This is a genomic window from Caballeronia hypogeia, assembly GCF_001544875.2.
Lineage (GTDB): Bacteria > Pseudomonadota > Gammaproteobacteria > Burkholderiales > Burkholderiaceae > Caballeronia > Caballeronia hypogeia.
Genome location: NZ_FCOA02000041.1, coordinates 1 through 56,355 on the forward strand (window position 1 = coordinate 1; position 56,355 = coordinate 56,355).

53 protein-coding genes and 1 riboswitch (1 of these 54 only partly in view) are annotated in these 56,355 nt (G+C 64.4%); of the genes, 35 read left to right on the forward strand and 18 right to left on the reverse strand.

What is annotated here, in order from left to right; translation table 11 throughout:
• Positions 1 to 661: 661 nt before the first annotated feature.
• The 6 genes from AWB79_RS34075 to fliF form a co-directional block, all read right to left on the reverse strand.
• Positions 662 to 2,029 (reverse strand): flagellar hook-length control protein FliK, encoded by a 1,368-nt coding sequence (locus tag AWB79_RS34075; RefSeq protein ID WP_061171865.1) that lies wholly within the window; start codon positions 2,027 to 2,029, stop codon positions 662 to 664.
• 36 nt (positions 2,030 to 2,065) lie between these two features.
• Positions 2,066 to 2,515: a flagellar export protein FliJ gene (gene fliJ, locus AWB79_RS34080; RefSeq protein ID WP_061171866.1), complete on the reverse strand. Its 450-nt coding sequence runs from the start codon at positions 2,513 to 2,515 to the stop codon at positions 2,066 to 2,068.
• A 73-nt stretch (positions 2,516 to 2,588) separates the two neighbouring features.
• Positions 2,589 to 4,115, reverse strand: coding sequence for a flagellar protein export ATPase FliI (gene fliI, locus AWB79_RS34085; RefSeq protein WP_061171867.1), 1,527 nt, complete (start codon positions 4,113 to 4,115; stop codon positions 2,589 to 2,591).
• Positions 4,109 to 4,783 carry a flagellar assembly protein FliH gene (gene fliH, locus AWB79_RS34090; RefSeq protein WP_061171868.1) on the reverse strand — a complete coding sequence of 225 codons (675 nt, stop codon included), beginning with the start codon at positions 4,781 to 4,783 and terminating at the stop codon, positions 4,109 to 4,111. Before fliH ends, fliI begins: the two co-directional genes overlap by 7 nt.
• Complete coding sequence (gene fliG, locus AWB79_RS34095) at positions 4,776 to 5,771, reverse strand: flagellar motor switch protein FliG (protein WP_061171869.1); 996 nt, start codon at positions 5,769 to 5,771, stop codon at positions 4,776 to 4,778. Before fliG ends, fliH begins: the two co-directional genes overlap by 8 nt.
• On the reverse strand, positions 5,761 to 7,548 hold the full coding sequence (fliF, locus tag AWB79_RS34100) for a flagellar basal-body MS-ring/collar protein FliF (RefSeq protein WP_061171870.1): 1,788 nt from the start codon (positions 7,546 to 7,548) through the stop codon (positions 5,761 to 5,763). The genes fliG and fliF overlap by 11 nt, the downstream gene beginning before the upstream one ends.
• Positions 7,549 to 7,821: 273 nt before the next feature.
• On the opposite strand from fliF, the gene fliE reads away from it, so the two are divergent.
• The 5 genes from fliE to AWB79_RS34125 all read left to right on the forward strand — a co-directional run bounded on the left by fliE (position 7,822) and on the right by AWB79_RS34125 (position 10,943).
• Positions 7,822 to 8,190: a flagellar hook-basal body complex protein FliE gene (fliE, locus tag AWB79_RS34105; RefSeq protein WP_061171871.1), complete on the forward strand. Its 369-nt coding sequence runs from the start codon at positions 7,822 to 7,824 to the stop codon at positions 8,188 to 8,190.
• A gap of 250 nt (positions 8,191 to 8,440) precedes the next feature.
• Complete coding sequence (fliS, locus tag AWB79_RS34110; protein WP_061171872.1) at positions 8,441 to 8,860, forward strand: flagellar export chaperone FliS; 420 nt, start codon at positions 8,441 to 8,443, stop codon at positions 8,858 to 8,860.
• Positions 8,861 to 8,889: 29 nt separating this feature from the next.
• On the forward strand, positions 8,890 to 9,219 hold the full coding sequence (locus AWB79_RS34115; RefSeq protein WP_061171914.1) for a flagellar protein FliT: 330 nt from the start codon (positions 8,890 to 8,892) through the stop codon (positions 9,217 to 9,219).
• Between the two features lie 78 nt (positions 9,220 to 9,297).
• Positions 9,298 to 10,641, forward strand: a complete 1,344-nt coding sequence (gene fliK / locus AWB79_RS34120; RefSeq protein WP_061171915.1) for a flagellar hook-length control protein FliK — start codon at positions 9,298 to 9,300, stop codon at positions 10,639 to 10,641.
• Positions 10,638 to 10,943, forward strand: a complete 306-nt coding sequence (locus tag AWB79_RS34125; protein WP_061171873.1) for an EscU/YscU/HrcU family type III secretion system export apparatus switch protein — start codon at positions 10,638 to 10,640, stop codon at positions 10,941 to 10,943. Before fliK ends, AWB79_RS34125 begins: the two co-directional genes overlap by 4 nt.
• 10 nt (positions 10,944 to 10,953) lie before the next feature.
• Here the strand turns inward: AWB79_RS34125 and AWB79_RS34130 are convergent, their stop codons facing one another.
• Positions 10,954 to 12,648, reverse strand: a complete 1,695-nt coding sequence (locus AWB79_RS34130; protein WP_061171874.1) for an isovaleryl-CoA dehydrogenase — start codon at positions 12,646 to 12,648, stop codon at positions 10,954 to 10,956.
• 313 nt (positions 12,649 to 12,961) lie between these two features.
• Here AWB79_RS34130 and AWB79_RS34135 point away from each other — a divergent pair, with 313 nt between their 5' ends.
• A complete protein-coding gene (locus AWB79_RS34135) occupies positions 12,962 to 14,671 on the forward strand; it encodes an OmpA family protein (protein ID WP_063963612.1) in 1,710 nt (569 codons plus the stop codon).
• A 74-nt stretch (positions 14,672 to 14,745) separates the two neighbouring features.
• On the opposite strand, the gene AWB79_RS34140 is transcribed toward AWB79_RS34135, so the two are convergent.
• A complete protein-coding gene (locus AWB79_RS34140) occupies positions 14,746 to 15,672 on the reverse strand; it encodes a LysR family transcriptional regulator (RefSeq protein WP_061171876.1) in 927 nt (308 codons plus the stop codon).
• Between the two features lie 131 nt (positions 15,673 to 15,803).
• Here AWB79_RS34140 and AWB79_RS34145 point away from each other — a divergent pair, with 131 nt between their 5' ends.
• From AWB79_RS34145 to AWB79_RS34230, 18 genes are all read left to right on the forward strand, one after another.
• Positions 15,804 to 16,262 carry a CidA/LrgA family protein gene (locus AWB79_RS34145; protein WP_061171877.1) on the forward strand — a complete coding sequence of 153 codons (459 nt, stop codon included), beginning with the start codon at positions 15,804 to 15,806 and terminating at the stop codon, positions 16,260 to 16,262.
• Positions 16,263 to 16,270: 8 nt separating this feature from the next.
• On the forward strand, positions 16,271 to 16,993 hold the full coding sequence (locus AWB79_RS34150) for an LrgB family protein (RefSeq protein WP_061171878.1): 723 nt from the start codon (positions 16,271 to 16,273) through the stop codon (positions 16,991 to 16,993).
• Between the two features lie 91 nt (positions 16,994 to 17,084).
• Positions 17,085 to 17,221, forward strand: a riboswitch (S-adenosyl-L-homocysteine riboswitch).
• Between the two features lie 32 nt (positions 17,222 to 17,253).
• Positions 17,254 to 18,675 carry an adenosylhomocysteinase gene (gene ahcY, locus AWB79_RS34155; protein ID WP_061171879.1) on the forward strand — a complete coding sequence of 474 codons (1,422 nt, stop codon included), beginning with the start codon at positions 17,254 to 17,256 and terminating at the stop codon, positions 18,673 to 18,675.
• Between the two features lie 78 nt (positions 18,676 to 18,753).
• Positions 18,754 to 19,107: a phage holin family protein gene (locus tag AWB79_RS34160; protein WP_061171880.1), complete on the forward strand. Its 354-nt coding sequence runs from the start codon at positions 18,754 to 18,756 to the stop codon at positions 19,105 to 19,107.
• Positions 19,108 to 19,139: 32 nt separating this feature from the next.
• Positions 19,140 to 19,979 (forward strand): methylenetetrahydrofolate reductase [NAD(P)H], encoded by an 840-nt coding sequence (gene metF, locus AWB79_RS34165; protein WP_061171916.1) that lies wholly within the window; start codon positions 19,140 to 19,142, stop codon positions 19,977 to 19,979.
• Between the two features lie 320 nt (positions 19,980 to 20,299).
• The gene (locus tag AWB79_RS34170) at positions 20,300 to 21,934 is read left to right on the forward strand and encodes an ABC transporter substrate-binding protein (protein ID WP_061171881.1); all 1,635 of its coding nucleotides are present in this window, start codon (positions 20,300 to 20,302) and stop codon (positions 21,932 to 21,934) included.
• A gap of 124 nt (positions 21,935 to 22,058) precedes the next feature.
• The gene (locus tag AWB79_RS34175; RefSeq protein WP_061171882.1) at positions 22,059 to 23,069 is read left to right on the forward strand and encodes an ABC transporter permease subunit; all 1,011 of its coding nucleotides are present in this window, start codon (positions 22,059 to 22,061) and stop codon (positions 23,067 to 23,069) included.
• 10 nt (positions 23,070 to 23,079) lie between these two features.
• Complete coding sequence (locus AWB79_RS34180; protein WP_061171883.1) at positions 23,080 to 23,997, forward strand: ABC transporter permease subunit; 918 nt, start codon at positions 23,080 to 23,082, stop codon at positions 23,995 to 23,997.
• Positions 23,998 to 24,000: 3 nt separating this feature from the next.
• The gene (locus tag AWB79_RS34185) at positions 24,001 to 24,999 is read left to right on the forward strand and encodes an ABC transporter ATP-binding protein (protein WP_061171884.1); all 999 of its coding nucleotides are present in this window, start codon (positions 24,001 to 24,003) and stop codon (positions 24,997 to 24,999) included.
• A complete protein-coding gene (locus AWB79_RS34190) occupies positions 24,996 to 26,000 on the forward strand; it encodes a peptide ABC transporter ATP-binding protein (RefSeq protein ID WP_061171885.1) in 1,005 nt (334 codons plus the stop codon). The genes AWB79_RS34185 and AWB79_RS34190 overlap by 4 nt, the downstream gene beginning before the upstream one ends.
• 53 nt (positions 26,001 to 26,053) lie before the next feature.
• The gene (locus AWB79_RS34195) at positions 26,054 to 27,181 is read left to right on the forward strand and encodes a TraB/GumN family protein (RefSeq protein ID WP_061171886.1); all 1,128 of its coding nucleotides are present in this window, start codon (positions 26,054 to 26,056) and stop codon (positions 27,179 to 27,181) included.
• Between the two features lie 390 nt (positions 27,182 to 27,571).
• On the forward strand, positions 27,572 to 28,933 hold the full coding sequence (gene wbaP, locus AWB79_RS34200; protein ID WP_061171887.1) for an undecaprenyl-phosphate galactose phosphotransferase WbaP: 1,362 nt from the start codon (positions 27,572 to 27,574) through the stop codon (positions 28,931 to 28,933).
• A 134-nt stretch (positions 28,934 to 29,067) separates the two neighbouring features.
• A complete protein-coding gene (locus tag AWB79_RS34205; protein ID WP_157695909.1) occupies positions 29,068 to 31,020 on the forward strand; it encodes an SLBB domain-containing protein in 1,953 nt (650 codons plus the stop codon).
• Positions 31,021 to 31,027: 7 nt separating this feature from the next.
• Complete coding sequence (locus AWB79_RS34210; protein ID WP_061171889.1) at positions 31,028 to 32,119, forward strand: GumC domain-containing protein; 1,092 nt, start codon at positions 31,028 to 31,030, stop codon at positions 32,117 to 32,119.
• On the forward strand, positions 32,116 to 33,117 hold the full coding sequence (locus AWB79_RS34215; protein ID WP_061171890.1) for a glycosyltransferase family 4 protein: 1,002 nt from the start codon (positions 32,116 to 32,118) through the stop codon (positions 33,115 to 33,117). Before AWB79_RS34210 ends, AWB79_RS34215 begins: the two co-directional genes overlap by 4 nt.
• A 23-nt stretch (positions 33,118 to 33,140) precedes the next feature.
• Entirely contained in the window at positions 33,141 to 33,977 is an 837-nt protein-coding gene (locus AWB79_RS34220; protein ID WP_061171891.1) for a glycosyltransferase, read from the forward strand.
• Positions 33,974 to 35,155, forward strand: a complete 1,182-nt coding sequence (locus AWB79_RS34225) for a hypothetical protein (RefSeq protein ID WP_061171892.1) — start codon at positions 33,974 to 33,976, stop codon at positions 35,153 to 35,155. Before AWB79_RS34220 ends, AWB79_RS34225 begins: the two co-directional genes overlap by 4 nt.
• Positions 35,148 to 36,146 carry a phosphatidylglycerol lysyltransferase domain-containing protein gene (locus AWB79_RS34230; protein ID WP_157695910.1) on the forward strand — a complete coding sequence of 333 codons (999 nt, stop codon included), beginning with the start codon at positions 35,148 to 35,150 and terminating at the stop codon, positions 36,144 to 36,146. Before AWB79_RS34225 ends, AWB79_RS34230 begins: the two co-directional genes overlap by 8 nt.
• 24 nt (positions 36,147 to 36,170) lie before the next feature.
• On the opposite strand, the gene AWB79_RS34235 is transcribed toward AWB79_RS34230, so the two are convergent.
• From AWB79_RS34235 to pxpB, 5 genes are all read right to left on the reverse strand, one after another.
• Complete coding sequence (locus AWB79_RS34235) at positions 36,171 to 37,127, reverse strand: DUF979 domain-containing protein (RefSeq protein WP_061171894.1); 957 nt, start codon at positions 37,125 to 37,127, stop codon at positions 36,171 to 36,173.
• Positions 37,124 to 37,843 (reverse strand): DUF969 domain-containing protein, encoded by a 720-nt coding sequence (locus AWB79_RS34240; RefSeq protein ID WP_061171895.1) that lies wholly within the window; start codon positions 37,841 to 37,843, stop codon positions 37,124 to 37,126. The genes AWB79_RS34235 and AWB79_RS34240 overlap by 4 nt, the downstream gene beginning before the upstream one ends.
• A 129-nt stretch (positions 37,844 to 37,972) precedes the next feature.
• The gene (gene pxpA / locus AWB79_RS34245; protein WP_061171896.1) at positions 37,973 to 38,722 is read right to left on the reverse strand and encodes a 5-oxoprolinase subunit PxpA; all 750 of its coding nucleotides are present in this window, start codon (positions 38,720 to 38,722) and stop codon (positions 37,973 to 37,975) included.
• 79 nt (positions 38,723 to 38,801) lie between these two features.
• Positions 38,802 to 39,842, reverse strand: a complete 1,041-nt coding sequence (locus tag AWB79_RS34250; protein ID WP_061171897.1) for a 5-oxoprolinase subunit C family protein — start codon at positions 39,840 to 39,842, stop codon at positions 38,802 to 38,804.
• Positions 39,839 to 40,492: a 5-oxoprolinase subunit PxpB gene (pxpB, locus tag AWB79_RS34255; RefSeq protein ID WP_061171898.1), complete on the reverse strand. Its 654-nt coding sequence runs from the start codon at positions 40,490 to 40,492 to the stop codon at positions 39,839 to 39,841. The genes AWB79_RS34250 and pxpB overlap by 4 nt, the downstream gene beginning before the upstream one ends.
• A 186-nt stretch (positions 40,493 to 40,678) precedes the next feature.
• Between pxpB and AWB79_RS34260 the strand changes: the two genes are divergently transcribed.
• Positions 40,679 to 41,191 carry a winged helix DNA-binding protein gene (locus tag AWB79_RS34260; RefSeq protein ID WP_061171899.1) on the forward strand — a complete coding sequence of 171 codons (513 nt, stop codon included), beginning with the start codon at positions 40,679 to 40,681 and terminating at the stop codon, positions 41,189 to 41,191.
• Here the strand turns inward: AWB79_RS34260 and AWB79_RS34265 are convergent.
• On the reverse strand, positions 41,188 to 41,829 hold the full coding sequence (locus AWB79_RS34265) for a 5-formyltetrahydrofolate cyclo-ligase (protein WP_082862554.1): 642 nt from the start codon (positions 41,827 to 41,829) through the stop codon (positions 41,188 to 41,190). The two genes, AWB79_RS34260 and AWB79_RS34265, sit on opposite strands and share 4 nt — an antisense overlap.
• Before the next feature lie 19 nt (positions 41,830 to 41,848).
• Here AWB79_RS34265 and AWB79_RS34270 point away from each other — a divergent pair, with 19 nt between their 5' ends.
• The 4 genes from AWB79_RS34270 (at position 41,849) to AWB79_RS34285 (ending at position 46,765) form a co-directional block, all read left to right on the forward strand.
• A complete protein-coding gene (locus tag AWB79_RS34270) occupies positions 41,849 to 43,816 on the forward strand; it encodes a lytic transglycosylase domain-containing protein (RefSeq protein ID WP_061171900.1) in 1,968 nt (655 codons plus the stop codon).
• A 124-nt stretch (positions 43,817 to 43,940) separates the two neighbouring features.
• On the forward strand, positions 43,941 to 44,897 hold the full coding sequence (locus AWB79_RS34275; RefSeq protein WP_061171901.1) for a complex I NDUFA9 subunit family protein: 957 nt from the start codon (positions 43,941 to 43,943) through the stop codon (positions 44,895 to 44,897).
• 18 nt (positions 44,898 to 44,915) lie between these two features.
• On the forward strand, positions 44,916 to 45,536 hold the full coding sequence (locus tag AWB79_RS34280; protein WP_061171902.1) for a glutathione S-transferase family protein: 621 nt from the start codon (positions 44,916 to 44,918) through the stop codon (positions 45,534 to 45,536).
• Entirely contained in the window at positions 45,533 to 46,765 is a 1,233-nt protein-coding gene (locus AWB79_RS34285; protein WP_061171903.1) for a multifunctional CCA addition/repair protein, read from the forward strand. Before AWB79_RS34280 ends, AWB79_RS34285 begins: the two co-directional genes overlap by 4 nt.
• Positions 46,766 to 46,781: 16 nt before the next feature.
• Here the strand turns inward: AWB79_RS34285 and AWB79_RS39870 are convergent, their stop codons facing one another.
• From AWB79_RS39870 to AWB79_RS34300, 3 genes are all read right to left on the reverse strand, one after another.
• Complete coding sequence (locus tag AWB79_RS39870) at positions 46,782 to 47,420, reverse strand: hypothetical protein (protein ID WP_157695911.1); 639 nt, start codon at positions 47,418 to 47,420, stop codon at positions 46,782 to 46,784.
• A gap of 159 nt (positions 47,421 to 47,579) precedes the next feature.
• On the reverse strand, positions 47,580 to 47,774 hold the full coding sequence (locus AWB79_RS34295) for a DUF2905 domain-containing protein (RefSeq protein ID WP_061171905.1): 195 nt from the start codon (positions 47,772 to 47,774) through the stop codon (positions 47,580 to 47,582).
• 10 nt (positions 47,775 to 47,784) lie between these two features.
• On the reverse strand, positions 47,785 to 48,990 hold the full coding sequence (locus AWB79_RS34300; protein WP_061171906.1) for a class I SAM-dependent methyltransferase: 1,206 nt from the start codon (positions 48,988 to 48,990) through the stop codon (positions 47,785 to 47,787).
• Positions 48,991 to 49,003: 13 nt separating this feature from the next.
• On the opposite strand from AWB79_RS34300, the gene AWB79_RS34305 reads away from it, so the two are divergent.
• The 5 genes from AWB79_RS34305 (at position 49,004) to glmS (ending at position 54,626) form a co-directional block, all read left to right on the forward strand.
• Entirely contained in the window at positions 49,004 to 49,858 is an 855-nt protein-coding gene (locus tag AWB79_RS34305) for an SDR family oxidoreductase (RefSeq protein ID WP_061171907.1), read from the forward strand.
• A gap of 22 nt (positions 49,859 to 49,880) precedes the next feature.
• Positions 49,881 to 50,291, forward strand: coding sequence for a dihydroneopterin aldolase (locus AWB79_RS34310; RefSeq protein ID WP_061171908.1), 411 nt, complete (start codon positions 49,881 to 49,883; stop codon positions 50,289 to 50,291).
• Positions 50,288 to 51,247, forward strand: coding sequence for a tRNA 2-thiocytidine(32) synthetase TtcA (ttcA, locus tag AWB79_RS34315; RefSeq protein ID WP_061171909.1), 960 nt, complete (start codon positions 50,288 to 50,290; stop codon positions 51,245 to 51,247). Before AWB79_RS34310 ends, ttcA begins: the two co-directional genes overlap by 4 nt.
• Before the next feature lie 98 nt (positions 51,248 to 51,345).
• Complete coding sequence (gene glmU, locus AWB79_RS34320; RefSeq protein WP_061171910.1) at positions 51,346 to 52,707, forward strand: bifunctional UDP-N-acetylglucosamine diphosphorylase/glucosamine-1-phosphate N-acetyltransferase GlmU; 1,362 nt, start codon at positions 51,346 to 51,348, stop codon at positions 52,705 to 52,707.
• A 101-nt stretch (positions 52,708 to 52,808) separates the two neighbouring features.
• Complete coding sequence (glmS, locus tag AWB79_RS34325) at positions 52,809 to 54,626, forward strand: glutamine--fructose-6-phosphate transaminase (isomerizing) (RefSeq protein ID WP_061171911.1); 1,818 nt, start codon at positions 52,809 to 52,811, stop codon at positions 54,624 to 54,626.
• Between the two features lie 127 nt (positions 54,627 to 54,753).
• Here the strand turns inward: glmS and AWB79_RS34330 are convergent, their stop codons facing one another.
• A complete protein-coding gene (locus AWB79_RS34330; RefSeq protein ID WP_061171912.1) occupies positions 54,754 to 55,518 on the reverse strand; it encodes a hypothetical protein in 765 nt (254 codons plus the stop codon).
• Positions 55,519 to 56,250: 732 nt separating this feature from the next.
• Between AWB79_RS34330 and AWB79_RS34335 the strand changes: the two genes are divergently transcribed.
• Positions 56,251 to 56,355 carry the 5' portion of a Rel homology DNA-binding domain-containing protein gene (locus AWB79_RS34335; protein ID WP_061171913.1) on the forward strand. 2,205 nt of this gene lie beyond the right edge of the window, so the window shows 105 of its 2,310 coding nt (coding positions 1-105); its start codon is at positions 56,251 to 56,253; the stop codon falls past the right edge of the window.

Consider the following 56,355-nt stretch of genomic DNA (forward strand, 5'->3'; position numbering starts at 1 on the left):
CTGTTGATACTGAGTTCTTTCGTGCATCGCAACACCTTATACGAAACAGGTGTTGCACTTCAGATTTGAGGCCGCCCACCAAAGAAAGCAGCTTTCTAGACCCGGAGTGCTCCAAACGGGCTCGTAGTCCTCGTTCTGATTGGCCCGGCCTCTCAGTGTCTCCCTCGAAGGTCTGACGCAAAGTGGATCGCGCACGGTCTGACGAGCTAGAACGTCAAAGTGGCTGGTTCAGCACGAAAGAGCACCGGCACAGCGCTACGCGCTGCCGCTGGGTCTGCAAGGGAAACCGTCGGTGAGCAAATGCCGCGCGATGGCGGCGTGAGTAAGAAGCGCGCGCGGACCCGATGGACCCGTCGGCGGCGCGAAGCGCGGTGCCGGAGCTTGCAGGCGCTGCACCAGTCAGTTAAACGGCGCGATGTGGCAGTGGGTCCGCGATCCAAGCCCGGTGGGGCCTATGAGGGCGACACTTAGGCGAGGGCCACGGGGAAAGAATAAGCGTGGCCAAATTGCGTGTGACCGCGGGCCTGAAAAGCTGCTTTCTTTGGTGACTTTCTTTGCAGCCGCAAAGAAAGTTACCCCCGCCCCGGGGAGGGGCAGTGCTAATAGACCGACACGAATTCAGGATTTCACGAAATCGAAGGCAAAAGCAAAAGCAAAACCATCAAGCAAAAGTATCGACGAGCCCCACCGTGCGCCGCACGGCCACATTCACACTGGAAGCGACGACATCGTCCCCGCCACCCGCAACTCCGGCAATCCCGCGCGACGAACCCGAACCACCCGACGAGCGACCATCCCCCTGCTGCTGCGACTGCCGCGCAAAGGCGGAGCCATCCGAAACCGAAGCGCTCCCGAGGCTAATCCCATTCGCCTCCATGGCCTCCCGCAGCTTCGGCATGGCGGCCTCGACCGCCTCGCGCACCTGCTGATGCTGCGACACGAACAGCGCATGCGCATGGCTCTCCGAAACCTGCAGCGTCACCTGCAACGGCCCCAGATCCTTCGGATTCAAAGTCAGCTCGGCGCTCTGCTGGTCTCCCTTGGAAAGGAACACTACCTTCTGGCTGAACGCGTCATCCCAGCCCGATGACCCCACATGCGGCGCGATCGCCGCGCTCGTCGCCGATGCCATCGCGCCCTGCGGACTCGACACCGCCGAATTCGCCGACGCCGCCACCGCGTGCGCGGCCGCATCGGCTGCCTGCTTGTACGCGGCGCTCGCCGCATCCGCCGGCGTCGCGGCCGCGGCCTGGGCGTTCGCGAGCGCGGACACATCGGCGGCCTTGTCATCGACCTTCGCGTTCGCCGCGAGTCCGATCAGGCCCGCGCCCTTTGAGCCCTTGGCCGACAAGTCGCCCTGATCCTCGCCTTTCGCGCCCTCACGCGCCGTCGCCACCGCGCCGTTCGCCGCCGCGTTCGCGGGCATCGCCTGGGGCTGAGCGTTGTTCATCGCCGCGAGCGCGGCCTGAAGCGCGTCCTGCGGCGATTTCGCATCGCCGCTCTTGTGCGTTTCGCCGGTCGATTTGTCCTCGTCGGTCGATGCGCTCGTCGTGATGGCCGCGGCCGCGTCGCTCAGATCGGCGAGCGTGGCGTCGGCATCGTCGGCGTCGGAAGAAGCGTTCGCCGCATCCGCGCGCGCCTTCGCCTTCGCCTGCGCCGCCGCATCCGACGACGAAGCCCCCGACGCCTGCGTCGAAGCCTTCGGCGCATCCGCCGTATCGGCCTTGCCCGCATGCTTGGAGGCCGCGTCCGTCCGATCGGACTTCGAGGCCGCCTGCGCATCCGATGCGTCGTCGCTCTTCTGTGCCGCCGCCGACGCGCTGTCGTCCGGCTTCGGCGCGTCATGCACGCTCGTCTTGTCGCCGGAACCCGCCAGTGCCTTCGCGGCCTGCGCGTCGGCGTTGGCGCGGTCGGTGATGCTCTGCAGCGTCATGCCGAACGACGCGCCCGCACTCGCCGCGCGCGATGCGGCGGACTTGCCCGAGGACGTGGCGCCGCTCAGCGCGCCGAGAAGGGAAACGGAGGACATACGCGTTCTCTGGAATGCAATAAAGGAAAAATGGACTTAAGCCCGCTCGGCGCGCATGCGCAGCACCTTCGCCGCATGCTCGTCGGCTTCGCGCTGCTCGACGCGCGCCGCCTTTTTCGCGAGCAGCGCCTCGCCGCGCGCGGCCAGCACTTCATAGCTGCCCAGCTTCTGCTTCTTCAGACGCCAGTCGGGTTTGGCCGCCTCGATGCGCTGATCGGCCATCAGGAGCGCCGTGCGCTGCTGTGAAATCGCCGTGTCGAGCGTGTCGACGAAAGCCTGGAAATTGCGCAGCGTCTGCGCCGTGGTGCCTTCCTGCGCCGACGCCGTGAACCGCGCGTGATATTCGTCGCGGTAGGTGATGAGCGAGTTCAGCTGCGTTTCGATCTCGTTGCGCTCCTGCTGGAGCTTGCCGAGGCGCTTGGTGGCGGCGTCGAGTTCCTCTTCGGCGAGTTCGATGAGCGTGTTGATCGGCAGATTCTTGGACATGGCGTGACGGTCCCGTATGGTCTTTTGGCGTTCTTCTGATGAATGCTCGAATGCTTCGGATACTAGTCGAAAACTATTCGAACAGCTGATTCAACATCGCGATGCTCGGCTCGAACGGCGCCTCTTCGCGGAATCCTTGCTGCAAAAACGACTCCATGCGCGGATACATAGCGATCGCGCGGTCGAGCAACTGGTCGCGGCCGCTCGAATACGCGCCCACGTTGATCAGGTCCTTGTTGCGCTGGTAGCGCGAGAGCATCTGCTTGAACAGGCGCACGCGCTCCAGATGCTTGTCGTCGATGATCGAGGTCATCACGCGGCTGATCGATTGTTCGATGTCGATGGCCGGATAGTGCCCCGCCTCCGCCAGCGACCGGTTCAGCACGATGTGGCCGTCGAGAATCGCGCGCGCCGAGTCGGCGATCGGGTCCTGCTGGTCGTCGCCCTCGGTCAGCACGGTGTAGAACGCGGTGATAGAACCGCCGCCTTCCGGGCCGTTGCCGGTGCGCTCGACAAGCGCCGGCAGCTTCGCGAACACCGAAGGCGGATAGCCTTTGGTCGCGGGCGGCTCGCCGATCGCCAGCGCGATCTCGCGCTGGGCCATCGCGTAACGCGTCAGCGAATCCATCAGCATCAGCACGTGCTTGCCCTGGTCGCGGAAATATTCGGCGAGCGAGGTCGTGTACGCGGCGGCCTGCATGCGCAGCACGGGCGAAACATCGGCGGGCGCGGCCACGACGACCGAACGCGCGAGACCGTCCTCGCCCAGAATCTGCTCGATGAATTCCTTCACTTCGCGGCCGCGCTCGCCGATCAGCCCGATCACGATCACTTCCGCGCTCGTGTACCGCGCCATCGTGCCCAGCAACACCGATTTACCGACGCCCGAGCCCGCGAACAGGCCCATGCGCTGGCCGCGCCCGACCGTCAGCAGCGAATTGATCGCGCGCACGCCGACGTCGAGCACCTTGTGGATCGGCTCGCGGTTCAGCGGGTTGATGACCGGCGCGGACAACGGCGCATCGACTTTCGCGCCGAGCGGCCCGAGCCCGTCGAGCGGACGGCCCGACGCATCGACCACGCGGCCGAGCATTTCCCAGCCGACCGGCAGACGTTTCGCGCCCGCCATCGGATCGTTGATCGGCGCGCTTTCGAGCGGAAAGACGCGCGCACCGGGCAGGAGACCACCCGTTTCGGTCGTCGGCATCAGGAACAGCTTGTCGCCCGAGAAGCCGACGACTTCGGCTTCGGCGGTCGGAATCGCGCTGCCCGGCGGCAGCTCGATCATGCATTCGGAGCCGACGCCCATCTTCAGGCCGACCGCTTCCAGCACCAGGCCGGCCGCGCGCGTCAGACGCCCGCACGGACGCAGCGGCTTGGCGATCGCGTTGCGCGACTTGAGCGCGTCGAGCTTGTCGCGCCACGAGTCGATATGCGGATTGCCGGCGATATCGGCCAGTCCGGCGATGGTGCGCGCGGCGAAATCATCCGCCGATGCGTCGTCGGCCGCTTCGTCCGCCGCGAGCGGTCCGAACGATGCGCGCGCGAGTTCCTGCTCCAGCGCCGAGAAGCCATCCTGCGTAATGTGCTGATTCACCACGGCTTGTTTCTCCCCATCGCGGCCACCACGCGCTCCCAGCGCGAAACATTGGTCGCGTCGATTTCGCCGGTCGCCGCGTGCGCCTTGCAGCCGCCACGCTCGACGACCGGGTCCGGGCGCACGGTCCAGCCGGCGCCTTCGAGTTCTTCCTTCAGATAGGCATCGACGATCGGCATGTCCGCCGGATTCACGATCAGCGTCGGCGCGCCGGAAAGCTCCGGTTCGGCGGCGATCACTTCACGCGCGACGGCGACGAGCGCCGTCGGATCGAGCGCGAGATGCTGACGCACGACCTGCTGCGCGATATCGACCGCCAGCTCCGCGAGCGATTCCGCGATGGCGGCATCGGCGGCGGCGAGCGCGGTCTTGAACGAATCGGCGATTTGCGCGAGCAGCGCGGCCTGCGCGAGCGCGTCCTTGCGGCCGTCCTCGAAACCCTTCGTCTGGCCTTGCTCGTACCCAGCCTGATAGCCGAGCGCCTGGCCCGCGACATGACCCTTCGCGAGACCTTGCTGATACGCGTCGTCCTCGACGCGGCGCAAGTGTGCTTCGAGCGCGGCCTGTTCCGCCGCGCTGTTGTCCACTTCGACCGTGACGGGATCGAACGACGCCATCTCCCAGCGCTGATACGCCGAGACCGGAGCCTTCTGCGCGTGAGCGTCAGACATACGCATCCTCCGCCTTGCCGCCTAGCTGGATCTGACCGTTTTCCGCGAGATTGCGCACGATCTGCAGGATCTTGCGCTGCTGCTGCTCGACTTCCGACACGCGCACCGGACCGCGCGAATCGAGGTCTTCCGCGAGCAGTTCGGCCGCGCGCTGCGACATGTTCGACAGGAACTTCTGGCGCAGCGCCGGCTGCGCGCCCTTGAGCGACACGATCAGCGTTTCCGATTCCACTTCCTTCAACAGCAACTGGATCGCGCGGTCTTCCAGGTCGAGCAGGTTCTCGAACACGAACATCTGGTCGATGATCTTCTGCGCGAGCTCGGCGTCGTATTCGCGCACGTTCGCGATCACGCCTTCCTCGTGGTTGCTCGACATGAAGTTGAGAATCTCCGCCGCCGTGCGGATGCCGCCCATCGGCGCGCGCTTCAGGTTGTCGCTGCCGGAAAGGAGCGTCGTGAGCACGTCGTCGAGTTCGCGCAGCGCGGCGGGCTGAATGCCGTCGAGCGTCGCGATGCGCAGGAGCACATCGTTGCGCAGGCGATCCGGCAGCAGCGACACGATTTCCGACGCCTGATCGCGGTCGAGGTGCACCAGAATCGTCGCGATGATCTGCGGATGCTCGTTCTTGATGAGTTCCGCGACCGCGCCCGAGTCCATCCACTTCAGGCCTTCGATGCCGCTCGTATCGCTGCCCTGCAGGATACGGTCGATCAGCGCGCCGGCCTTGGTTTCGCCCAGCGCCTTGGTCAGCACCGAGCGGATGTACTCGCTCGAATCGAGCGACAGCGCCGTGTGCTGCTCGGCTTCGGAGACGAATTCGGTCAGCACGTTGTCGAGCTGCTCGCGCGTCACGTTTTTCAGCGCCGCCATGGTCGCGCCGATCTTCTGCACCTCGCGCGGAGCGAGATACTTGAATACTTCGGCGGCTTCTTCCTCACCGATTGACATCAGGAGGAGAGCGGCTTTGTTCAGGCCTTCAGCGTTCATCGGACACCCAGTTCTTTACGACCGTCGCCACGATGCGCGCATCCTGACGCGCCACCATGCGCGCGTAGTCCAGATTGCGATCGAACTTGGCCTTCTTGCTTTCATGACCGAGGAGACTCACCTCGGCATCCTTGTCTTCGTCATTCGTCTTCTCGCCGTTTGCGCCCATGGACGGGCCGTCGAGCAGCGAGAGTTCATCCGGGGCGCCGAGCGTCGGCGCGGCTTCGGGCGGCGGCGGGAAGGCGCGCTTCATCGCCGGCTTCACCATGCTGAAGTACAGGAACAGCGCCACGATGCCGATGCCCACGTACTTCGCCGCCTGGATGCCCCACGCGATCATCTGCGGGGTGCGCCACCACGGGGCTTCGGGCGTCACGTTCAGGTCGGCGGAGAACGCGCTGTTCACCACGTTCACCGAGTCGCCGCGCTTCTCGTCGAAGCCCATCGCGTCCTTCACGAGCTGCTGGACCTGCGCGAGCTTGTCGGCGGCGAGCGGCGTCATCGTGACGTTGCCCTTCGCATCGACCTTCTTCTCGTAGTTGACGACCACCGCCACCGAGAGGCGCTTGATGCCGCCCGTGGCCTGCTCGTAGTGGCGCACGGTGCGGTCCACTTCGTAGTTCGTCGTGGTGTCCTTGCGCTGGTTCTGCGGACCGGTTTTCGCGCTCGCGCCTGCTGCGCCCGACGCGGCTGCATCGACCGGCGCGGAAGCCGGCTGCGGCGGCTGGTTCGACAGCGCGCCCGGCACGCCGCCGACGCTCGCGCCACCCGTCTCGCTGGATTCGCTCGACTGCTGGCTGCGGATCGCCGTGCTCTGCGGGTTGCCGTTCGGGCCGTAGCTTTCGGCGGTCTGCTCCAGCTTCGAAAAGTCGATGTCGGCGCTCACCTGCGAACGCGCATTGCCGGCGCCGAACAACGGAGCCAGGATCGCGTCGATGCGCTTTTGCGTGTTGTGCTCGATCTGCTGCACATATTTCAGTTGCGACGCGTCGAGACCGTTCGCGGCGCTCTGGCTGGTGAGCAGATTGCCGTCCTGATCGACGATATTGACGTTCTTTACCGGCATGTCCGCCACGCCCGACGCGACCATGTGCGCGATCGCGACCACCTGGCCTTCGTCGAGCACGCGGCCGGGATACAGATTGACCATCACGGAGGCGGTCGGCAGTTCCTTGTCGCGCACGAACACGGAGGGCTTCGGAATCGCCAGATGCACGCGCGCCGACTTCACGGAAGAAATCGAGCCGATGGTGCGCTCCAGTTCGCCTTCCAGCGCGCGCTGATAGTTCACTTGCTCGGCGAACTGGCTGATGCCGAACTTCTGGTTGTCCATCAGCTCGAAGCCGACCGAGCCGGCTTTCGGCAGACCCTGGCTCGCGAGACGCAGGCGCGTTTCGTGAACCTGCTCTGCCGGCACGAGAATCGCGCCGCCGCCATCGGACAGCTTGTAGGGAATGTTGCCCTGCTGGAGCGCGGCAACGATTGCGCCGCCGTCCCGATCGGAGAGATTGGAGAACAGCACGCGGTAATCCGGCTGACGCGACCACATGACGAGGCCCGCGACCACCATCACCAGAATCGCGGCAGCCACGATCAGCGGCACGCGCGGATTCGAGCGGAACTGGTTGAGCATGGGCACGCGTTGCGCAAAGCCGCCGAAGTCGGCGCCGCCGGCGAGGCCCGCGCCTGCCGAAGCCGTACCGGCCGCGCCCGGTTGCGCGCCCGCCAGGCCCATTCTGGCGTCGGGCGAGATCAGTGAGTTGTTGGGCGTTTCCATTTAGCGTCGAAGCTCCGAATCTTGTCGTCTTCCTCCCGCCGCTTTCCGCTTTCATGTAAGCGGCGGTGGAGGACTTTTCACGATGGGGATTATCCGCAGAAGATTGCAAGTCGATTCGGTGAATAGAGCGGGGTTTTCCCCGTTCTTCCGGTGCTTTGAAAATCCGCCCGCTGCTAATCTTTTTCGTACTCGGCGAACCTCCGCGAGATGCGGCCCGAGCATCAGGCCACCGCCACCAGCGGCACTGGCTTTTCACTGTCACCCGGAGTCAACATGAACTTTCCGATCAATCCGCTTTCCGCCGCTCTCTCGGCCATTCAGTCGATGGCCTCGCAGGCCGCCGGCGGCGCCAGCGCCGCCTCGACCGTTGCGTCGGGCGCCGTCACGGGGCAGAGCGGGACGTCGGGCGCGGCCAGCGTGGGCAGTTTCGCCGACGCGCTGAAATCGTCGATCGACAAGATCAGCGACAACCAGAACAAGGCGATGGGCGAGGCGCACGCGTTCGAGATCGGCGCGCCGAACGTGTCGCTCAACGACGTGATGGTGGACATGCAGAAGGCGAACGTCGGCATGCAGTTCGGCTTGCAGGTGCGCAACAAGCTCGTCTCGGCCTACAACGACATCATGCAGATTTCCGTCTGACGCCCGGACGCCTGTCTCGAACCCGTTTCTTTTGCCCGTTGCGACGGCTCTAGAGCCTTGAGTCCTAAAGCTTTGCCGCGTTTCTCCGATAACCCCGGTAACAGCACGGCGAACGACGGTTCGTCCGCCACGGCGGACGGCGCGCTCGCCCGCACCGGTTTTACCGGACTCACACCGGACCAGGACGACAGGCGCCGGCGCCCGCAGGAAGCCCGCGGACGTCGCGCCATCGCATAAGGAGAAGCGAAAGATGTATTCCCCAGGACACGCCGGAGCCAGCGCCTACGCACGCGTGGGTGTGCAGACAGGGGTGATGGGCGCGAGCCCGCACCGCCTGATCGTGATGCTCTACCAGGGCGCTCGTCAGGCGATCGCGCAGGCGCGCATGCATCTGCAGCAGCACAACATCGGCGCGCGCGGCGCGGCGGTCGGCAAGGCGATCAGCATCATCGAGAGCGGGCTGCAGCAGGCGCTGAACAAGGAAGCGGGCGGTGAAATCGCGGAGCGTCTGGACGCGCTCTATACGTATATGTCGCGCCGGCTGCTCGAGGCGAATCTGAAGCAGGACGAGACGATGCTCGTCGAGGTCGACAACCTGCTCGCGACGCTCGAGGAAGCCTGGGTCGGAATTGGACCGGAAGTGGCGCAAATGACCGCAGCGCCCGTTTGACGGGCAAGCGCGTCGACTGCCTCAAGAGAATGAAGACGACACAAGAATATTTCGCCCACTACGAAGCCATTGCGGCCGTTTCGGGTCAGATGCTGGTCGCCGCTCGCGGTGGCGAGTGGAGCGAATTGAAGGCGTTGCAAGGCACTTACCGCGAGCTGATCGAGCAGTTGAAGGAAGCGGATTCCGGCTCGGAACTCGACGAAAGCGCCCGGGCGCGCAAGCTGGACCTCGTGAAGAAGATTCTCGCCGACGACGCCGCGATCCGCGACCTGACGTCGCCGAGTCTCGCGCGCCTGTCAGCGCTCTTCTCGGTGAACAACCCGGCGCGCGTATTGAAAAAGATGATCGGACTGCGCTAGGCGTTCGATCGCGCGCACGAGCCGGCGTCGCGGGCAGTTTTGCCCGGAGCCGGCCGTCGCGCATTTTGGGAAGTGGGCATGACAGGACTCGACACCGCGATCGCAACGCTGCTCGCCAGCCGCACCGAGCTCCTCATGTCCGCGATTCGCGCGCCGAACGGCGTGAGCGGCAGCGGCGTCACCGGCGCGAGCGTCGGGCAGACCACGACGCAGACTGATATGTCGCAGAGCGTCGGCACGCCGGCGGGCGCGAACGCCCCGGCGGCATCGGCGCAAACGGCGCTGTCCAGCGTCGCGCGCACGCTCGACGTGATCTCGCGCTTCGGCGGCGCTGCGCCCGCGCTGACCGCCGACGCCCCGTTGTGGCCGACGCCGCCGCGTCCCGCGAGCGCCTACGCCGCGCTCACGACTGGCCTGTTCGATACCGCTTTTTCCGCCAACGCCGCCGCGGTCGCGGCCGCTCGCGCCGCGACCCAGAATTTGCCGCCGCTGCCCACCGCCGCGCTCGCGGCCGAGCTGGCGAAAACCGTCGGCGAAAGCGGACTCTTCTACGAATCGCATCTCATGCAGTGGCTCGCGGGCCAGCGCAGCGCCGAATCGCTCGCCAACGAGCCGCAGGCGCGCGTCGATGCGCGCGCGCAGTCGCTGCCGCTCGATTTCGCCCACGGCGCCGCGCCTGGCGACACCGGGCTGGACGACGCCCGCGCGCCGCAGTTCACCGCGCAACTCGCGCCGGATCTGCCCGATCTGCACACGCCTGCACGCGTCGTCGTCGAGCCGCCGCAGACGCCGCAGCAGGCGGCCGCGCTCGCCGCTTCGGTGCGCGACGCGCCGGCCGCCGCGCTGTCGCACTCGCAGGGCGCGGGCAGCGCGGCGGCGCAAAACGCGCAGAGCGCCCAGCCGAGCCAGCACGAGTCGGCGGTGCAGGCGTCGATCGCGGCGGGAATCCATCCGGCGACGCTCGGCGTGGTGCGCCAGCAACTCGACGCGCTCGCCAACCAGCAGTTCCGCTGGCAGGGCGAAGCGTGGCCCGGCACGCGTTTCGAATGGGAGATCGCCCGCGAACCGCGCGATCCCCGCGGCGGCGCCGATCCCGACGACGAACGCGCGTGGCGTACGCGCGTGACCCTGTCGCTGCCGGCGCTCGGCACCGTCGACGCCGAACTGGTCCTGACCGGCGAAAAGCTCGTCGCGCGCATCAAGTCGAGCGACGCAGGCGCGAGCCGCCTCGCCGCCGATGGCGCCGCGTTCGCGCGCCAGCTCGAAGCGGCGGGCATCGCGCTGGCGTCGCTGTCCGTGCGCTCGATGGACGGCAGCACCGATCTCGCGCTGTCCGGCGACAAGCGCGCCACGAAAAAGAAGGTGCGCTCGCCGCTCGAGCACCTGTTCCGCAATCCGCACGGCGGGGAGGAAGACGCATGAGCTCGCCGCTCTACACCCGCAAGCAGGCCACCGCGCTTGCCTACGAGGCGGGCAACCGCGACGCGACGCCGCGCGTTGTCGCGAAGGGTTACGGCATGGTCGCGGAGATGATCGTGCAGCGCGCGAAGGAAGCGGGCCTGTACGTGCACGAATCGCCGGAAATGGTGTCGCTGCTGATGCAGGTCGACCTCGATGCGCACGTTCCGCCCGCGCTGTATCAGGCCGTGGCGGAACTGCTCGCGTGGGTTTACCGGCTGGAAAACGAGGAACCGATGCGCGAGGCCAGCCGGGCGTTGCGCTGAAAGCGCCCGGTCATGCCGCGAACGCCCGCGTCACGATCGCCGCGTGATCGAAGCGTGCCGGCAGCGTGCCGTATATGCGTCCGGTGTCGCCGCGCGCCTCGCCCAGCCGCGTATCGATGAACGCGTCAGCCACTTCCCGCGGCGCATGCCGCGCCATCAGCACGCCCTGCGCGCACAGCACCAGTTGCTGAGCGATGCGTCGCGCCGACGCCTCGCGTGCGGCCGGATCGCCCGTCAACATGCCGATGAGCGCCGACAAGGCTCCCGCGAGCGCCGGATGCGCGCCTCCCGTCGTCTTCCAGTCGTCGAGCAGCGCATGCGCGGCGTCCTGTTCACGCTCGAACGCGCGCAGCACGTCGAGGCACATGACGTTGCCCGAGCCTTCCCAGATCGAATTGACCGGCGCCTCGCGATAGAAACGCGCCATCGGTCCGGTTTCGACATAGCCGTTGCCACCCCAGACTTCCATCGCCTCGCCGGTGAATTCGAGTGCGCGCTTGCACACCCAGAATTTCGCGGCGGGCGTCACGATGCGCCGCCACGCGCGCGCCTGCGGCGATCCGCCCGGCGCGGCGCTTTCCTCGAACGCGCCCGCGAGCCGCATGAACAGGAGCGCCGCCGCCTCGGATTCGAGCGCGAGATCGGCGAGCACGTTGCGCATCAGCGGCTGATCGACGAGCCGCGCGCCGAACACGCTGCGATGCCGCGCGTGGTGGATCGCCTGAACGAGCGCCGCGCGCATCAGCGCCGCGCTGCCGATCACGCAGTCGAGCCGCGTGAAATTCGCCATCTCGATGATGGTCGGCACGCCGCGCCCCTCGTCGCCGATCATGACGCCGTATGCATCGAGAAATTCCACTTCGCTGCTCGCGTTCGAGCGGTTGCCGAGCTTGTCCTTCAGGCGCTGTACCTGGACCGCGTTCTTGCGCCCGTCGGACGTGAAGCGCGGCACGTAGAAGCACGACAGCCCGCCTTCCTCTGCGGTGCGCGCGAGCACGAGATGCGCGTCGCATTGCGGCGCGGAGAAAAACCATTTGTGACCGACCAGCCGATAGGCGCCGCCGCGTCCCGGCGCACCCAGCGCGTGTGCGCGCGTGCGGTTGCTGCGCACGTCCGAGCCGCCCTGTTTTTCGGTCATGCCCATGCCGATCAGCATCGAGTGCTTGCCCGCCTCGAGCGGAATGTCGCGCGCATCGTGCTCGCGCGACAACAGCGGATGTGCGATCCGCGCGAACAGATCCGGCTCCTGGCGCAAGACCGGAATGCTCGCGAAGGTCATCGTGACCGGACACAGCGATCCCGATTCGAGCTGCGCGTGCAGATAGTAGCCGGCGCAGCGCGCGGCCATCGAACCGGCGCGCGCCTGCGGCTCGAACGGCATCGCATGCAGCCCTTCGTGCCGCAGACGGCGCAGCAATTCATGCCAGGCCGGATGAAACTCCAGCGCGTCGATACGCTCGCCGCGCGGGCTGTGCGTCGCGAGTACGGGTTCGTGCCGGTTGGCGAGATCCGCCAGCGCGACGGCCTCCGGCTGCGTGAGCGCGATGCCGTCGCGCGAGAGCGTGTCCGCGTGCCATTGGGCGCCTTCCCGGGCGAGCGCCGCGGACAGCGCCGCGTCGAACGCGAAGGAATCGTAGCCGACCAGCGGCGGCGCCTGATTCGTCACTTCGTGGGTCTTCCCGAACGGGCGATCGGACGCTGACATCGTCGGTCTCCTTGCTCGCGCGGCGCTCTCGCGCCTGGCCGGATCATGGACTGTCGGGCGCGCGCAACAGCCGTTCGGCCATGCGGTCGCCATCTCGAATTTAAGCATCATAGGCCGCGCGTTTGCCAGGCGTGCAGAGGCGTCGTTCTTTTCGGAATCGCCTGCAATTTTCTGATGCGCGCTCCTAAGCCATTGATGCCTGAGAAAAATCCGATTGTTCGCTGCGCCCGGATGACCGACAGGAGGCCGAACCTATAATCGGCTCGCCCTATTCGGGGCGGACGCAATGACGCCTCTCACGGAAGTATTCTCAATGAGCATCAATCTCAATCAACTCGTACAGGGCGCACTGACTGAAAGCGTCCTGGAGCACATCGCCGGGCGCATTGGTTGCGCGCCTGAATCGGCCAGACGCGTGGTCTCGTTGTGCGGACCTGCGCTGATCGGCGCAATGATGAACAAGGCGTCGTCGCTCGAAGGCGCGCGTCAACTGTTCGCGAGCATCATGTCGCCGGCGACGAACGCAAAGATCGCGGAGGAGCTGCCGCACTTCGTCGTGCGCGACGACGAGTTCAAATCGCTCGTCGAGTCCGGCGCGAAAGTCGATCACACGATCACGTCGCGCGACAGCCTCAATCTGCTTGCCGAGCGCATCGCCGAATACACGGGCGTCGCGGCGAGCGCCACACGCACGCTGACCGGGGTCGTCGCTGCGACGCTCTTCGGCCTGCTCAAGCGTCATTTCTCGCAGCACAACGGCCATTCGGGTCAGCTTCCCACGCTGCTCGGGCATCAGTTGCCGGTCGTGCGCGCCAACATGACGGACGCGTTCGCGCGGGCGCTCGGTCTCGGCGCGGTCGGCTCGTTCGTCGCGGGTGTCGCGTCGCGGCTGAAGGCGGTATCGGCGCATCTCGAACATCCGGCCACGCACGAGGCGGCTGAATTCCCGCTGCATCCGGAAACGTCGGTCGCCGCTGAGCCGCCCGTGGCCGAAAACGCATGCCGCAAGAAGTGGTGGTGGATCGCGCTCGCCGCCGCGCTGGCGCTGCTCGCGGTTCTGCTCGGCCGTGGCTGCTCGACCGAAAAGTCGAAGCCGGTAAGCGCCCCGGCGGCGGCGCCCGACAGCGCTTCCGGCGCAGTGTCGGCAACGGCGCCGGCGGCGGAAAGCGCGTTGGATACGCGCGCGGCATCGGCGGCGTATGCCGGGTCGGCGGCATCCTTCACGTCCTGGGGCGCGGCGGCCAATCCGGCCTCGGCACCCGACGCGCAGCCGGGCAAGAATTCGACGATGTCCTTCACCGTCGACACCGCCGGCGTGCCCCGGCTTAGCGCCACGGTCAACAGCGAGCAGGAGAAACAGCGCCTGATCGACGCACTCACCGCGAAATTCGGCGCGGACAAGTTCGATGCGAACATTACAGTCGATCCGGACACCAAGCCCGCCGCGTGGCTCGCCAAGCTCGACGGACTGCTGCCGGTGATCGCGCTGCCCGGCGCGCAGGCGCGCATCGAGGGCGAGAACATCGATCTGGGCGGTAGCGCCACGGACGCGAAGCTCGGCTGGCTCGACCGCCTGCGCGCGTACTTCGGTGACGGATGGACCATCGGCGCGACGGCTGCGCCCGCGTCGGACGCCGGGAACGCCAACGCCGTCGCCTGCGACAACGCGGTGAGCAACCTCAGCGCCCATCCGATCACGTTCGGTTTCGCATCGGACTCGCTGCCGGGCCCTGCGCTCGACCAGCTTGCGCAAGCCGCGAAGTCACTGAAGGATTGCCACGCTGCGGGCAAGGCGGTAAAGCTGCAAATCGGCGGCTTTACGGACAGCAGCGGCGACCCGGGCGTGAACATCGAACTGTCGCAAAAGCGCGCGCAAGCCGTGCGTACGTATCTGATCCGTCACGGCGTCCCGGCGAATACGCTGACCGCCGAAGGTTTCGGCGACGCGCATCCGGTGGCCGACAACGCCACCGCTGCGGGCCGCGCGGCGAACCGGCGGATCGAGTTCAAGGAACTGAGCTGACCGGCCCGGTAGTCTGAACTCGCATGCGCGCCGGCCCGCTTATCGCGGGCCGGCGCGTTTTCATCGGGCCGATGTCATCGCGTGCGTGGAAAGCCATCGGACATAAAATCCTGTTCGAGGTCGCCGGGCAGCATCTCGCGCGCGACTTCGATCCACGCGCGCGCCGCGTGCGACAGATAGCCGTTGCGCCGCCAGCCGAGCGCCATATCCCAGTGAATTTCCGGCGCGACCACAGGGCGGCAGGTGAACGCGTTTGCATCGAGACGGCGGCAGTACGGCGCAGGCAGCAGCGCAATGCCGATGCCCGCCTGCACCAGCGCCGCCATGAAATCCCAGTGCCCGCTGCGCCCGACGATCGTCGGCGAGAAGCCCGCTGTGCGGCACGCGTTCAATACGACATCGTTGAGCGCGAGGCTCTCGCCGTAAAACACGAACGGTTCGGCGGCGAGATCCGTCAGCGCGACCTCGCGCGCCTCGTCCCAGCGCGAGCCCTTCGGCGCGACGAGCCACAGAATCTGCCGGCTGACGGGGAGGACGTCGAAAGTCTCGGTATCGATGGGAAGCAGCACGCCGCCCAGCTCCAGCTCGCCGTCAATGAGCGCCGCCTCGATCGCCTTCGAGCCGCGCTCGAACAGCTTCAGCTCGACCTTCGGATAGCGCCGCCGGAAAGCCGCGATGGCGGGCGTGAAGAGCGAGCCGCCCATCGGCGGAATGCCGATCGTCAGCGTGCCGCGTCCGAAGGTGCCGAGATCGTTGAGCTCGGCCTCCAGCCGCGCGTGCGCCGCGAGCACCTCGACGCCGCGTTGCCAGACGATCTGCCCGGCATCCGTCAGCACCATCTGGCGGCCCTCGCGCAATAACAGCGGCGAGCCGACCTCGTCCTCCAGCGCCTTCACCATTTTGCTGATGGTCGGCTGAGTCACGAACATGTGCTCGGCGGCGGCAGTGAAGCTCTTTTGCTTCACGACCTCGATGAAGTACCGCAAGGCGCGCAATTCCATCGTCGGCTCCGAAATTCCGGATTGGAATGATTTGGATAAGGTTAAGTCATTTTTATTATGCTAGGTGTGCCCATATACTCGTTCTACGGGATAACCCTAATCATTCTTGTTCAACCGCCCACGAGTTCGCCATGTCCGCCGCCCTTTCGACCGAAACACAGTCCGCCGCCGCCCTTGCCGCCATCGGCCGATTCACGCGTGTCGTGCTGCAATCCGGCGTGCTCGCGGCAATCTGGGTCGCGGCGGATTTCGTGGCGCGCAATCTGGCGCTGCCGGTGCCGGGCGGTGTGATCGGCCTGGTCGCATTGCTCGCGCTTCTGTTCTGCGGCGGCATCGCGCCGCGCTGGGTCAAGGCGGGCGCGGACTGGCTGCTCTCGGACATGCTGCTGTTCTTCATTCCCGCGGCGGTGGCGGCGGTTCAGTACGGCGGCCTGTTCATGGAGGACGGCTGGCGGCTCGCGCTCGTGGTCGTCGCGGGCACGCTGATGGTGATGGTGGCGGTCGCGTTCGCCGTCGATCGCGCCGCGCGCCTCGAGCGCCGTCTCGCGCTGCGCCGTGCGCTCGTCGCGCGCCACGCGGTGCGCGCCTGAGAGCCGGCATGGAACGTTTCTACGCCTCGCTTTTCGCCGACGACGCCGCGCGCCTGATCGCCGCTGGCTGCTTCGTGCTGACCGTCGCGCTCTATTTCGCGGCCAAGGCGCTCTACGCGCGCTTCAAGTCACCGTGGCTCACGCCGCTCCTGGCCGTGCCGGCGGTGCTCGCGCTCATCGTGGTGATCGCGCGCATTCCGTACCCCGTCTATTTCGCCGACACGCGCTGGCTGATGTGGCTTCTCGGCCCGGCGACGGTCGCATTCGCGGTGCCGATCTACGAATACCGCGCGCTCATCAAGCGGCACTGGATCTCGCTTACCGTCGGCGTGACGGTGGGCATTCTGGTGGCGGTGGGCGGATCGCTCGCGCTCGCGAAGCTGCTGCATCTGTCGCCGGAACTGCAACGCAGCTTAGCGACGCGATCCGTCTCCACGCCGTTCGCGCTCGCGGTCTCGGACAAGATCCACGCGCCGAAGGACCTCACCGCGCTCTTCGTGATCGCGACGGGCGTGTGCGGCATGCTGTTCGGCGAGATCGTGCTGGCGCTCGTGCCGCTGCGCACGCGGCTCGCGCGCGGCGCGCTGTTCGGCGCGGCGGCGCATGGCGTGGGCACGGCGAAGGCGCGCGAACTTGGCAGCGAAGAGGGCGTCGTCGCCAGTCTCACGATGATGATCGCGGGTGTCGCGATGGTGCTGCTCGCGCCCGTGCTGTCCGCGTTGCCTTTCTGATTGCTTGCGCCGCGCGCGAGCGCCCCGGAAAGCCCGTTCGCGCGTCTCGAAAACGCGTTGGCCAAACGAGACTTTGCTACAATCGGCGTTCGCTTCCGAGGAGCGTTGCGACGGGTGAACATCATGATTCGCCCGCCAGGCTCGGAAGCCTTCAATCCGGACGGTTCGAAAGCGCCATGCAGTCAAGGCGCCCGCTGAGCCACCGCATTCGAACGGCGCTCACGTCAACATTTCTAGTCTTTTTAGAAAAGGAGGGCGTGATGAACGCCGCAGTTCTCAATTCCAAAGATTCCAAGGATTACGTCGTCGCCGACATGTCGCTGGCCGCATGGGGCCGCAAGGAACTCGACATCGCCGAAACGGAAATGCCGGGTCTCATCCAGACGCGCGAAGAGTACAAGGCGCAGCAGCCGCTGAAGGGCGCGCGCGTTGCCGGTTCGCTGCACATGACGATCCAGACGGGCGTGCTGATCGAAACGCTCACCGCGCTGGGCGCGGACGTGCGCTGGGCGTCTTGCAACATCTTCTCGACGCAGGATCACGCCGCCGCCGCGATCGCCGCGGGCGGCACGCCGGTGTTCGCGTTCAAGGGCGAATCGCTCGACGAATACTGGGAGTTCTCGCACCGCATTTTCGAATGGCCGAACGGCGAATTCGCCAACATGATCCTCGACGACGGCGGTGACGCAACGCTGCTGCTCATCCTCGGCTCGAAGGCTGAAAAGGACCGCTCGGTCATCGCCAAGCCGACGAACGAGGAAGAAGTCGCGCTGTACAAGTCGATCGCGAAACACCTCGACGCCGATCCGGTGTGGTACTCCACGCGCCTTTCGCACATTCAGGGCGTGACGGAAGAAACGACCACGGGCGTGCATCGCCTGTATCAGATGGAGAAGGAAGGGCGTCTGCCGTTCCCGGCCATCAACGTGAACGATTCGGTCACGAAGTCGAAATTCGACAACCTGTACGGCTGCCGTGAATCGCTGGTCGATGGCATCAAGCGCGCGACCGATGTGATGATCGCCGGCAAGATCGCGGTCGTGGCCGGTTACGGCGACGTGGGCAAGGGCTGCGCGCAATCGCTGCGCGGTCTGGGCGCGACCGTGTGGGTCACGGAAATCGATCCGATCTGCGCGCTGCAGGCGGCGATGGAAGGCTACCGCGTCGTGACGATGGAATACGCCGCCGACAAGGCCGACATCTTCGTGACGGCAACGGGCAATTACCACGTCATCAACCACGACCACATGAAGGCGATGCGCAACAACGCGATCGTCTGCAACATCGGCCACTTCGATTCGGAAATCGATATCGCGTCGACGCGCCAGTACACGTGGGACAACATCAAGCCGCAAGTCGATCACATCGTGTTCCCGGACGGCAAGAAGATCATCATCCTGGCCGAAGGCCGTCTGGTGAACCTCGGCTGCGCGACGGGCCATCCGTCGTTCGTCATGTCGAACTCGTTCACGAATCAGACGCTCGCGCAGATCGAACTGTTCACGCAAGGCAAGAAGTACGAGAACAAGGTCTACGTGCTGCCGAAGCATCTGGATGAAAAGGTCGCGCGTCTGCACCTCGGCCGCATCGGCGCGGAACTGACCGTGCTGTCGGATGAGCAGGCCGGCTATATCGGCGTCGACAAGAACGGCCCGTTCAAGCCGAACCACTACCGCTATTAATTGCGAGCGGCGGCAGTACCCAGCGCGGGCGTGAACACCACGTCCGCGCGATTCAATGCATCAACCGGAGATTCCTCGATGACCGTGCTGCTGACATGGCTGATCAATGCGCTCGCGCTTCTGATCATCACGTATCTGGTGCCGTCGATTCACATCCGCAGTTTCGGCACGGCGCTCATCATCGCGATCGTGCTGGGGCTCATCAACGCGATCATCAGACCCGTTCTCATCATCCTCACGCTGCCGGTGACGGTCCTCACGCTCGGGCTGTTCATCCTCGTCGTGAATGCCCTGTGCTTCTGGCTGGCCTCGTCGCTGCTGAAGGGCTTCGAAGTATCGGGCTTCTGGTCCGCGTTCTTCGGCTCGATTCTCTACAGCATCGTGTCGTGGCTGTTGTCGGCGCTGGTGTTCGGGAATCGCAATTTCGGTTGATGCGCGGGCGCTGCCGCCCGTCCAAAAACATCATGAAACCGATCGAACTCTCATTCGAGTTTTTCCCGCCGAAGACGCAGGAAGGCGTGGACAAGCTCCGCGCTTCCCGCGCCGAGCTGAAGAAGCTCAAGCCGAAGTTTGTCTCCGTGACCTTCGGCGCCGGCGGTTCCACGCAGCAAGGCACGCTCGACACCGTGCTCGAAATGGCTTCGGAAGGCTTCGAGGCCGCGCCGCATCTGTCGTGCATCGGGTCGTCGAAGGAGAATCTGCGGGCGATTCTCTTGAACTATCGCGAGCACGGCATTCGCCATATCGTCGCGCTGCGCGGCGATCTGCCCTCGGGCATGGGCGAAGTCGGCGAGTTGCGCTATGCCTCCGAGCTCGTGGCGTTCATCCGCCAGGAGCACGGCGACTGGTTCAAGATCGAAGTGGCCGGTTATCCGGAGTTCCATCCGCAGTCGAAGTCGCCGAAAGCCGATCTCGACAACTTCGCGCGCAAGGTGAAGGCGGGCGCGAATTCCGCGATCACGCAGTACTTCTTCAACGCCGACTCGTACTTCAAGTTTGTCGAGGAAGCGCGCAAGCTGGGCGTGGACGTGCCGATTGTGCCGGGCATCATGCCGATCACGAACTTCTCGCAACTGATGCGCTTCTCCGACATGTGCGGCGCGGAAGTACCGAAGTGGGTCGCGCGCCGGCTGGAGAGCTACGGCGACGACCGCGAGTCGATCCGCGCGTTCGGCCTCGACGTGGTGACGGGTCTGTGCCGCCGTCTCATCGACGAAGGCGCACCGGGCCTGCACTTCTACACGCTCAACGGCGCGGCCGCGTCGAAGACGATTTGCGAGCGTCTCGGCTTCAAAAGCGCCTGATTGCATCAATGTTTTATCCGCGCGGCGCTCGCCGCGCGGTTCTTTTCTCTTCCCCCGTGTTTGCCACTTTTTAGTGCCGGCTCGCGCTCGCGCGCGCAACATTTCGTCATCCGGTCTATTACTTGTGCACATGGCCGATAACCTACCCTTATCGGAGCGCTATCGACGGCAAACTCTAGTGGGGAAAACCAACTACGCATGTCACTTTTGTTCGTGCTACGGTAGCGCCCGACTTCGCGTTCGCAACCCGAAACCGGAGCGATGCGATCAAGTACACTCGCGCTACACCGGCCAGAAGCCGGTATCGACTTGGAGGAAACATGAACAAAAACAGCCTGTTGCGAGCCGTCCGCACATCGGCGCTCGCAGGCGCACTGACCACAGCGGCGCTTTTTGCGGCGAGCACCGCGAATGCCGCCGGGATCCCGAACAAGACGCTCGTCTACTGCTCGGAAGGCAGCCCGGCGGGCTTCGATCCGGCGCAATACACGACCGGCACCGATTTCACCGCCAACACCTTCACCGTCTACAACCGTCTCGTCGAATTCGAGCGCGGCGGCACGAAGGTCGAGCCTGGTCTCGCCGAAAAGTGGGATGTGTCGCCGGATGGTCTGACCTACACGTTCCATCTGCGTCATGGCGTGAAGTTCCAGACGACGTCGTTCTTCAAGCCCACGCGCGAATTCAACGCGGATGACGTGATCTTCACGTTCAACCGCATGCTCGATCCGAACGCTCCGTTCCGCAAGGCCTACAACGTGCAGTTTCCGTACTTCACGGACCTCGGCATGGACAAGCTGATCTCGAAGATCGAGAAGGTGGATCCGTACACCGTGAAGTTCACGCTGAAGGAAGTGAGCGCCCCGTTCATCCAGAACATGGCGATGGAATACGCGTCGATCCTGTCCGCCGAATACGCGGACAAGCTGATGAAGGACGGCAAGGCCGCCGACATCAACCAGCAGCCGGTCGGCACGGGCCCGTTCATCTTCCGCAGCTACACGAAGGACGCGACCATCCGCTTCGACGGCAATCCGGATTACTGGAAGCCGGGCGCGGTGCAGATCTCGAAGCTGATCTTCTCGATCACGCCGGACGCGGCCGTGCGCGTGCAGAAGCTGAAGAACAACGAATGCCAGGTGATGAGCTATCCGCGTCCGGGCGACATCGCGGCGCTGAAGTCGGCGTCGAACATCGATACGCCGTCGCAGGCGGGCTTCAACGAAGGCTATGTCGCGTATAACGTGACCAAGAAGGGCCTCGACAACACCGACGTGCGTCGCGCGCTCGACATGGCGATCAACAAGAAGGCGATCATCGAATCCGTGTATCAGGGCGCGGGTCAGCCGGCCACCGCACCGATGCCGCCGACGCAATGGTCTTACGACAAGAACCTGAAGGGTCAGCCGTACGACACCGCGAAGGCGAAGGAACTGCTGAAGAAGGCAGGCTTTCCGGACGGCTTCGAGCTCACGCTGTGGGCCATGCCCGTGCAGCGCGCCTACAACCCGAACGCGCGCCTGATGGCGGAAATGATCCAGGCCGACTGGGCCAAGATCGGCGTGAAGGCGAAGATCGTCTCGTACGAGTGGGGCGAGTATCTGAAGCGCGCGCACGCGGGCGAGCATGATGCGCTGCTGATCGGCTGGACCGGCGACAACGGCGATCCCGACAACTGGCTCGGCACGCTGCTCGGCTGCGACGCGGTGAAGGGCAGCAACTTCTCGAAGTGGTGCTACAAGCCATTCGACGATCTCGTCGTGAAGGGCCGTTCGACGACCGATATCGCCGCGCGCACCAAGGCGTACACCGACGCGCAGGAGATCTTCGGCCAGCAACTGCCGTTCTCCCCGATCGCCCACTCGACGGTGTATCAGCCGGTGAGCAAGAAGGTGACGAACATGAAGATCGAGCCGCTCGGCTACGCGCGCTTCGATGGCGTCGGCATGCAATAAGGTTTTGCTGCGGAACGCTTTTTGCACTAAACCATAACTAGTCGAAAAGGTGCGGCGGCTTGGGGTCCACGCGATCCCGCCGCCGTTCACATTTCTGTCCCCACGAACGAACCCAAGGGCGATCATGTTCCGATTCGTTTTGCGACGCATAGGAATGGTGATACCGACGTTCATCGGCATTACGATTCTCGCGTTCGCCCTCATCCATCTGATTCCCGGCGACCCCATCGAAGTGATGATGGGCGAGCGTGGCGTGGACCCGGCCATGCACGCCGAAGCCATGAAGCGCCTGGGCCTCGACCAGCCGCTTCCGCTGCAATATCTCACCTATGTCGGGCATGCGCTGAAAGGCGATCTCGGCACGTCGATCATCACGAATACCAGCGTGATGGGCGAGTTTCTCGCGCGCTTTCCCGCGACTGTCGAACTGTCCATCTGCGCGATGATCTTCGCGCTCGTCGTCGGCTTGCCGGCGGGCGTCGCGGCGGCGCTGCGACGAGGCACCGTGGTCGATCACGGGGTAATGGGCACCGCGCTCACCGGCTACTCGATGCCGATTTTCTGGTGGGGCTTGATCCTCATCATGTTCTTCTCGGCGAAGCTCGGCTGGACTCCGGTGTCGGGCCGCATCGCGGTGGAGTACGACATTCCGCACGTCACGGGTTTCATGCTGATCGACTCGCTGTTCTCGACCGATGAAGGCGCGTTCAGGTCGGCCTTGAGTCATCTGATTCTGCCGACCATCGTGCTCGGCACGATTCCGCTCGCGGTCGTCGCGCGCATGACGCGCTCGTCGATGCTCGAAGTGCTGCGCGAAGACTACATCCGCACGGCGCGCGCGAAGGGTTTGTCGCCGTTGCGCGTGGTCGTCGTGCATGGGCTGCGCAATGCGCTGATTCCCGTCGTGACCGTGATCGGCCTGCAGGTCGGCACGCTGCTCGCGGGCGCGGTGCTGACCGAGACGCTCTTTTCGTGGCCGGGCGTCGGCAAGTGGCTGATCGACGCCATTTCGCGTCGCGACTATCCGGTCGTGCAAGGCGGCATTCTGATGATCGCGACGCTCGTGATCGTAGTGAATCTGGTCGTCGATCTGCTTTACGGCGTGTTGAATCCGCGCATTCGCCATACGAGGTAAGCACAAGCTCATGGCTGACGTTCAAAACAATCTCCCACCTGGCGCGCTCACGCCGCCTTCCGGCCGCATGGTCGCCGCGCGCGAGTTCTGGGCGAACTTTTCGCGTAATCGCGGCGCGGTCGTCGCGGGCCTGATCGTCGTGGCGCTGATTCTCGTCGCGCTTCTCGCGCCGCTGATCGCGCCGCATAGCCCGATCGAGCAATATCGCGATTACGTGAAGATTCCGCCCGCGTGGCTCGAAGGCGGCAATCGCATGTTCCCGCTCGGCACCGACGAAGCCGGCCGCGACATTCTCTCGCGCCTGATGTACGGCGCGCGGCTGTCGTTCTGGATCGGCTTCGTGTCGGTCGTCCTCGCGCTGATTCCGGGCGTCGTGCTCGGTCTGATGGCCGCGTTCTTCGGCTGGCTCGATACGCCGATCATGCGCGTCATGGACGTGCTGCTCGCGTTGCCTTCGCTCTTGCTCGCGGTCGCGGTGGTCGCGATCATCGGACCGGGACTCGTCAACACGATGCTCGCGATCGCGATCGTCGCGCTGCCGGGTTACGTGCGTCTCACGCGCGCGTCCGCGCTTGGCGAGTTGCAGAAGGAATACGTGACGGCCTCGCGTGTCGCGGGTGCGGGCACGGTGCGCCTGATGTTCTCGCAAGTGCTGCCGAATTGCGCCGCGCCGCTGATCGTGCAGGCGACGCTCGGCTTCTCGTCGGCGATTCTCGATGCCGCCGCGCTCGGCTTCCTCGGCCTCGGCGTGCAACCGCCGGCGGCGGAGTGGGGCGCGATGCTGGCGTCCGCGCGCGATTACATCGAAAGCGCATGGTGGATCGTGACCATGCCGGGCTTGTCGATCCTGATCTCGGTGCTCGTCATCAACCTTCTCGGCGACGGTCTGCGCGACGCGCTCGATCCGAAACTCAAGCGGATGGGCTAAGCGATGAACGATCTGTTGACTATCCGTAATTTGCAGGTGACGTTCGGCGGCACGCAGGCCGTCGATCGCATCGACCTTTCCGTAAAGCCGGGCGAAGTCGTCGGCGTGGTGGGCGAGTCCGGCTCGGGCAAGAGCGTGACGATGATGGCGCTGATGGGCCTGATCGACGCGCCCGGCAAAGTGACCGCCGATCAGGTCACGTTCGACGGCCGCGACTTGCTGAAGGCATCGGCGCGCGAGCGTCGCAAGGTCATCGGCAAGGACATCGCGATGGTGTTTCAGGACGCGCTGACGAGCCTGAACCCGAGCTACACCGTCGGCTATCAGATCAAGGAAGTGCTGAAGCTGCACGAAGGTTTGCGCGGCGATGCGTTGCACAAGCGCGCGCTCGAACTGCTCGACCAGGTCGGGATTCCGGACGCGAAGAGCCGCATCAATTCGTTTCCGCATCAGATGTCGGGCGGCATGAACCAGCGCGTGATGATTGCGATGGCGGTCGCGTGCAATCCTAAGCTCCTGATCGCCGACGAGCCGACCACCGCGCTCGACGTGACGATCCAGGCGCAGATCATGGAACTGCTCGTGAAACTGCAGAAGGAGCGCGGCATGGCGCTCGTGCTGATTTCGCACGACCTGGCCGTGGTCTCCGAAGTGGCGCAGCGCGTCGCGGTGATGTACGCGGGCGAGGTCATCGAAACGAATCACGTGCCGACGATCTTCAGCGAGCCGCATCATCCGTACACGGAAGCGCTGCTGGCCGCGATTCCCGAGCATTCGCGCGGCGCGGAGCGTCTCGCCGCGCTGCCAGGCATGGTGCCGGGCAAGGATGATCGTCCGAGCGGGTGCCTGTTCGCGCCGCGCTGCAAGTATGCCGTCGAAGATTGCTGGAAGGGCCGGCCGAGTCTGTTTCAGCTCGACAAGAACGATCCGGCGGTGCGCGCGCGCTGCATCAAGCCGTTGAATATCGATGTGGCGGTGGTGAAAGAAGGAGGTGCGCGATGAACGCCGTACCGAAGCAAGCAAATCAGGACATCGTGCTCGCCGCCGATCAGCTCACGAAGCATTACGACGTGAAGCGCAGCGCGTTTCAGCACGGCACGGTGAAGGCGCTGAACGGCGTGTCGTTCGAACTGAAGCGCGGGCGCACGCTCGCGGTCGTCGGTGAATCGGGTTGTGGCAAGTCGACGCTCGCGCGCCAGTTGACGATGATCGAGGCGCCCACGTCGGGCCGTCTGCTGATCGAAGGCGATGACGTCGCGGGTGCGAGCCGCGCGAAGATCGCGGAGTTGCGTCAGCGCGTGCAGATGGTGTTTCAGAACCCGTTCGCGTCGCTTAATCCGCGCAAGACCGTCGAGCAGACGCTCGGCGAGCCGCTCGCGATCAACACGAAGCTGAACGCAACCGAGCGCGCCGAACGCATCGCGCACATGATGCGCACCGTCGGCTTGCGGCCGGAGCATGCGTCGCGTTATCCGCATATGTTCTCCGGCGGGCAGCGTCAGCGCGTGGCGATTGCGCGGGCGATGATTCTCGATCCGCAGATCGTCGTCGCGGATGAACCCGTGTCGGCGCTCGATGTGTCGATTCAGGCGCAGATTCTGAATTTGTTCATGGATCTGCAGGCGCAGTTCGGCACGAGCTATGTGTTCATCTCGCACAACTTGTCGGTTGTGGAGCATATCGCCGACGACGTGATGGTGATGTACTTCGGCGGCGTCGCCGAGGTGGGCGACAAGAAGACGATCTTCGCGAAGCCGCGTCATCCGTATACGCGCGCGCTGATGTCGGCGACGCCCGCGATCTTCGAGGAAGATCGCCGGATCAAGATCAAGCTGCAGGGCGAGATGCCGTCGCCGCTCAATCCGCCTTCGGGCTGCACGTTCCATCAGCGTTGCCCGTATGCGATCGAGCGATGCCGCGTGGAAGAGCCGAAGCTGCGCGAGGTCGACGGGCGGCAGGTGTCGTGTCATCGCGCCGAGGAAGTGGGCGACGGCGAGGCCTGACAGGGCTGCTTCCGGGCGGGTGTGTATCCGGCGCGTCACGCGAATGTTTTAAGATGTCGGTCGTGCCGGATTCACTCGTCAAGCCGCGCTTCCTGCGCGCGGCGTTCGCCAAAACGACAGCCCTCGTGCTGTCGTTCGTGCTGTTTACGGCGGGCGTGGCGGTGTCGCCTTCGGGCTTCGCGGTGGTCGGATCGCGCACGCCGCAGGCCGCGGGAGATGCTGAATCCGCCGCCGCGCCGCTCAGTCCCGCCAGCCCGGCCAGCCCCGCCGGTCCCGCCAAGCCTGCCGCGCCGCCGCGCACGGACCGCTCGAACGGCACGACCGCGAGCGGCCCTGTGCGCGCGCAGCCGCCGCGCATGCCTTTCTATGTCGCGACCAAGGGCACGACGACCATCTACGTGCTCGGCACGCTGCATGTGGGTTTCGCGAACGACTATCCGCCCGAGCAACCGTTTCGCAAGCCGATACTCGCGGCGCTCGATGCATCGCCTACGCTGGCGCTCGAAATTTCCCCCGACGAACTGCTGCTTTCACAGGACGATGTGAATCGCTATGGCATGTGCCGCAGCGAGTGTCTGATCGACTATCTGCCGGACCCGATGTGGAAGCAGGTCGAAACGCGGATGCGCAACAATCCGGAAGCGCTGAAGCAGTTGCGGCATACGCGGCCGTGGCTCGCGTCGATGCTGATCGAAACGTACGACACGCTGAAGGCGGGGTTTCAGAGCGAGTACGGAACCGAGGCACAATTGCAGAACGTGTATCTGCGCGCGGGCGGGAAGGTCGTCGGACTGGAGCGGTTGAACGAGCAGATTTCGACGTTCACGCGGCTGACTTCGGCGCAGCAGAGGGAGATGCTCGGACAGGATCTCGTGCAGACGCCGGCAGAGAATGTGGCCGATGTGAAGGAGTTGCATCGGCTGTGGCGGATCGGGGATGCGGATGCTTTAAAGGCCTGGGACGATGCGAAGTCGAGCAGGCTGGCGAGGAACAAGGCGCTGGCGGACCAGGTGGATAACCGGGTGGTTTATCAGCGGAATCAGCGGTTTGTCAGCCGGATGGTTGCGTTGAGCGCGCCGGATAAGCCCGTGTTCGTGGCAATAGGGGCGCTGCATCTCGGAGGGCCCAGAGGAGTGTTGGAGTTGCTGAGGAAGAGGGGGTTTGTGGTGACCCCGGCCTAGCCTGCCGCACCGGCTCAGACCTTATTCGGGCGTAGAAACAATTGCCCCGGCGGTACCCGTGATGCGTGCCATAAAAAAGAAACAAAGCCACGTCACGAAGTTTGTCGCTAACCCAGCTCTTTGAGCATCTTCCGATACCCCGATTAGCCGGGCACCGGTACCGTACGCACCTTTGGCTGGCAACGGGCCGCTTTCGCCGCCTTATGCATGCCATATCACGATGATTCCATTGAATCATTGACAGAAATCCGTTCCAAATCATCGACCACGACCGGGCGAAGCCGCGCTCCGTTCACGGCGTGCTCCCCGGAAAGAATGCAATCCAGAAGGTCCAGTTCGCTCGCGTCGCTTTACGAATCGCCGAGCCCTCGTTCGAGCCGAATCTGCGCGATGTCGTGCAAGCTCTCGCTCGCCGCCATCGACGCAGTTTCGCTGATTCTCGCAAGTCACCTGTGCGGCTTGTTTGTCTGGCCAGGGACGGACGCGCTGCGGTCGGACTTCCCACCCGTCATCGCCGTGGTATGCGCTCTCCTGTTTTGCGCCGGCTGGGGGCACTACACGCGCCGAAAACCCCTGCTGCGCGAACTGCGCGAAACACTGGCGGTAGTCGCGATGGCGTGCGCGCTCCATATCGCGCTGCTGCTCGTCATCACCGGAGACACGCATGGCATCCGTGCGGGCATGCTCTTGTGGCTCTATGCCGCCCTGATCGTTCCGCTCGGACGCGTCACCATGAAGCTCGTGCTCCTCAGACTGCGATGCTGGCAGCAAGATGTTGTCGTCATAGGCAGCGGCCGCCTCGCCTTCGATGCCGCCACCGCGATCTCCAGCGAGCCGCTCATGGGCATGCGGGTGCGCTTTTTCATCGGCGTGGGCGACGCGATCACACCGCCCGGCGCTACGAGACTTCAATTGACGTCCGACGACGCATCGGCGCTCGCAGACGCCAACGTCATGGTTGCGCTCGAAAGCCACTATCAGCTCGAGCGTGCGGCCTGGCTGCGTGCCCTGAGCCTCCATGGAACAGCCAACGTATTGCTCGTGAAAGACATGACGGGCATTCCGCTGCATGGCACTTCCGCGACCTACATCAATTCGCATGACTTGATGATGCTCAGTGTGCGCGACAACCTCAGCCGCTGGCATATACGCGTTGCGAAGCGATGTCTCGATCTCGGCGGCGCGCTCGCGATCGCCATTGTTCTCTCTCCAGTGCTCGCGTTCATCGCGTGGCAAGTGCGCAAGGACGGCGGCACGGCTATTTACGGCCATCCGCGCGTCGGACGCAACGGCAAGTCGTTCCGTTGCTGGAAGTTCCGCTCGATGGTCGTAGACGCCAACGCGGTGCTGGCCCAAATCCTGGAGCGCGATCCCGAGGCGCGCGAGCAGTGGGCGCGTGACTTCAAGCTCAAGGACGATCCGCGGATCACGCGCATCGGCGGCTTCCTTCGACGTACCAGCCTCGACGAACTGCCGCAGCTCTGGAACGTCATCCGTGGCGAGATGAGCCTCGTAGGACCCAGACCGATCGTCAATGCCGAACTGGTGCGCTACGGCGACGATGCTTCGTATTACCTAATGGCGCGACCTGGCATGACAGGTCTTTGGCAAGTGAGCGGGCGCAATGACGCCGACTATCCGACGCGCGTTCGCCTCGACGCCTGGTACGTGCGCAACTGGTCTCTCTGGTATGACCTCGCGATCCTCGTCCGGACGGCGCTGATCGTGCTGAAGCGCGACGGAGCGTACTAGCGCTGCGAAACGGACCCGCGCGTCGGCATCCGTTTCGTCGAACGAACGCCTGCATGCGGGTTGCATTGCGCAGCCCCGTTTCGAAGCAGTTTGTCTTGTTGACCCGCCTTCTCGTTTTCCTTGAGTAATTCAACGTGCTATCTCGACTTGTTCTCTCACGCGATGCTCGCATCACGCGCCGCCCGCTCGCCGGGCTCCGCAGCATCGCCTGTCTCGGCATACTGAGCGTATGCCTGTCGCTGGGCGCCAGAGCCGCGGCAATCGACGCGGAACCGTCATGGAATGCGCCGCCGTTGCCAGCCTTGCCGGTCACCGCCTCGCTTGCAACGGACAGCCTGAAAGCCAGTCTCAACACTCCGGTTTTCAATCCCGCGTCGACAGGGTCGGCACCGAGCACCGGTGTGGCAGGCTTCTCGGGCGCCTCTGCGGCACCCGCTCCGGACAAGACGGGAGGCGAGGTCAGCCCGCTACTCGCGCAGAATGAATATGAGCTGTATGCGGAACGGGCCACCGGCCAGAGGCTCAAGCGCTTTGGCGCCGACTTCTTCGAGCGTAATGCGCACGCCGTCGGTTCGACGGTCAACGCGGTGCCGCCGGATTATCAAATCAACGTCGGCGACGAAATCATGCTGCGCACGTGGGGTTCCGTGGACTCCGATCTGCGGCTCGTCGTGGATCGTGAGGGCTATGTCAACGTTCCGCGCGTCGGACGCATAGCCGTGTCGGGCGCGCGCTACGGCGATCTGCCGAACCGCTTCAAGGCGGAGATCGCGCGCTATTACGCGAGCTTCGACGTGTCCGTATCGCTCGGCAAGCTGCGTGGGGTGACGGTCTATGTAACGGGTTTCGCAGTGCGCCCCGGCGCCTATGTGGTCAACGGGCTGGCGACGCTGCTCGACGTGCTGTCCGATGCCGGCGGCCCCGACGCGAGCGGCAGCATGCGTCGCATAGAAGTCCGCCGCAACGGGCAGGTGTTCGCGAGCTTCGACGGCTATCAGCTATTGCTGGGCGGCGACCGTTCGAAAGACACGGTGCTGCGCGCCGGGGACATCGTCAACGTGGCGGCGCTTGGACAGCAAGTGGCCATTTACGGCAGTGTGAATTCACCGGGCATCTTCGAAATGAAGGCTGGTGAGACCGTGGGCGACCTCGTTCGCTTTGCAGGCGGGCTGAACACGGTTGCCGACGGCGGCCGGATCACCTTGGCCACCTTGCGCGACCGCGCCAGCACCGGCGTCCGGGAAACCGCGCTCGATGCGAGTGAGCGCCAGCCGGTCTCGGGTGGCGACATCTATCGGCTTTACTCCACCGCTGACTATGCGGTGCCAATCGCGCGGCAGGCCAGACGCGTGCGGATCGAGGGTGAAGTCATGCGGCCGGGCGATTATCTCGTCACCGGGACGACGACGCTGCCGCAACTCATCGAAATGGCGGGCGGCACTACGTCGGACGCGTTCCTGTTCGGTACGGAACTCGTGCGTGAATCCGTTCGCCGCACGCAGCAGACGAACTTCGACCGGGCGCTGCAGGAAATGGAACTTGCGGTGCGATCGCGCGCGACCGTGCAGGCTTCGTCGCGGGATGACGCGGCCGACCGCCAGAAGGACGTCGAAGCCGGCCAGAGGTTCATCGCCAAGTTGCGCGAAATGCGTCCCACCGGGCGCATCGTGCTCGATACCGGTCCGAACGACGGCACACTGCCGCCGCTCACGCTCGAAGACGGCGACCGTCTCGCGATTCCGCCGCGCCCGACGACCGTCGGAGTGTACGGAAGCGTCTTCAATCAAGGCTCCTACCTGTTCAGATCGTCCGCGAATCTCGGCGACTACATCGCCCTCGCGGGTGGCGCGCGGCGCACCGCCAACACACGCGAAGAGTTCGTGCTCCGTGCGAACGGCACGACTCGTTCGAATCAGCAAGGCGGCTGGTTCAGTTCCATCGGTTCGCTGGACGCCATGCCCGGCGACACCGTGTTCGTTCCGGAAGACCTCGAACGCATCACCTGGTGGCAAGCCGTCAAAGAGTTCTCGACGATCCTTTCTCAATTCGGCCTGAGCGCGGCAGCGATCAAGGTTCTGCTCAACTGAAGTGCCCATGTCAGTGTCATCAAACGCTATTCCGCGCCTTCTTCTCGGCGCATGTGAGCAGCTCGCGCGCGGCTGGCGCATCTATGCGCCACCGCTCGCGGGCCTCGCGATCGGCTGCGCCCTGTTCGCCCTGACGCCGCCGACTTACACGTCCACCGTGTCGTTCTTTCCGCCGTCGATGAGCTCGAGCGCGATGTCCGGCGTCGTCAATCAGCTCAATGCGCTCGGCATGCTTTCGGGGGCTCCGCAAGGAAAGACTCAGGCTGAACAGTACGTGGCGATGCTCAAGAGCCGGTCGGTGGCCGACGCGGTCGCCGCGAAGTTCGACTTGCCGCACGTCTATGGGAAGACGCTGCCCGAGCACGTGCGCCGCATCCTGGCGAAGCGCACGAGGGTGTACATGTCGTCACGGAGCGAATTGATCGAGGTGACCGTCGAGGATGGCGATCCTCAACGGGTCGCCAAAATGTCGCGCTACTATCTCGACGCGCTGACCGATCTACTCGGCCGCGTCGCGGTCACCGACGCCCGCGAGCGCCGCACGTTCCTCGAGAAGCAGTTCAACGAGACGCGCGCCGGGCTCGATCGCACCGAGCAGGCCTTGCGCGGCGCGGGGATCTCCCCCACGGCGACTCAACTCGAGCCGTCGGCGGCCCTCGGCATGGTTGCGCAGTTGAACGCGAGCATCGCAGCGCAAGAGATCAGGCTCTCGGCGCTTCGTTCTGTCGCGGGCAGCGCCAATCCGGCGACGCTCGCCGCGACCGGCGAACTCGATGCGCTCAAGCGTCGCCTCGCCGAGCTGCAGTCCGGACAGAAATCCGCTCCCGGCGACGCCTATGCGAGTCTGTATCGCGACTATCGCTATCACAGCGCCTTGCTCGAGGCCCTCGCGTCACAGCTCGCTTCGGCGCGGATCGACGAAGCGCGCGACGCGCGCTCGCTCCAGATCGTCGACTACCCGGTCGTGCCACAAGTCAGAAGCAAGCCCAATGGTCTCTACTACGGTCTGGGCGGAATCGTGCTCGGCGTCATGATCAGCGCGGGCGCATGGCTCGTGGTGAGGACGTTCGGATCGCGCGCAAAAAGGAATGCAACATGAAGTCCGGTTCATCAAACGCACCGGGCTGCGACGAGATCCGGCACGTGCTTCTGAGTGGCGGTCGTGAGGTGGGCGGGCTGCAGTCGTTCGCGTCGAACGTCGGCTCGGGTTTCGACGCGCTCGGCATCTCGAGCGAGATCGTCGGCACGCCGCGTGCCATGCTCCGGCGTTGGAAAGCGATGCGCGATCCGACCGTGCTGAAGATATTCAGCACATGGGCCATTTTCCTGTGCCCATTCGCGCGCAACGCGATCGCGGTCGCACACGGTTTTCCGCGAGTCGATGCGCAGGGTGTCGTCAAGTTTCTTGCGATCCTGGCCAGCTTCAAACTGGCGCAGAGGACTGCGCGACTCGTGGCCGTTTCCGGCTACGTGCAGCGTCATTTGTCAGCACTGTTCGACATCCGCTGCGTCGCGGCCATTCATAACCCGTTGCCTGCCTGCTGGTCCGGAGCGCGCCCCGCGAAAGGGACTCGCAACCTGATTACCTACATCGGACGCTTGCATCCGGTCAAGCGCACGGACGAATTTCTTCCAGCCGTAATCGACATGCTGGATGCGAATCCACAGGTCGAGGCGCTCATCGTCGGATCAGGCGAGTGCAAAGCGGAATTGCTGCGCATCGCGAACGGGCACGCGCGCGTGCACTTCGTCGAGTCGATGTCGTCGCAGGAAGTGATGAACGCGCTCGCGCGCACGAAGGTGTTCTTCTCGGGGTGCGATACGGAGGCTTTCGGCATTTCGCTGCTCGAGGCTGCGGTATCGGGTTGCAACATCGTGACGACAGGCTCGGGGGGATTCGTCGAAGTCCTGGTCCCGGACATCAATACGACCGCCTTCCTGCTCCCGCCGAATTTTTCGCGCGAGCAATGCCTCGCGGCCCTCGAGGCTGCGCTGTCGGCGCCGGAGCATCGACTGTCCGACGAGGCGTTTTTGCCCGCCGCCATTGCGCGGCTATATATGGTAGTTGCCGAACCCGTTTCGGGGAGAGCATCGTGAGCACGCTCTCGGTTGTTGTTGCCGTGTACGTGAAGGACGATCCCTCGCTCTTCAGACTCTCGTTGTGGTCCAACGCGCTCGATCAGAGCGAGCGCCCCGACCACCTCGTCGTCGTGGCTGATGGACCCCTTTCGCCGGAACTCGAACATGTGCTCGACGAGGCCGCAGCTGCGTTCGGCGAGCAACTCGGTCCGCACTTCATGACACTCGTGCGCCTACCCGAGAATCGCGGACTGGCGGCGGCGCGCAACGCAAGCATTGCGCAGTGCCGCAGCGATTACATCGCGCTCGCTGACGCCGACGACATCTCCTTGCCTGAGCGGTTCCGCTTGCAGAAGCTCGTACTCGACGCAGATCGCGAGACCGATGTGGTGACGGCGTGGCAGTATGACTATCGACTTGAGGAAGGGCGAATTGTGGGCATCAACAAGTGTCCCGCGGAGCCGGAAGAGATCGCAGCGCTACTGCAGACGCGCAACCCGATATGTCACCCCAGCATGATGATCCGCAGAGACGCCGTCGTGCGTCACGGTGGCTATGACGAAAGCGTTCGTCTGCTCGAAGACTATGAATTGCATCTGCGCTGGCATGCGCAGGGCGCTCGCTATCGCTGTGTGCAGGAACCGCTCGTACGCGTTAGCGTGGCAGCGGATCTGTATCGAAGACGCGGCGGTCTGGCCTATGCGCGTCGAGAGTTGGCATTTCGAATCAGGGCGATGCGGCGTGGGCACTTGGCGGGCGGACTGCGCTTCTGCTGTATCACGGCGCTTTTCGCCGTGTTCCGTCTCGTGCCTCCCGGCGTGCGGCGACGCTGCTACATACTGACGCGCAAGCGTAGCTCAGGGCCCGCTACACCATGATCAAGGGCTCGCGCATCATCGACCCGCTGGTAGTCTTCATGATCGGCGCGGCGATCTTTTGGGTGATCCCAGAAGCGATTCGCATCCACTTCTTCGAGACCTGGCAAGTGGAGGAAGTCTATGCATATCTCGCGGTGTCGGCGGCAGTCGTTGCCCTGAGTTACGCTGCTTTCGTCGCGCTGCTCAAACGCACCGCGAGCGATGTCGCGGGTGAGGCGCCCGCCGAGGCCATGCGCCTTTTCGCGACCACTTCGATCGTCTTGCTGACCCCGATATGCGTGGCGCTCGCCGCTGTATTCGTCGCGATGCGCTGGAGTGCGGACTACGGCGAAGGCGACACGATGCCGTATGTGTTCCAGATTTTCCTTTACTCGCACCTCTACTTGCTCTTCTTCTACCTGCGTTTCGTCGACGAGCAGGAAGTGAAGTCGCGCCGGTTCCTGCTGCTATCGCTGGCAGTGGTTTTGCCGCGGCTGTTGATCTCGACCCACTGGGGGCGATTCTTCGTCGGGCAAGCCGTATTGCCGCTCGTGTTCGCCGCGCTGGTGGGCGGCGGAATCATGGTGAAAGGTCGGCATATTCTGTTGATCGTAGCCGGAGCGGCGCTCATCTACTTCGCGCTTCCGATGTTGCGAGGCGACGACGTAGTAACCGGTGGCAGCGACAGCTTGCTGAAATTCGTCGCGGCGGGCGGGCCGGTGAGCCTGGTCGGCCAGGTGGAGGATGTCGGGCGGGCCTTTCCCAACGTCGATTTTTTGAAAACAGGCCTCATCGGACCGTTCGCGCCGGACTTGCTCAACCCGGACGAGCGTATCGACATCTGGGGGCAGGAAGGCGCGCCGCTCACACTCGATCGCGCGTTCGCTGCGCTGGAGGGTATCGGCTTCTATTCGCTGACCGGGCCGGGCTCTGTCTATGTCGCGGACCTGCTGGTCCTGGGCGGGTTCGTCGCGCTCATGGCGGGCTCGATCGTCATCGGAGGATTTCTGGCGCTCACGCGCTTCCTGTATCGGCTCAATCCGTTGTTTTCGCTGGCGCTTTTCGACATCGTCAGCAAGACCGTCTTCCTGCCGCGCACCAGCTTCACCTATTTGATAGATCGCATCGTCGTGCTCACGCTGATATGTGCATTGATGCTGAAGGCGGCGCGTTGGTGCCGGCGTCACGGCAATGGCTGACGGCGTCGGCTTCGATATCCGACGTGGGCTCGCCTTTATGCGCGCGCACGGCGACCTGCTCGGGTTGCAGGTTGCGAACTGGCTGTCCGGGCAGTTGCTCTTCATGGCGCTCAGCGTATGGGCGCCGCGCGGGACGCTGGCTCAGGCGGCGTTCCTCGAGATCGCATCAGCGTTTTTCGGCACTACCCTGGCTGGCATCGCGTTCAGGACAGGCGTCTCAGTCGCTGCGTCCCGCCGGCTGGCGGCGGTCCGGTTTGCCGTGTTCTTCGTCATGTGCGGCGCTGCTTCGGCCGGATGGATGAGGTGGACGTGGGTCATTGGCATCGCGCCCTCCCTGCTGACGCCCGCGCACTTTCCGATCGTATTTGGCGCGCGCCCGGTCGCCGCGGCGCTGCTCGTCGGATTTCGCATGATCGCATGCGGTGCGCTCGCGTGGCTCGCGCTGTCGCCCATGCAGGCTTTCGTCGTCTACTTTGCGCCCGGCATTGCCTACGCGCTCGCCCTGCATGCGATTCACTTCGACGACTGGGCGCGCGAACAGCCCGGCGGCGCCCGCGCGGCGTATGTTCCTGGGCGCGCTCAGGCGGCCGGCCGGCCGAGTCTCGATGCATTCGTGTTGCTGCCGTGGGCGAGCGCGGGGTTCTTTCTCTTGCAGGCTTCGATCGTCTCGGCAATCGCCGCCGCGTCGCCAGCGCTGGCGGTCATCGAACGATTGCTGCGCTCGGGTCATTCGATGGCCTATCCATACCTGATGCGGGCGAGCCGGCTCGATGCGTTTCTGCGCCGATTCACCGGTGCGTTCGGCGTGATCGCGCCCGTCGCGGCGGCGGCGAGCATCGTCACGCAACCGGCACTCTGGATCTGGGTGCCGACGCTCAGCGACTTCGTCGTGACCAATCTGTTTCGTCTGAGCCGCGTGCGATTGCTGACGATAGCCATCGGCGTGACATTTTGCGCACTCTGCCTGGCGCGCTCGCGGGCGCTGATCTGACCACGAAGATCGCGCCCGCCTCGCTCAAATAAACATCAACCAGTTCAGCAGGAAAATATTCGCCACCAGCAACGCCAGCGCGGTCGGCACCTGCACCTTGATCACCGCGTTCTTGTCCGGCAACTCCAGCAATGCGGCCGGCACGATATTGAAGTTCGCGGCCATCGGCGTCATCAGCGTGCCGCAATAGCCGGAAAACATGCCGATCGCGGCCATCGTCGCGGGGTTGCCGTGGAACACGCCGACCAGAATCGGCACGCCGACGCCGCCCGTCATCACCGGGAACGCGGCGAAGCCATTGCCCATCACCATCGTGAAGAGCGCCATGCCGAGCACATACACCGCAACCGCGACGATCCGGTAGTCCATGTTCACGTAAGCCGTCGTCACGTGCGCGACCGCCTTGCCCACGCCCGCGTCCGAAAACACGAGCCCGAGCATGCCGAGCATCTGCGGCAGCACGGCCGCCCACGAGAGCGCGTCGATGAGACGCCGCGTTTCGCGCATCGACTGGCCGACGGTATCGCGCGTCATCACGCACGCGATCGCCAGCGCGATCACGCAGCCGACCCCGAAGCCGATCAGCGTCACGTTCTTCAGCTCGATCAGGGGCACGCCGCCGAACACCAGGTACTTCGCGCCGAGCGTGAGAATCACGGTGACGACGGGAATCGTCAGCGCCGGCACGAACAGCTTGTTGCCGAGCCGCACCGCGCTCTGGCGGCGCGTTTCCTCCGAAAGCATCTTCGGCTTCGCGGCCGTCACGCCGCCGAAGCCCGCGATCAGCGCCATCGCCACGACCAGCACGCCGACGATCGGCACCGGAATCCAGTCACCGATCAGAAAGATCAGCGCGTAAATCAGCCAGAACACGCCCGCCGTCAGCCGCCGCGGATGCGACTTGTCCGTCAGGATCATGCCCGCGACAACCACCAGCACGATGCCGACAAGATAAAACAGATAGTTGATCGTGAGCGTCATGCTTGCTCTCCCGCGACGTTGCGCGTGAGCGCGTCGAGTTCGCGCGCGAGCTGGCGGTCGAGCAGCCAGAGGCGGAAGCCGTGAATCAGGAACGCGCAGATCGCGGTCGGAATGCCCCACACGGCCACGTGCATCGGCTCCACGACGATGCCCGCTTCCTTGAGGAACGTCGTCATCAGCACGATCGCGCCGAACGCCACGAAGATGTCCTCGCCGAAGAACAGGCCGACGTTGTCGGTCGCAGCCGAATACGCGCGCAGCTTGTAGCGCACCGCATCGGACAACTTGCCGTAGCGCGACTCGGTCGCGCCTTCGGCCATCGGCGCGAGCAGCGGGCGCACCATCTGCGGATGGCCGCCGAGCCCTGTCAACCCGACCGCCGCCGTGATCTCGCGCACGAACAGATAGACGATCAGGAGACGCCCGGCCGTCGCGGCCTTGATGCTCGAAATCCACATCTGCGCGCGCTCGCGCAGGCCGTGGCGTTCGAGCAGGCCGATCACCGCGAGCGGCAGCAGGATGATGAGCGGAATGTTGCGCGTCTTGAGAAAGCCGCTGCCGATGGCGGTCAAAATTCTCTCGACCGGAAAATGCGCCGCGAACGCGGTGATGATCGCCGCCGCCGCGACGATCAGCATCGGATTGAAGCGCAGCACGAAGCCTACGATGATGACGGCCACGCCGATAAGCGGCCATAAGTTGACAGGGTTTGCCATTCGATCTCCTGATATGTCGCGCCTTCATTCGGGCGCTTGGTTCGACAACGACGTTGCAACGCGCGGCTCTGTTGGCCGCTTGCTAAAACGCCCCGGTCGGTCGGGGCGTTCAATCCTTCTACCAGCGCCTCAGGCGGCGGCGTGGGCCGCGCGCACTTCGATGCCCGCATCGGCGAGCGCGTCGCGAATGCGCCGCGCGAATTCCAGCGCGTGCGCGCCGTCGCCATGCAGGCAGATCGTTTGCGCGTTGAGCGGCACCCATTCGCCCGACACGGCCTGCACGCGCTGCTCGCGCACCATCGCGAGCGTGCGGTCGAGCACGACGTTCTCGTCGTCGAGCAGGGCGCCCGGCTCCTTGCGCGGCACGAGCGAACCGTCCGCTCGATAGCCGCGATCCGCGAACACTTCCTCGATCGCGTTCAGCCCCGCGCGCCGCGCCGCTTCGATCAGCCCGCTGTTCGCCAGCCCGAACACGAGCAGCGACGGATCGAAGTCGCGCACGGCGGAGACGATCGCATCGGCGATGTCGGGGCTGCGCGCCGCCTGGTTGTACAACGCGCCGTGCGGCTTCACGTGCGCGATGCGCCCGCCTTCCGCCTGCGCGATCGCCGACAGCGCGCCCAGTTGATAAAGCACGCCCGCGTAGATTTCCTCGGGCGGCAGATCCATTTCCTTGCGGCCGAAGTTCTCGGGATCGTTGAAGCTCGGATGCGCGCCGATCGCGACGCCTTTTTCGACCGCCCAGCGCACGCAATCGCGCATCGCGGTGGCGCCGCCTGCATGCCAGCCGCACGCGATGTTCGCGGAGCTCACGAGATCGAGCAGCGCTTCATCGGAGCCGCAGCCTTCGCCGAGATCGGCATTGAGATCGATTTCCATGATGTCTTTCGCAGTCGTTCCGTTGGATGTTGAGTGTGATGCGCCGCGTCGCCGCGCGGCTTGAAGTTCAGGATGAGCTTCAGGAGCCCGCGCGGGCGATGCGTTCCTCGTGCATCGCGATGGCCGTTTCCACCTGGCTCACGTATTGCCGTTCCTCGGCGAGCGCGTGGCGCGCTTCTTCCGCAGATGTTTCGATGAAGCGCACGCCGCCGTTCAGCCGCACTTGCGCGAGCTTCCACAAATCCGCCCTGATGACAGCGCCGATCTTCGGATAGCCTCCGGTGGTCTGCGCGTCGCCCATCAGGACGATTGGCTGGCCGTTCGGCGGCACCTGGATCGTGCCGGGCAAAACCGCGTGCGACAGCAGTTCGATCTTCTCGCGACGCTCCAGCGCCGCGCCCGCGAGACGAAAGCCCATGCGGTTGCTGTTCGGCGTGATGGTCCATTCCTGATTCCAGAAGCCGTCCTGCGCGGCGTCGCTGAAGCTGCCGTACTCCGGGCCGCGCAGCACGCGGATCGGCACCGCCCACGCGAGGCTCGGCGAATGACGGCCGCGCCGCACAGGCTCATCGACGAGCACGAATTTGCACCACGCGGGCGCCTTCACGCCGAACGCGGGTTCCTCCGGCGAAAACGCAATGCCCTTGTGCGGCTGCGGCACGCCGACCGGCAAGCGGTCGCCGTCGCGCAGCGCGCGTCCGCCGAGGCCGCCGAAGCACGCGCCGAGATCCGTGGAGCGGGAGCCCAGCATCGGCAGGACGTCGATGCCGCCCGCGATGCTCACATAGCCGCGCATGCCGCGTTTGGCCGCGCGCAGCGTCAGTTCCTGGCCGGCGCGAACCGGCAGGCTCCACCACGAATAGACGGGCTTGTCGTCGAGCGTGGCGCCGAAATCCACGCCGGTAATGGCGATGCGCGTCGCGTGCTTGAAGCGCAGCACGGTCGACCCGAACGTCACCTCGATGCCCGCCGCATCCGGTCGGTTCCCGACGATGCGGTTGCCGATTTCCAGCGACAGCGCATCGAGCGCACCGCCCGAACTCACGCCGAGATGCCGGTAGCCGTGACGCCCCAAATCCTGCACGGACGTCAGCACGCCCGCGCGAATCACGTCGATCATGCGCGCACCTCCAGCGCTGTGAAGCGCACGCGGTCGCCGGGCTGCATCAGCGTCGGCGGATTTCTGGCCGGATCGAACAGTTTCAGCTCGGTGCGCCCGAGCAGTTGCCAGCCGCCCGGCGACGCCGCCGGATAGATGCCCGTCTGCGCCCCGCCGATACCCACCGATCCGGCCGGCACTTCGAGCCGCGGCTCGGCGCGGCGCGGCATGGCGAGCGCGGCGTCTAGTCCGCCGAGATAGGCGAAGCCGGGCTGAAAGCCCAGGAAGAACACGATGTACTCGGCCTGCGTGTGGCGCTTCACCACTTCGTCGACGGAAAGCCCGGCGTGCTTCGCGAGCGCGGCGAGGTCGGGGCCGTCGGCGCCGCCGTAGCGCACCGGAATCTCGATTTCGGCGCTGTCCATGTCGACGGCCTCGGCGGCGTCCCAGCCGCTCTCCAGTTGCGCGGCGAGCGTCTCATACTCCGCTTCGAGCGGATCGAACACGATCGTCAGATTGTTCATGCCGGGCACGACTTCGACGACGTGCGGCATGAGGCGCGCGTGCTCCGTCAGCGCCCAGATGCGGCGCTGGCAGTCGAGGGTGGCGGGCGGCGCGGCGTCGAGCACGAGCGCGGAGTCGCCCAACGAATGTATGCGTGGTCTTGTCATGCCTCTGATTGCCTTTTGCACGAAGCGAAATTTTCACCGGTCCGGCGATCTTCGCCTCGTCGCAGGATGTTACATTGTCAATAAATTATCAAGAAATTATCAATACGAGTTTTCTCCGAGGTCCCTGCGGCGTGCGTCGAAAAGACGTTGCGCTACACTCCAACGCACTTCTCACTGGTCAAACCCATGGCGCGCCATCCCACCAAGATTGTCTCGTCCGAGCATCTCGTCTCCGAAACCAGCGCGGAACTGTCGGAGTTCGAGTACGGCCTGATCATGGCGGGCAATGCGTTCAATCGCTGGATGGTGCGCTGCATGTCGGCGGCGGGCGCGAAGGACATGACGGCGGTGGAAGTGTCGCTGCTGCATCACGTGAGCCATCGCGACCGCAAGAAGAAGCTCGCCGACATCTGCTTCGTGCTGAACATCGAGGACACGCACGTTGCTACGTATGCGTTGAAAAAACTCGTCGCTCGCGGCTATTTGAAGAGCGAGAAGACGGGCAAGGAAGCTTTCTTTTCCGCGACGCCGGCGGGGCGCGAGTTGTGCGGCAAGTATCGCGAGGTGCGCGAGGCGTGCCTGATCGCGACCCTGCGCGAAAGCGGCCTGACCAACGAGCAGATCGGCGAGGCCGCGCAATTGATGCGCAATGCCTCCGGTCTCTACGATACCGCCGCGCGCGCCGCGGCCTCGCTTTAATAGATAGCCGATTCGGTGATCACCGCATCGAGCGGCATGTCGTGCGCCTCGCGCGGCAGCGCGCCGCACTTGCCCGATTCGTACGCGATTCCGATCGTCACCGGCCTTGCGTCGTTCGGCCACGCGGCGAGCGTGCGATCGTAGTATCCGCCGCCATAGCCCAGCCGATACCGCGCCGCATCGAAACCCACGCACGGAATCAGCAGCAACTCCGGCACCACGACGTTTTCTTCAGCGGGCACCGGAATCCGGTAACGGCCTTCCTTCATCGGTGTGTCCGCGCGCCATGCGTGGAACACCATCGGCGCGTGCGGTTTCACGACGATCGGCAGCGCGCCGCCGCGCGTGGCGTCGGCGGCGAGCCAGCGCGACATTGCAGCGCGCGCGTCGAACTCGCCCGCGACAGGCCAGTACAGGCCGACGCAACGCGCATCGTGCCGCGCGAGCACTTCCTGAATCCGCGCGGCGAGCGCTTCGTTTTTCGCGGTCTGCGCGGGTTGTTCGCTCTGCGCTTCCCGCGTCGCGAGAAGCGTTGCGCGCAAGGCGCTTTTTGGCTCGCTTTTCGACTCACGCCGGGGTTCGTCGCAAACGTTGCGTGCTATGCTTTCCTCCGATCTCAGGCCACGGTTCAAGACCATTCGCGCTCCAGAAATAAAGATGTCAAAACGCCTCAAACGAGTATATCTCGCAGTCGGCGCAGCCCTTGCCGCGGCGACGCTAGTCGCCTGCGGAACGGCTTCCGCCGTTCGGCCCGACGCCGACTTCTCTCCCGGCTCCGACGACCGCATCTTCATGCAGTTGCGCGACGCCGCACGCGCCAACGACGCCGGCAAGGCCGCCATGCTCGCCGCGCAGATTCCAAATTACCCGGCGCCGAGTTATCTCGAATACTTCACGCTCAAGCCGCAGCTCTTCGATTCGCAGGGCCACGCGCGCATCGACGCGCCCGACGCGCCGGTGCTGTCGTTCCTGCAGCGCTACGACGGCCAGGCGATCGCCGACCGCATGCGCAACGACTATTTGGTCGTTCTCGGCAGCCGTCACGACTGGAAGAACTTCGAGCAGCAATATCCCCGTTTCGTTCTCAACGACGACACGCAGGTTAAGTGCTACGCGCTCGAAGCCCGCATGTCGCGCGGCGAAAACGTGGCCGACGCGGCGCGGGCGCTGCTCGTCGAGCCGAAATGGTACGGCGACGGCTGCGTCGATCTGATCGGCGCGCTGGCCGAATCCGGCCAGTTCACCAGCGACGACATCTGGCAACAAATCCGCCTCGCTTACGAGCAGAACTACACGACGACCGGCTCGAACATCGTCGAGGCGCTCGGTCAGGAAAAGCCGAAGGACACGCTGCTCGACGACGCCGTCAACAAGCCGCCGCTGTATCTCGCGCGCGGCGTCATGCCGAACACGCCGGCGCATCAGCTGACCTTGCTCGCGATCACGCGCATGGCCCGCAACGACCCGGCCATGGCGGCGGCAACGTTCAGCTCCGTCGCGCCGAGCCTGACGCCCGCCGAGCGCGCGATCGGCTGGGGCACCATCGGCTATCAGGCCGCGATCAAGCGCATGCCGTCGGCGGCGGACTGGTATCGGCTTTCGGCGAACGCGCAATTGTCGAACCCGGCCTATGAATGGCGCACCCGCAGCGCGCTGCTCGTCGGCGACTGGAACATGGTGCGCTGGTCCATCGAACAGATGCCGCCCACGCTGCGCAGCCAGCCGGCGTGGGTCTACTGGCACGGGCGCGCGGTGAAGCAGGCGGGCGACACGGCGACGGCGAACCAGGAATTCCAGAGCATCGCGGATCAGTACAACTTCTACGGTCAGCTCGCGCTGGAAGAGCTCGGCCAGAAGATCAGCGTGCCGCCGCGCACCACCGTGTCCGACGAGGAAATCGCGCAGATGCAGTCGGTGCCGGGCTTCGCGCTGTCGCAGCGTTTCTACGCGCTGAACATGCGTCTCGAAGGCAACCGCGAATGGAACTGGCCGCTGCGGACCATGACCGACCGTCAGTTGATCGCGGCCGCGCAATACGCGAAACGCATCGAGCTGTTCGACCGTACCGTGAACACAGCCGACAAGACGAAGGTGGAGCACGATTTCTCGTTGCGCTATCTGTCGCCGTTCCGCGACATCGTCGAGCGCGATGCGCAGAACACCGGTCTCGATATCGAATGGGCATACGGTCTGATCCGCCAGGAGTCGCGCTTCATCATCAACGCGCGTTCGGAAGTCGGCGCGGGCGGCCTCATGCAGTTGATGCCCGGCACGGCGCAGCTCGTCGCGAAGAAAATCGGCATGGGTCCGGTGTCGCGCGCGCAGATGAACGACATCAACACCAATATCCTGCTCGGCACGAATTACCTGTCGATGATCTACAATCAATTCGACAACTCGCCCGTGCTCGCCACCGCCGGCTACAACGCCGGGCCGGGCCGGCCGCGTCAGTGGCGGCAGGATTTGCGCGCGCCCGTGGAGGGCGCGATTTTTGCTGAAACCATCCCGTTCACCGAGACTCGCGATTACGTGAAGAACGTGCTGTCGAACACCGTCTACTACGCGGCATTGTTCGAAGGCCGTCCGCAGTCGTTGAAGGCGCGTCTGGGCTATATCGCTCCCTGACGTTGCACCGAAGCGAACCTCACGCCCGCGCGTCGAATAAAAAGACGCGCGGGCGTTTTCATTTCCGGCCCGCCGTTCCGGATTCAAGCCGCATCCGTCAAGGCCGCGACCCAAGAGGCGAACTATGCGACACCAACATGTAGCGCTGATCGGCGGTTCGGGATTCATCGGCGGTCATCTCGTCAATGCGCTCGTCGATCTCGGCAAGAAGGTGCGAGTCGCGACGCGGCGGCGCGTGAACGCCGCGCATCTCACGCTCTTGCCCGTCGATGTGATCGAAACCGACGTGCACGACCCGGCGCAACTCGCCGCGTTCATCGAGCAGAGCGACGCGGTCATCAATCTCGTCGGCATTCTGCAGGGGCGGCGCGACGATCCATACGGGCCGGAGTTCGCGAAGGCGCATGTGGAACTGCCGCACAAGATCGCGGCCGCCTGCGAGGCGAAGGGCGTGCGGCGTCTCCTGCACATGAGCGCGATCGGCGCGGATCCGGCGGGTCCGAGCATGTATCTGCGCTCGAAGGGCGATGGCGAGAAGATCGTGCGCGAATCCGGTCTCGACTGGACCATCTTCCGCAGCTCGGTCGTGTTCGGCCCCGAGGACAATCTGCTCAACCAGTTCGCGTTTCTGGAGCGCCTGTTTCCGGTGATTCCGCTCGCGTGCGCCGATGCGCAGTTCCAGCCGGTGTTCGTCGGCGACGTGGCCAAGGCGATGGTCAACGTGCTCGACCTCGATGCCGCGAACCGACACGTCTACGAGCTAGCGGGCCCGGGCGTCTATACGCTCGCGGAACTGGTGCGCTTCGCGGGCGCGACCATCGGCAAGCATGCGCGCATCGTCAAGCTGCCGGAGAGCCTCGGACGCCTGCAGGCGATGACCATGGAAATGGTGCCCGGGCAGCCGATCATCTCGCGCGACAATCTCGATTCCATGAAAACGCCGAGCATCGCGAGCGGGCCGCTTGCGCCGGAACTGGGCATCGACGAGCCGGCGAGCATCGAGGCCATCGCGCCGCTGTATCTGACGGGCGACTCGTCGCGTTCGCGCTTCAACGCTTTTCGCGCCACGGCGCATCGTTAATCTTCATTTTCTGATCGCATGAAACTCGTTATCGGTGACAAGTTCAATTCTTCCTGGTCGATGCGTCCGTGGGTGCTGCTCAGGCACTTCGGCATTCCGTTCGACGAAACGCTGATCCGCCTCGGCCAGCCCGACACGAAAGCAAAAATTCTCGAAGTCTCGCCGTCCGGCAAGGTGCCGTGTCTCGTCACCGACGCGGGAGACGCCGTGTGGGAATCGCTCGCGATCGTCGAGACGATTGCCGAACTGCATCCCGAACACGCGATGTGGCCGCGCGAGCCCGCAGCCCGCGCGCGCGCCCGCAGCGTCAGCGCGGAGATGCACGCGGGTTTCGCGGACTTGCGTCAGAACATGCCGATGGAAATCACCACGCGCGCGCCGGGGAAGGGCGCGACGCCGGAGGCGCTGGCGAACATCGCGCGCATCGAGGCGATCTGGGCGGAGTGCCTGGCGAAATCGGGCGGGCCGTTCCTGTTCGGCGATTTCGGCATCGCGGACGCGATGTTCGCGCCGGTCGTCATGCGCTTCAATACCTACGCGCCGAAGCTGAGCGCGACCTCGCTCGAATACGCGAAGCGCGTGACGGCGCTGCCGGCGGTGGCGCAATGGATCGACGGCGCGCGCGGGGAAGCGCGATGAACATCTACGCGGTAGGCGGCGCAATCCGCGACGAACTGCTGGGCGTGCCGGTGGTGGATCGCGACTATGTCGTCGTGGGCGCGACGCCCGAGCAGATGGTGGCGCAGGGGTATCGGCCGGTGGGAAAGGACTTTCCCGTGTTTCTGCATCCCGACACGCACGAGGAATACGCGCTCGCGCGCACCGAGCGCAAGACGGCGGCGGGGTATCACGGCTTCCAGTTCTACTATTCGCCGGATGTGACGCTCGAGGAAGATCTCGCGCGGCGCGATCTGACCATCAACGCGATGGCGCGTGAAGTGAGTCCGTCGGGCGAGCTCGTCGGTCCGGTCATCGATCCGTTCGATGGCCGGTCCGACCTGAAGAACAGGCTGTTCCGGCACGTGGGCGATGCGTTCATCGAAGATCCGGTGCGGATTCTGCGGCTGGCGCGCTTCGCCGCCCGTTTCGCCGATTTCGACGTCGCGCCGGAAACCGCCGAACTGATGAAAAGGATGGTCGCGGCCGGCGAGGTCGATGCGCTCGTGCCGGAGCGCGTGTGGCAGGAGGTGTCGCGCGGACTGATGGAGAAGAAGCCATCGCGCATGTTCGAAGTGTTGCGCGGCTGCGGCGCGCTGGTGCGGATTCTGCCCGAGGTCGATGCGCTGTGGGGCGTGCCGCAGCGTGCCGACTATCACCCGGAAGTGGACACTGGCGTGCACGTGATGATGGTGCTCGACTATGCGGCGGGGCAGCGATTCGCGTTGCCGGTGCGCTTCGCCGCGCTCACGCACGATCTCGGCAAGGCGACGACGCCGGAAGATGTATTGCCGCGACACATCGGCCATGAAGGACGAAGTGTCGATTTGTTGCGGCCGCTGTGCGAGCGGCTGCGCGTGCCGAACGAGTGTCGCGATCTGGCGGTGCTGGTGGCGCGCGAGCACGGCAATATTCATCGCGTGATGGATATGGGAGCGGCGGCGCTGGTGCGCTTGTTCGAACGCTCCGACGCGCTGCGCAAGCCGGCGCGGTTCGCGGAAGCGCTACAGGCGTGTCTTGCCGATGCGCGTGGCCGGCTCGGGCTGGAGCAGCAGCCTTATCCGCAGGCGGAGCGGTTGCGCGAAGCTCTGGTGGCGGCGCGCTCGGTCGATGCGGGAGCGGTGGCGCAGCAGTGCGCCGATCAGCCTTCCAGGATCAAGGATGCGGTGCATGACGCGCGGGTTCAGGCGGTGAAGGACGCGTTGGCGTGAACCGCTCATGAGCCGCTCAGAAAGCGCTGGCCTTGGACCTGGTTTCGGCGTCGGTTTTAGCTCGTGCCGCCGCCTGCCGTGATTTGTCCGTCACGTAGACGGCGCAGTTGCTGATCGAGCCCGCCAGTTGCCGCAGCTCCATTTTCAGGTTTGGACCTTCCCAGGTCAGAACCTCATTCGCGAATGACGCGCCGGCACGATTTTGCACCGTTTGCCGCTCCGATTTCGAAGCCGGGCCATAACGCTCGATGAGCATGGTCTTGAGCGCCGCGAAATTATCGGTCTTGGTTTGAATCGACAGCGAATACGGCACTTGTTCGTCGTTCGTGATCCCCATCAGGTAATACTTGAAGCCAAGATCCGGGGCGTGCTCGAACACCACCATGCCTTTGCTGGTGCCCACGATTTTCCAGCACATCGCATTTGTCTGCGGCGGACCCGGGACACATACTGGAACCGATAACGGTTCTCCCAGCTTGACGCCGAGAAACGACGCTGGCTCATCCCAGGCGGATTTCTCCGTTGTCTGCGACACGGCTTCGCGAGACAGCGCGCAAATAAGCATCACTGCGATGACTGGCAGGCACCATATCGCAAGAAGCAGGATGGGAATTCGCCTTATTCCGGCGCGAGAGGATCGGGAGACGGTTTCCATATCGGTTTCCTTCGACACGATCGTTGCCTTTATTGAATAAAGGGCAACGGCCGCGCGTCAATGAATTCAAATGACGTGTATGGAAACTCTAGTTTTAAAAATCGGACAGAAAAAGCGCGAATCAGAACATGATTCGCGTCAAAGAGAACGAAACACGCTTCAAAGCGCCCGCGCGATAAACGAAAGCAGCAGCGAAAGCAGCAACGTCGACATGAACGGAAACGAATATTCGCGCCCGAAGATTCGCAGAGTGAAATCCCCCGGCAGTCTCCCGATGCCGATCTTCTTGAGCCACGGCATCGACCCGGAAAGAATCGCCAGGGCGATGAACGTCGTCAGCAGCCAGCGAATCATGGCGAAGCACTCATAGCGTATGTGACCGGTCGCCTGCCGCGAAGGCATCGACCGTTCCGGGAATGCCGCGCGAAAACGCGATCACCTTGAACAACTCGCCCATTTCCGCCTCGGAGAGCAGCTTCTGCACCGCGTTCGCGGCAGGCAGGAAGCGCGGCACATCGGAGGGATCGAGTTCATCGAGCACATCGGTGATTCCGGCGTTCATCAGAAACCGCGCCTGCGATGTGAAGCCCAGCAAATCCGCGCCCGTCTCGACGCCCGCCTCCGCAATGCCTGTGAACTCCACGTGCGCGGTAATGTCCTGCAGGCCCGGATAGAGAAACGGGTCAGCGTGCGCGCGATGCCGGTAATGGCACATCAGCGTGCCGGTCGCGCGCTGCGCGTGATAGAACTCGCGCCGCGGAAATCCATAGTCGATGAAAAACGCCGCGCCGCGCGTGAGCATCGTGCAGACAGTGTTCGTGAAGGCAAGCGCCGCTTCGTGCGTCTCGGTCACGTATTCGGCAAACGGTTCATCGTTGGCTTCGTCGATGGCCGCGTCGATCAGATCGATCTGTGTATCACGCGCGACCGGCCGGTCGTCGAAGGCGAAGCGGTCGTTCAGCACCACCACGCCGCGCTCGTGCCACGCGCCCAGCTTGCGCACGACGAGCCGCACCGGCATCGCGTCGAGCACTTCGTTGCCTATCACTACGCCTTCGAACGCATCGGGCAGCGCATCGAGCCAGATCACCTTCGCGGCGAGCCCGGGCGCGTGCTTTTCGATGGTCTCGCGTTGCCGCGCGCGCAGTTCGCCCGACAAATCGACGATCGCGTAGCTGTCGATATCGACGTCCAGATCGGATAGCGCGGTCAACAAACCAGCCGCGAGCTTGCCCGTCCCAGCGCCGAACTCCATCAGCCGCCGCGTGCCGCTTTCCTTCAGCGCCTGGGCAACCGGCCGCGCAAGCGTGGTCGCGAAAAGCGGGGACAATTCGGGCGCCGTGACGAAATCGCTGCCGTCTTCCGCCCAGCGGCCGAATTTCATCGCGCCGCCGCTGTAATAGCCGAGCCCGGGCGCGTAGAGCGCGAGCTCCATATAACGGTCGAACGGCAGCCAGCCGCCGGCCGCGGCAATGCGCCCGCGAATCAGGTCTGTAAGCGCTTCGGACTGCGCGAGCGCGTCGGCGCCCGGAGCAGGTAAACTATCGGATTGTCTGGCATTCGGATTCATCCCAGTATTGTAAATGAGCGCTTCCAAGCCGTTTTCTTCCGTCAATTCGCCGTCTTCCGGTCCCGTTTCGCCGTCCCGCGCCGTGCTGGTCACGGGCGCGGCCAGGCGCATCGGGCGCGGCGTCGCGCTGGAATTCGCGCGGCAGGGCTGGAACGTGGCCGTGCATTACGGCGGTTCCGAGCGCGAAGCGCATGAAACCGTCGCGGAAATCGAGGCGCTCGGGCGTCGCGCGGTCGCGCTGAAGGCGGATCTCGGCGTCGAAGCCGAAGTCGCGCGACTCGTGCCGGCGTGCGTCGAGGCGTTCGGCGAGCTGAACTGCATCGTGAACTGCGCTTCGCGCTTCGATGAAGACTCGGCCACGGACTTCGGCTACGCGAAACTGCTGGAGATGACCGCCGTGAATGTCGCCGCGCCCGTACTGCTCGCGCGCATGCTGCACGAAATCACGCCGGACGAAGGCGGGCACGACGACGCGAAACGCGGTGTCGTCATCAACGTGCTCGACCAGAAGCTGTACAACATGAATCCTGACTACCTGTCGTACACGCTGACCAAGGCCGCGCTCGAAAACGCGACCGTCGCGCTGGCGCAGGCGCTGGGACCGAAGCTGCGGGTCGCGGGACTCGCGCCCGGACTGACGCTGATTTCCACGGGGCAGACGCCCGCGTCGTTCGAGGCGGCGCATCGCGTGACGCCGCTCAACCGCGCATCGACCGTGGCGGACGTGGCGCAGGCCGCATGCTACTTGGCGAACGCCCACGGCGTGACGGGCACGACGCTAGTCGTCGACGGCGGCCAGCATCTCGTGCCGAGCCCGCGCGACGTGATGTACATGTTCGCCACGCACAAGGCCGCGACCACGCCGTAACGTTTAATTTTTGGATGAAACCATGCTTGCCGCACTTTCGCATCCCCGGCTGACCGATTGCCGGCGGCTTTTTCTGCGCAATTACGAAGTGCGCATCAATATCGGTGTGCATGACTTCGAGAAGCGCGGCGAGCAACGCGTCGTGATCAATGTCGAGTTGTTCGTGCCGCTCGCGCTGTCGACGCCCGTCGCGGACAAGCTCGACGAAGTCGTCGATTACGACTTCATGCGCTCGACCATCGCGCAGCGCGTGAAGCGCGGCCACATTCACCTGCAGGAAACGCTGTGCGACGACGTCGCGGCCGCGCTGCTCGCGCATCCGAACGTGCGCGCCGTGGCCGTATCGACGGAAAAGCCCGACGTCTATCCCGATTGCGACGCGGTGGGCGTCGAAGTCTTTCGCATCAAAGAAGACCAAAAGGAACGAGCATGAACGCGCGTGACACGACTGAAACGGCCGACGAGCAAAAGCCCGCGCGCGAGCCCTTGACCCGCCGCCAGCAGAAGGAAGCGTACGAGAACAACAAGCTCTTCAAGCGCATCGTGCGCCAGGTGGGCGAGGCGATCGGCGACTTCAACATGATCGAGGAAGGCGACAAGGTCATGGTCTGCCTGTCCGGCGGCAAGGACAGTTACGCGATGCTCGAAATCCTCATGCGCCTGCGCGAGCGCGCGCCGATCAACTTCGACATCGTCGCCGTGAATCTCGACCAGAAACAGCCGGGCTTTCCGGAGCACGTGCTGCCGGAATACCTGAGCAAGCTCGACATTCCGTTTCACATCGAGAATCAGGACACGTACAGCATCGTCAAGCGGCTCGTGCCGGAAGGCAAGACCACGTGCTCGCTGTGCTCGCGGCTTCGGCGCGGCATTCTGTATCGCGTGGCGGGCGAGCTCGGCGCGACCAAGATCGCGCTCGGCCATCATCGCGACGACATCATTCAGACGCTGCTGCTCAACATGTTCTACGGCGGCAAGCTGAAGGGCATGCCGCCCAAGCTGCAGTCGGACGACGGCAAGAATGTCGTGATCCGCCCGCTCGCCTACGTGAAGGAAGTCGATCTCGAAAAGTATGCGGAATTGCGCGAATTCCCGATCATCCCGTGCAACCTGTGCGGCAGTCAGCCGAATCTGAAACGCGCGGAGATGAAGGCGCTGGTGCGCGACTGGGACAAGCGTTTTCCGGGACGCGTGGACAACATGTTCAGCGCGCTGTCGAACGTGGTGCCGTCGCATCTGATGGACAGCAAGCTGTTTCCGTTCGCGAGCCTGCGCGCCACAGGTGAGGCCGATCCGCAGGGCGATATCGCCTTCGACGAAGAACCGTGCGCAAGCGAACCGTCAGCTTCGCCCCGCGCCATTTCAATTGTGCAGATCGACGACCTGTAACCATTGTCAAACAAGGACGCAGCGTGTGCTCTCCCGCACTGCGTCAAAGGACCCGGTGCTATATTGACCGCTCGTTATTCCCAGCAAGGCTCCCTGCGATGAACATCGTGATTCTGGCTGCCGGCATGGGCAAGCGCATGCGCTCCGCTCTGCCGAAGGTACTTCATTCATTGGCGGGCAAGCCGCTGCTTGCGCATGTCATCGACACGGCGCGCACGCTGTCGCCGACGCGACTCGTGGTCGTCGTCGGCCACGGCGCGGACAAGGTCCGCGAAGCCGTCGGCGCACCGGACGTTCAATTTGCCGTGCAAGACCGCCAGCTCGGCACCGGCCACGCCGTGCAGCAGGCGCTGCCGCTACTCGATCCCTCGGTTCCCACGCTCGTGCTGTACGGCGACGTGCCGCTCACGCGCGCCAGCACGCTGAAGCGTCTGGTCGATGCCGCGGGCGCGGAGCGTTACGGGGTGCTGACGGTCACCGTGGGTGATCCGGCCGGTTACGGGCGCATCGTGCGCGACGGCGCGGGCAAGGTCAAAAAGATCGTCGAGCAGAAGGACGCGAGCGAGGAAGAGCGGCGCATCGCGGAAATCAACACCGGCATCGTGATCACGCCGACGCGCACGCTCGAAACCTGGCTCGCGTCGCTCAAAAACAACAACGCGCAGGGCGAGTTCTATCTGACCGACGTGGTCGAGCGCGCCATCGAGTCGGGCGTCGAAGTGGTCACCGCACAGCCGGACGCCGAGTGGGAAACGCTCGGCGTGAACAGCAAGATTCAGCTCGCGGAACTGGAGCGCATCCATCAACGCAACGTGGCGAACGCGCTGCTGGACGCCGGCGTCACGCTGATGGACCCCGCGCGCATCGACGTGCGCGGCACGCTGGAATGCGGCGCGGACGTGACCATCGACGTGAACTGCGTGTTCGAAGGGCGCGTGAAGATCGCGGATAACGTGAGCATCGGCCCGAATTGCGTGATCCGCGACGCCGAAATTGGCGCGGGCACGCGTGTCGATGCCTACACGCATATCGAAGGCGCCACGACCGGCGCGAATGTCGTGCTCGGACCGTACGCGCGGCTGCGTCCGGGCGCGAAGTTGTCGGACGAAGCGCATATCGGCAACTTCGTCGAAGTGAAGAATGCAGTGCTCGGCCGCGGCTCGAAGGCGAATCATCTGACGTATATCGGCGACTCGGACGTCGGCGCGCGCGTGAACATCGGCGCGGGCACGATCACCTGCAACTACGACGGCGCGAACAAGCATCGCACGGTGATCGGCGATGACGTGTTCATCGGCTCCGACACGCAACTGGTCGCGCCGGTGCGCGTGGGCCGCGGCGTGACGATCGCGGCGGGCACCACGGTGTGGAAGGACGTCGCCGACGACGCGATGGTGCTCAACGAGAAGGTGCAGGTCAGCAAGACGGGTTACGTGCGCCCGGTCAAGAAGAAGTCGTAAGGCTGTCGGTTTCGCGTGGTTGCTGTCAGTCAGACGCGCGCGGCTATTGCTCCGATCGTGAGCGCCGCGTTTCAAAACGAAAGGTTCAAAGGATAACGCCCATGTGCGGAATTGTCGGCGCGGTAGCGCAACGTAACATCGTCCCGGTGCTGGTCGAAGGGCTGCGCCGCCTCGAGTATCGCGGCTACGACTCATGCGGCGTCGCCGTGTTGAGCAACGGCGAGCCGCGCCGCGCGCGCAGCGTCGCGCGTGTGTCCGATCTCGACGCGCAAGTGCGCGACTCGCATCTGGCGGGCATGACCGGCATCGCCCATACGCGCTGGGCGACGCACGGCGCGCCCATCACGAACAACGCGCACCCGATCTTCTCGCGCGACACGGTGGCGCTCGTGCACAACGGCATCATCGAGAACTACGAGTCGCTGCGCGAGATGCTCAAGGGGAAGGGCTATGAGTTCGTGTCGCAGACGGACACGGAGGTCATCGCGCATTTGATTCACAGCATGTATCGCGGCAATCTGTTCCAGACCGTGCGCGACGCGGTGAAGATGCTGCACGGCGCGTACGCGATCGCCGTGATGCACAAGGATCAGCCGCATACGGTGGTCGGCGCGCGGCAGGGCTCGCCGCTGGTCGTCGGCGTAGGCGAGGGCGAGAACTTCCTGGCGTCGGACGCGCTCGCGCTTGCCGGCAGCACGGACCGCTTTGCGTTCCTCGAAGAAGGCGACGTGGTCGAGATCGCGCTCGACGGCGTGAAGATCGTCGATCGCGATGGCGTCCCTGCCGAGCGCGAAGTGCGCGTCGTGACGGCGTATGGCGGCGCGGTCGAACTCGGGCCGTATCGGCATTTCATGCAGAAGGAAATCTTCGAGCAGCCGCGCGCGATCACCGACACGATCCCGCAAGCCGAACGCTTTGACCCGAGTCTCTTCGGCGCGAATGCGGGCGAAGTGTTCGCCGGCATCGACAGCATCCTGATTCTCGCGTGCGGTACGAGCTATTACTCGGGCGTGACGGCGAAGTACTGGCTCGAATCGATCGCCAAAATTCCGACGCAAGTGGAGATCGCGAGCGAGTATCGCTATCGCGAGTCGGTGCCGAATCCGAAGGCGCTGGTCGTCGTGATCTCGCAATCGGGCGAAACCGCCGACACGCTCGCCGCGCTCAAGCACGCGCAGTCGCTCGGCCACAAGCACACGCTGGCAGTCTGCAACGTCGCGACCAGCGCAATGGTGCGCCAGACCGAATTGTCGTTCCTGACGCATGCGGGTACGGAGATCGGCGTGGCGTCGACAAAGGCATTCACGACGCAGCTGGTCGCGCTCTTCGTGCTCGCGATGACGCTCGCCAAAATGCGCGGTCATGTGGACGCGAAGCAGGAAGCGACGTACTTCACGCAACTGCGCCACTTGCCGGCGGCGCTGAACAGCGTGCTGGCGCTGGAGCCGCAGATCATCGCGTGGTCGGAGGAGTTTTCGCGCAAGGAAAATGCGCTGTTCCTCGGGCGCGGCCTGCATTACCCGATCGCGCTGGAAGGCGCGCTGAAGCTGAAGGAAATTTCGTATATCCACGCCGAGGCGTATCCGGCGGGCGAACTGAAGCACGGTCCGCTCGCGCTCGTGACCGAAGCGATGCCGGTGGTGACCGTCGCGCCGAACGACACGCTGCTGGAGAAACTCAAGTCGAACATGCAGGAAGTGCGCGCGCGCGGCGGCGAGCTATATGTGTTCGCGGATGCCGATACGCGTATCGTCAGCGAGGACGGCGTTCATGTGATCCGCATGCCGGAACACTATGGCGCGCTGTCGCCGATCCTGCATGTGGTGCCGTTGCAGCTGCTCGCGTATCACACCGCGTGTGCGCGCGGAACCGATGTGGACAAGCCGCGGAATCTGGCGAAGTCGGTAACGGTGGAGTGAGGTTGGGCGAAAGCCGCAGACGCATGTGTTCGCCGACAATAGAAGCGTTCCTGAGACCAGTTTAGGAGCGTTCCTGGCAGGGGGTCAAAAAGCCGCAAACCCTTGCCAGCAAAGGCAGGAACGCTTCTTAAAAGTTGCCGTTTTTTCTTGATTTTGGAGGGGTCTCGACCCCCTCCCTGCGGACAATTTTTTCCCGTTTTTCGGCCAGGAACGCTTCTCCTGCGAGGGGCTGTTTTCCCCGGCCCTCACCCGTGGCGTCACTGGAGCTTCGCTCGATGCTCGAGGCCGAACGCTCCAACTCACCCAAGAACAGCCACTCGACTGCCCCCAGCGGGTAGTCCTGTGGCCACCCCTCTGCAAGCAATTCCACTGCCTCCAAGACCCTCGCGTCCATAGCCTCGTCCGCCGCGCTCGGTGCGTCCGGCTCGCTCGGTGTGTCTGCCTCGTCTGGCGCATCCGCCTCATCCGTCCCATTCAGCTCGTTCTCCGGCTCGGTCGGATTTGCTTCGGCTGCACGAGCACCCCCACAGCACCCCTTGTCTCCAAACGCGACCGTCCGTCGAGGAGCCTCTGTGCGCAAAGGAGCCTCTGCACGCCCTAGAGCATCTGACCAACCACGAGCATCCGACCAACCGCCACCGCTGCCAGCAATTCGCCCATCCCAGCAGACCCGTTCTTCGATGGCTCCCAAAATTCTTTGCGCGCACTCGACCCGGTCGAGCGCCCGCCGAAGCCGTTCCCGCATCTCGTCCCTGAGCCCAAGCTCTCGTGCGACCACTTCGACATCAGTCGCCGCATCTGCCAGCAGAATCCCCAAAAGCTCATTCAGCCCCAATGTCAGCTTGTCCTCCCGCTGTCGCGCCGTCTCATTGATTTCATTTCGTTCGTCCATGCGACCAAATAGCGAGCTGACTTATACGGCCGACTTCGTGCCGGCGTCGCTGTTCGAGGCGCCATCAAGACGCGCGATGTCTCGAGCCTCAATTGGATTTCTGCCATGCGAGCGGAGAGCGCCATGACGGAGCCCGGGCGTCGCGTCCTAAAAACAGGACACCTGTCCTGTTTTTAGGACGGACGGAGTAGCGGTGAGTTGGCCCCGACGTCCGCCTCATCACCACGACGACCGTTCGTTGTTTCCAGAACCTCGCTCAGACATTGCAGGCAATCGAGCGCCCGCCGCACACGCTCGCTCATCGCTAGCGACAATGAGGGCACGCGTGAGACGACTTCGATGTCAGTTATCGCGGTCGCGAGAAGACTTGCCGAACAAGACAACCCGTCGCGAGGTAGTTAGCTTTCACCCGCACGACGCTGGCTATCGTGACCCCAGTGCTTGCCGGCAGGACGCCAAGGCCAGGATTTGCCCGCACAAAATCGAAGAATGACAGCATGTTTGCACTTCTTATCGGGCGGGCGGTGCTTCGTTCAGGCGCTATGCGTTTCTAGCGTCGAAAAACGCGAGGATTGTGGGCAATCATTCGTCTCTCCGCGCGCGCAAGACCTGGCCAGCGTAACGTAAGAAATTGTCATAAGTTTGCTCCCGACCAAGCTAGAATCAGAGATGTAAGGCGTTGATTAAAAGAAGAGTCGTGAATGTGACCTCGCTTCACCCTGGGGAGCGGTTATGGAACATGCGGCGAAGAATTTTCGTGACATGACAGAACAACTAAAACTCACTAAAGAACTGATTTCACTGGTTCATTTTGTGGAATTGAACGAGAGTGGCTGG

Bases quoted from the DNA above. Each gene is read 5' to 3' on its own strand.
- AWB79_RS34115 (WP_061171914.1), top strand. From the start codon at position 8,890: ATGAAGACGACACAAGAATATTTCGCCCACTACGAAGCCATTGCGGCC.
- pxpA (WP_061171896.1), bottom strand. From the start codon at position 38,722: ATGGAAATCGATCTCAATGCCGATCTCGGCGAAGGCTGCGGCTCCGAT.
- fliE (WP_061171871.1), top strand. From the start codon at position 7,822: ATGAACTTTCCGATCAATCCGCTTTCCGCCGCTCTCTCGGCCATTCAG.
- AWB79_RS34075 (WP_061171865.1), bottom strand. From the start codon at position 2,029: ATGTCCTCCGTTTCCCTTCTCGGCGCGCTGAGCGGCGCCACGTCCTCG.
- AWB79_RS34240 (WP_061171895.1), bottom strand. From the start codon at position 37,843: ATGGCAAACCCTGTCAACTTATGGCCGCTTATCGGCGTGGCCGTCATC.
- fliJ (WP_061171866.1), bottom strand. From the start codon at position 2,515: ATGTCCAAGAATCTGCCGATCAACACGCTCATCGAACTCGCCGAAGAG.
- AWB79_RS34295 (WP_061171905.1), bottom strand. From the start codon at position 47,774: ATGATTCGCTGGCTGCTGACGACGTTCATCGCCCTGGCGATTCTTTCC.
- AWB79_RS34305 (WP_061171907.1), top strand. From the start codon at position 49,004: ATGAGCGCTTCCAAGCCGTTTTCTTCCGTCAATTCGCCGTCTTCCGGT.
- fliG (WP_061171869.1), bottom strand. From the start codon at position 5,771: ATGAACGCTGAAGGCCTGAACAAAGCCGCTCTCCTCCTGATGTCAATC.
- fliK (WP_061171915.1), top strand. From the start codon at position 9,298: ATGACAGGACTCGACACCGCGATCGCAACGCTGCTCGCCAGCCGCACC.
- AWB79_RS34135 (WP_063963612.1), top strand. From the start codon at position 12,962: ATGAGCATCAATCTCAATCAACTCGTACAGGGCGCACTGACTGAAAGC.
- AWB79_RS34300 (WP_061171906.1), bottom strand. From the start codon at position 48,990: ATGAATCCGAATGCCAGACAATCCGATAGTTTACCTGCTCCGGGCGCC.
- AWB79_RS34215 (WP_061171890.1), top strand. From the start codon at position 32,116: ATGAAGTCCGGTTCATCAAACGCACCGGGCTGCGACGAGATCCGGCAC.
- AWB79_RS34250 (WP_061171897.1), bottom strand. From the start codon at position 39,842: ATGATCGACGTGATTCGCGCGGGCGTGCTGACGTCCGTGCAGGATTTG.
- AWB79_RS34210 (WP_061171889.1), top strand. From the start codon at position 31,028: ATGTCAGTGTCATCAAACGCTATTCCGCGCCTTCTTCTCGGCGCATGT.
- AWB79_RS34150 (WP_061171878.1), top strand. From the start codon at position 16,271: ATGGAACGTTTCTACGCCTCGCTTTTCGCCGACGACGCCGCGCGCCTG.
- AWB79_RS34280 (WP_061171902.1), top strand. From the start codon at position 44,916: ATGAAACTCGTTATCGGTGACAAGTTCAATTCTTCCTGGTCGATGCGT.
- AWB79_RS34175 (WP_061171882.1), top strand. From the start codon at position 22,059: ATGTTCCGATTCGTTTTGCGACGCATAGGAATGGTGATACCGACGTTC.
- AWB79_RS34195 (WP_061171886.1), top strand. From the start codon at position 26,054: ATGTCGGTCGTGCCGGATTCACTCGTCAAGCCGCGCTTCCTGCGCGCG.
- ahcY (WP_061171879.1), top strand. From the start codon at position 17,254: ATGAACGCCGCAGTTCTCAATTCCAAAGATTCCAAGGATTACGTCGTC.
- AWB79_RS34125 (WP_061171873.1), top strand. From the start codon at position 10,638: ATGAGCTCGCCGCTCTACACCCGCAAGCAGGCCACCGCGCTTGCCTAC.
- AWB79_RS34180 (WP_061171883.1), top strand. From the start codon at position 23,080: ATGGCTGACGTTCAAAACAATCTCCCACCTGGCGCGCTCACGCCGCCT.
- AWB79_RS34140 (WP_061171876.1), bottom strand. From the start codon at position 15,672: ATGGAATTGCGCGCCTTGCGGTACTTCATCGAGGTCGTGAAGCAAAAG.
- AWB79_RS34160 (WP_061171880.1), top strand. From the start codon at position 18,754: ATGACCGTGCTGCTGACATGGCTGATCAATGCGCTCGCGCTTCTGATC.
- AWB79_RS34260 (WP_061171899.1), top strand. From the start codon at position 40,679: ATGGCGCGCCATCCCACCAAGATTGTCTCGTCCGAGCATCTCGTCTCC.
- AWB79_RS34310 (WP_061171908.1), top strand. From the start codon at position 49,881: ATGCTTGCCGCACTTTCGCATCCCCGGCTGACCGATTGCCGGCGGCTT.
- glmS (WP_061171911.1), top strand. From the start codon at position 52,809: ATGTGCGGAATTGTCGGCGCGGTAGCGCAACGTAACATCGTCCCGGTG.
- AWB79_RS34190 (WP_061171885.1), top strand. From the start codon at position 24,996: ATGAACGCCGTACCGAAGCAAGCAAATCAGGACATCGTGCTCGCCGCC.
- fliS (WP_061171872.1), top strand. From the start codon at position 8,441: ATGTATTCCCCAGGACACGCCGGAGCCAGCGCCTACGCACGCGTGGGT.
- AWB79_RS34170 (WP_061171881.1), top strand. From the start codon at position 20,300: ATGAACAAAAACAGCCTGTTGCGAGCCGTCCGCACATCGGCGCTCGCA.
- fliF (WP_061171870.1), bottom strand. From the start codon at position 7,548: ATGGAAACGCCCAACAACTCACTGATCTCGCCCGACGCCAGAATGGGC.
- ttcA (WP_061171909.1), top strand. From the start codon at position 50,288: ATGAACGCGCGTGACACGACTGAAACGGCCGACGAGCAAAAGCCCGCG.
- AWB79_RS34230 (WP_157695910.1), top strand. From the start codon at position 35,148: ATGGCTGACGGCGTCGGCTTCGATATCCGACGTGGGCTCGCCTTTATG.
- glmU (WP_061171910.1), top strand. From the start codon at position 51,346: ATGAACATCGTGATTCTGGCTGCCGGCATGGGCAAGCGCATGCGCTCC.
- pxpB (WP_061171898.1), bottom strand. From the start codon at position 40,492: ATGACAAGACCACGCATACATTCGTTGGGCGACTCCGCGCTCGTGCTC.
- AWB79_RS34275 (WP_061171901.1), top strand. From the start codon at position 43,941: ATGCGACACCAACATGTAGCGCTGATCGGCGGTTCGGGATTCATCGGC.
- AWB79_RS34235 (WP_061171894.1), bottom strand. From the start codon at position 37,127: ATGACGCTCACGATCAACTATCTGTTTTATCTTGTCGGCATCGTGCTG.
- AWB79_RS34130 (WP_061171874.1), bottom strand. From the start codon at position 12,648: ATGTCAGCGTCCGATCGCCCGTTCGGGAAGACCCACGAAGTGACGAAT.
- AWB79_RS34145 (WP_061171877.1), top strand. From the start codon at position 15,804: ATGTCCGCCGCCCTTTCGACCGAAACACAGTCCGCCGCCGCCCTTGCC.
- AWB79_RS34185 (WP_061171884.1), top strand. From the start codon at position 24,001: ATGAACGATCTGTTGACTATCCGTAATTTGCAGGTGACGTTCGGCGGC.
- AWB79_RS34265 (WP_082862554.1), bottom strand. From the start codon at position 41,829: ATGGTCTTGAACCGTGGCCTGAGATCGGAGGAAAGCATAGCACGCAAC.
- metF (WP_061171916.1), top strand. From the start codon at position 19,140: ATGAAACCGATCGAACTCTCATTCGAGTTTTTCCCGCCGAAGACGCAG.
- AWB79_RS34270 (WP_061171900.1), top strand. From the start codon at position 41,849: ATGTCAAAACGCCTCAAACGAGTATATCTCGCAGTCGGCGCAGCCCTT.
- AWB79_RS39870 (WP_157695911.1), bottom strand. From the start codon at position 47,420: ATGGAAACCGTCTCCCGATCCTCTCGCGCCGGAATAAGGCGAATTCCC.
- AWB79_RS34330 (WP_061171912.1), bottom strand. From the start codon at position 55,518: ATGGACGAACGAAATGAAATCAATGAGACGGCGCGACAGCGGGAGGAC.
- fliH (WP_061171868.1), bottom strand. From the start codon at position 4,783: ATGTCTGACGCTCACGCGCAGAAGGCTCCGGTCTCGGCGTATCAGCGC.
- AWB79_RS34285 (WP_061171903.1), top strand. From the start codon at position 45,533: ATGAACATCTACGCGGTAGGCGGCGCAATCCGCGACGAACTGCTGGGC.
- AWB79_RS34225 (WP_061171892.1), top strand. From the start codon at position 33,974: ATGATCAAGGGCTCGCGCATCATCGACCCGCTGGTAGTCTTCATGATC.
- wbaP (WP_061171887.1), top strand. From the start codon at position 27,572: ATGTCGTGCAAGCTCTCGCTCGCCGCCATCGACGCAGTTTCGCTGATT.